Source organism: Rhizobium sp. SYY.PMSO, assembly GCF_046840415.1.
GTDB lineage: Bacteria > Pseudomonadota > Alphaproteobacteria > Rhizobiales > Rhizobiaceae > Rhizobium.
Window position 1 is genome coordinate 3640570 of record NZ_CP177349.1, and the last position, 55582, is coordinate 3696151.

Consider the following 55582-nt stretch of genomic DNA (forward strand, 5'->3'; position numbering starts at 1 on the left):
CAAGCAGTACGCTTACCGCGACCGCAAGGTCAACAAGCGCAACTTCCGCGCCCTCTGGATCCAGCGCATCAACGCTGCCGTCCGCGAATTCGGCCTGACCTACGGCCGCTTCATCGACGGTCTGAACAAGGCCGGCATCGAAGTCGACCGCAAGGTTCTCTCCGACATGGCGATCCATGAGCCGGAAGCTTTCGGTGCCCTCGTCGCTGCCTCCAAGAAGGCACTCGAGTACCTGAAGGAAGCTGGTACGAAGAACGAGTTCGAAGCCACCGTCGGCTAAGAACTGCTTCTGGACAGTTTTTGTCATATTTGTGAAACCCGCGCTTGTGTAACCAGCGCGGGTTTTGTATTTTCCGGAATACAATCAATTTGCGATGATCACCTTGGGGCTAGGTGAAATTGTTGGATGGCAAGACTAGAGAATTGAAATCCATACCCACGCTCAACGGCAGGGATATCGAGGCCTTGCTGACGGTGCTGGTGAGTGGATCCAAGCGCGTCGAGCGGGTGCCCCTTTCCTCACGCCAGGTATGGATCAAGCGCTACGGCACGGAAAAGCCACCCGTCTGGCGCCATCTGCAGACTATTTTCTCGCGCATTCTCCCCGTCGCCTTCCTGCGCCCTTGCGCCTATCTGGCCCCGCAGCAAATGGCGGAACGCGAAATCCGGCGCATAGCCGCGTTCAAGGCGCAGGGGATCGCCGTTCCGGACGTCCTCTACGCGTCGAACGGCGCCATCGTGCTGGGCGATGCGGGAATAACGGTGCAGCGGCGCCTCGGGCAGCTGAGGGACAGCGATCCCGCCGCCCATGACGATCTCATGGTCGCCTGCGCCGCCGAGCTCGGCCGGCTGCACGCCAAGGGGCTTTGCCACGGCCGGCCCTATCCGCGCGACATGTTCTTTGCCGGCAACCGGCTCGGCTTCATGGATTTCGAGGAAGACCCGCAGACGGTCATGCCCGTTGCCGTTGCGCAGGCGCGCGACGTCTGGCTGCTCTTCCTGCAGATCGCAACCGGCGCCCGCCTTGGGCTTGCGACGCAGAACAGGGCTTATGAGGCCTGGTCCGAACAGGCGCCGGAGGCGGCGCGTGCCGAGCTTCAGCGCATGATTCGCTTTCTCGGCGGTTTTTTGTTCCTTGCCCGGTTGATTGGCCGCGTGCACATGGGTAGTGATCTGCAGCGCTTCATCGTTGCGACCAGCTTTCTGATGCATGCGTTCACCAATTACACTGTGGACTGAGTGCCCGATGGCCCGCGGTCCGCAAGGCAGGACCAGATGACGGAACTCGTATCACTTGAAACCCAACTCATGGCCGACGTGGCCGCGGCGACCGACGAACAGTCGATCGAGGCAGTCAGGGTCGCCGCGCTCGGCAAGAAGGGCTCGGTTTCGGAACTGTTGAAGACGCTCGGCTCGATGTCGCCGGAAGAACGGCAGACGCGCGGCGCGGCGATCAACGCGCTGAAGAACGCCGTCACCGATGCGATCAACGCGCGCAAGGGTGCGCTGCGCGATGCGGCGATCGAGGCGAAGCTGAAGGCCGAAACCGTCGATGTCAGCCTGCCGGTGCGCTCTTCGCCCGCCGAACGCGGCCGCATCCATCCGATCAGCCAGATCGTCGACGAGATCACCGCGATCTTCGGCGACATGGGTTTCTCGATCGCCGAAGGCCCCGATGTCGAGACCGACTACTATAACTTCACGGCGCTGAACTTCCCCGAAGGGCATCCGGCCCGCGAGATGCACGACACCTTCTTCTTCCAGCCGGACGAAAAGGGTGAGCGCAAGGTGCTGCGCACGCACACCTCGCCGGTTCAGGTGCGCACCATGGAAGCGCAAAAACCGCCGATCCGCATCATCATCCCTGGCAAGACCTACCGCCAGGATTCGGACGCCACGCATTCGCCGATGTTCCATCAGGTGGAAGGCCTCGTCATCGACAAGACGGCGAACGTCGCCAATATCCGCTGGGTGCTGGAAGAATTCTGCAAGACCTTCTTCGAGGTCGACAATGTGACGATGCGCTTCCGCCCGTCCTTCTTCCCGTTCACGGAACCGTCCTTCGAGGTCGACATCCAGTGCGACCGTTCCGGGCCGATCGTCAAGTTCGGCGAAGGCACCGACTGGATGGAAATCCTCGGCTGCGGCATGGTGCACCCGAACGTGCTGCGCTATGGCGGCCTCGATCCGGACGAGTATCAGGGCTTTGCCTGGGGCATGGGCCTCGACCGCATCGCCATGCTGAAATACGGCATGCCCGACCTGCGCGACTTCTTCAACGCCGATGTCCGCTGGATGAACCACTACGGCTTCCGCCCGCTCGACATGCCGACCCTGTTCGGCGGTCTGAGCGCGTAAGGAAGGGATAAAGCACATGAAGTTCACACTCTCCTGGCTGAAAGAGCACCTGGAAACCGACGCCACGCTCGACGAGATCTGCGCCCGCCTGACGATGATCGGGCTGGAAGTCGAAGACGTCGACGACAAGGCTGCTTTCAAGCCCTTCGTCATCGCCAAGGTTCTCTCCGCTGAAAAGCATCCGCAGGCCGACCGCCTGAAGGTGTTGATGGTCGATACTGGTAGCGGTGCGCCCATTCAGGTCGTCTGCGGCGCACCCAATGCGCGCGCCGGCCTCGTCGGCGCCTTCGCGGCTCCGGGCACCTATGTTCCCGGTATCGACGTGACGCTTGCCGTCGGCAACATCCGCGGTGTCGAAAGCCGCGGCATGATGTGCTCGGAAAAGGAACTGGAAATCTCCGACAGCCACGACGGCATCATCGACTTGCCCGAGGATGCGCCCGTCGGCACCAGCTTTGCCTCTTATGCCGGCCTCGACGATCCGATGATCGAGATCAATCTGACGCCGAACCGCCCGGATTGCACCGGCGTGTACGGTATCGCCCGCGATCTCGCCGCTTCCGGCCTCGGCACGCTGAAGCCGCGCGGCACGCCGTCCTTCGCCGTCGAAGGCGAAACGACGACCGGGCTCAGGATCGATCTGGACGATACGCGCCTTTGCCCCGGTTTTGCCCTTCGCCTCGTGAGCGGCGTCAAGAACGGCCCGAGCCCGAAGTGGATGCAGCAGCGGCTGCTCGCCATCGGCCTGCGCCCGATCAACGCGCTGGTCGACATCACCAACTACATGACCTTCGACCAGGGCCGCCCGATGCACGTCTTCGACGCCGCCAAGGTCAAGGGCAATCTGGTCGTGCGCCGCGCCAGGGACGGCGAGACCGTGCTGGCGCTCGATGAGCGCGAATACAAGCTCAACCCGAGCAATGTCGTCATCTCCGATGATAACGGCGTCGAATCGATCGGCGGCATCATGGGCGGCGAGCATTCCGGCTGCGATGAGAACACTACGGACGTGCTGATCGAGTCGGCGCTCTGGGACCCGATGAACATCGCCAAGAGCGGCCGCAGCCTCGGCATCATCACCGATGCGCGCTATCGCTTCGAGCGCGGTGTCGATCCGGAGTATATGGTTCCGGGCCTCGAACGCACCACGGAGCTGGTGCTCGCCTGCTGCGGCGGCACGGCCGCCAAGGCCCGCGTCGAAGGCTACAAGGGCTATGAGGCCAAGGTGGTCGATTTCCCGCTGTCGGAAGTCAAGCGCCTGACGGGCCTCGAAGTCTCGGCCGAGGAGAGCAAGTCCATCCTGACGAAGCTTGGCTTCTCGGTTTCAGGCTCGGGCGAGCGCGTCTCGGTTGCCGTTCCCTCCTGGCGTCCCGATGTCGACGGCAAGGCCGATCTGGTCGAAGAGATCATGCGCATCCACGGCGTCGACAACATCAAGCCGCAGCCGCTTAGCAGCCATGCCGCCGTCAATGGCAAGATCTTGACGACGCTGCAGATCCGCACCCGCACCGCTAAGCGCGCGCTGGCCTCGCGCGGCATGCTGGAAGCCGTCACCTGGTCCTTCATCTCCGAAGATCAGGCCAAGCTGTTCGGCGGCGGCTCCGATGCCCTGAAGCTTGCGAACCCGATCGCATCCGACATGTCCGACATGCGTCCTTCGCTGCTGCCCGGCCTGCTGTCTGCCGCGCAGCGCAATGCCGACAAGGGCTATGGCGACGTCGCGATCTTCGAAGTTTCCGGCACCTATGAGAACGACACGCCCGCGGGCCAGCGCCGCGTCGCCGGCGGCATTCGCCGTGGCACGGCAACCCTTGCCGGAGCCGGCCGCATGTGGTCGAACGCCGCCAAGGGCGGCGGCAAGCCGGTCGACGTCTTCGATGCCAAGGCCGATGCCCTCGCAGTCATCGAAGCCTGCGGCCTGCCGATGGGCAATATCCAGATCGAGCAGGGCGGCCCGGCCTGGTATCACCCCGGCCGTTCCGGCACCATCAAGATGGGCCCGAAGGTCGTGCTCGGCTATTTCGGCGAATTCCATCCGAAGACGCTGGAAGCGCTCGATGTCACCGGCGCTCTCGCCGGCTTCGAAGTCTATGTCGATGCCATGCCCGAGCCGAAGAGGAAGGCGACCCGGACCAAGCCGGCGCTGGAGCTTTCTCCCTTCCAGGCCGTCAAGCGCGACTTCGCCTTCGTGGTCGACAAGTCGGTGGAAGCCGGCGCCATCGTCCGCGCCGCCGTCGGTGCGGATCGCAAGCTCGTGACCGGCGTCAACGTCTTCGACATCTTCGAGGGCGCATCGCTCGGCGAAGGCAAGAAGTCTATCGCCATCGAAGTGCAGATCCAGCCGGCCGAGCGCACGCTGACCGACGAGGACTTCGAGGCGCTGACCCAGAAGATCGTGGCGAATGTCACGAAGTCGACGGGTGGGGTGCTGCGCGGTTAATCGGCTGCTGTCGAGTTTGCGGAGGGGGCTGCGACCCTCCTCTGTCACTTCGTGACATCTCCCCCACAAGGGGGGAGATTGGTAATTCGCTGAACTCATCTGCCTCAATCAAACATCGAAGCTGCAGAAACTGCAGCTTTCAGTTTTGAAAGAGCGTTCGGCATACTCCCAACAATCTCCCCCCTTGTGGGGGAGATGTCGCGACAGCGACAGAGGGGGGTATCAAGGTCGCCGCATACTCGGTGCCGCATCATCTATCGATGCAGATGGTAAACCTTGTTCACCACGCTCCACCGCCCGTCGATCTTCACCAGCGACAGATAGTCTGAAAACCGCATGCCGGCGAATTTGTCGACCACCTTGACGCTGGCCGCATCGCCCTCGATGTCGATCAGCTCGATTTCCATCAGCGGGATCGTGTCCGGCGGCGCGCTGCCTTGCTCCACGATGGCGGAAATGAATTCGTCCCGCGTCATCCACTCCACCACGCCTTGATAATTGCCGATGATCGCCGCTCGCGGATGGAACGCCTTGCGCAAGGCCGGCTCGTTCGCGAATGCCATGCCATCGACATAGAGATGAACAACCGCACGGATTGCCTGCTCTTCAGACATCTCGCCATTCCTCGTTTGAGTATCCGGTAAATTACCACAGGCCGGGCCGCTCGCAAAAGCCCGCAACGGCAATCGGCCTATTCCACGAAGACGCGCACGCTCGCCGCGCGTCCGGCGGCATCGATGACGGTCAGCGTCGAATAGCCGGCACCGTCGGGTGTCCACTGGTTGGTGCGGCGGCGCGACATGTCGGGCAGCGGCTTGCCGTTGGCGAGCCAGCGGAACGGCGCCCGTCCACCCTGCAGTTTCAGCGCCAGCGGCATGATCTCGTTGGCGCCGCTGCTGGCGCCGAGATCGACGCGCGCCCCTTCCGGCGGATAGACGATCTGCGGCGCCGGTTCGCGGCTGGAGGCGGCCAGCAGCCCGGCAGCGGTAACGGAAAAGCGCCGCTGGCTGATCGGCAGCTCGGTCGGTGCGATACGCACGGCGCCCATGGGGCCTGGCGGGAAGGGGGTTATGGCAACGCCCGATTTGGCAAAGGCTTCGAACAGGATGGGTGCGGCCGAAACATAGCCCGCCAGCCCCGGGACGGCGCCGTTATCGGGCCGGCCGACCCAGATGCCGAGCACATGCGCGCCGTCATAGCCGATCGACCACGCGTCGCGGTTGCCATAGCTGGTGCCGGTCTTGTAGGCGATGCCGAGCTGCTTGCTGCCGCGCGGCGCGATGATGTCGGAGAGAATATCGGTGATGTTCCAGACCGCGATCGGCTCCATCAGCGGCTCGCCGTCGATCGGCCCCGGCTCGTCCTGGACGCCATCGCCAATCCGCATCGCCTTGCCGCGGTTGGCAAGCCCCGCATAGAGCTGCACGAGATCCTTCAGCGTCACGCCGACGCCGCCGAGGCCGATGGCAAGGCCCGGCGCCTCGTTCGGCGGCAGCTTCGGCTTCACCTCGGCGCGGCGGAAGCGCACCAGCAGCCGCGTCGGCCCGACGGCGTCGAGCAGGCGCACGGCGGGCACGTTGAGCGACAGCTGCAGCGCCTGGCGCACGCTGACATCGCCCTGATAGGTCATGTCGAAATTGCGGGGCCGGTAGCCGTAGAAATCGGCGGGGCGATCCTCGATGATCGTTTCCTGCGCCACATAGCCCTGCTCGAAGGCGAGGCCATAGATAAAGGGCTTCAGCGTCGAGCCGGGCGAGCGCAGCACGCGCGTCATGTCGATCCAGCCGGAGCGCGAGGAATCGAAATAGTTGGCCGAGCCGACCTCGCCGATGATCTCGCCGGTCTTGGCATCGGCCATGATCATGGCGACCGACACCTTCGGCCCAAGCCGTTTTGCCGCCGTTTCCGCCACGGCCTCCAAACCTTGCTGTACATCGCGCCGCAGCGTTGTCTTGTGTTTGATGATGCCGGGTTGCTTGCGCAGCGCCAGTTCGGCCAGATGGGCGGCATAGGCCGGCAGCTGCCGGCGCTCCGCCGGGATGGGGGAGAGCGCAGCCCGTTCCGCCTCTCCTTCGCCGATGACTGCGGCGACGGCGGCGCGTTCTAGCACGCGATGGCGGGCGGCCTGTGCGGCGGCGAGGTTGCGGTCCGGCCGGCGCTTTTCAGGTAGCTGCGGCAGGGCTACCAGCAAGGCTGCCTGCGCCACGCTCAAGTGGCGCGGCTCCTTGCCGAAATAGGCGAGGCTCGCAGCGCGCACGCCTTCCAGATTGCCGCCATAGGGCGCATGCGTCAGGTAGAGATCGAGGATCTGCTCCTTGGTCAGCCGCCGCTCGATCTGGATGGCGCGCACCACCTGCAGAAGCTTCGCCGTCATCGAGCGTTCGCTGCGTGGCTCGATCAGGCGCGCCACCTGCATCGAAAGCGTCGAGCCGCCCGAGACGATGCGGCCATGCGTGACGAGTTGCAGGAAGGCGCGCCCGATCGCCATGGGGTCGACGCCGTGATGATCGTAGAAGCGCCGGTCCTCATAGGCGACCAGCATGCGCAGATATTGCGGATCGACATCGGCAACGCCGGTCTTCAGCCGCCAGCGGCCCTCCGGTGTCGCGAAGGCACGCAGCAGATCGCCATTGGCGTCGAGCACCTCCGCCGAGACCACGCGGGCATTGTCCAGCGGCGGCGGATAGGCCCGGTCTGCGGCTTCCAGGCCAAAGACCAGCGCCACCACCGTCAAGGCGGTGGCTCCAAGTCCGATCGCTATCTTCCATCGCGCCTTCATGGCTGCTCTTACTGCTGGGCTGCCAGCACCTCCATGCGGCCCATCGCCGTGCGGGCCGAGAACTGCGGACGATACATGTCCTCGACGCTTGCCGCCGGATGATCGTAGACGCCGGGGGTGACGGCGCGCACGACATAGGCGAAGGTCAGGTCGCGGTCGGCGCCGGAGTTCTGGTCGAAGGCGGCGACGAAGCGGTCGTTGCGGAATTCGACATGGGCGGGCTGGATGTCGCTCAGCCAGTCGAAATTCGTCAGCTGGGCGCTGTTGACGATGCTCGGATTGTCGATCTCGAACCCGGCGGGCAGCAGATCGGTCACCAGAAGGCGCTGCGGCCAGTCATTGTCCTCGGTCACATGCAGCACGACGACATAGCGTTCGTTCTGCTGGGCCTGCGAGACGTTCGCCTCCTCGCCGTCGAGCGTGTAGTACTTGCGCTCGATCTTGAAGCCGTTGCCGCCGGCCGGCAGCGGCGCAACCGGAGCCGCGACCGTGGTCACGGCAGCCGAAAGCGGTTGGCGCGTCGTGTTGGTGACGGTCAGCGGATGGCCCATCAGCGCGTCGCCGCTCATTTGGGCCATATACGTGCCGCTATGGGCCGCACCGTTGACGTCGATCGTCAGGCCGTCATCGCCGTTCTGCAGGGCGCGGGCGGCGAGCAGCATCCAGGTCTGTTCCTGGGTGCTGGTATATTTCCGGCTCTGCCAATCCTTGGCGACGACGCTGGCAAGCTCGGGAATGATCGGCGGTACGGGGCGGCTCTCGGCGGCAAGCGCCAGCACGGCGGCGCCGTCACGCAGAGACGAACCGTAATCCGAGCGGATGAAGCTGACCTTGGTCACCGCCGCTTGCTGCGACATCTGCAGCGAGTCCACGAAGATGTTGCGCGAGCGCTGTGCATCCCCATAGAGCGCGAGCGCCGCGGCCAGATGCGCCTTGGAGAGCGGCGTCGGGAAGTCGTTCAGCATCGTATCCGCATAGTAGCGCAGATCGCTGATCGAGGCCTTCTTGTTGCGTGCGAGCACGTAGAGCGCATAGGCGATCTCGTTGCCGTTGTCCTTGACGTTGGTGTTGGCGCTCAGCGAATTCTGAAGGTTCTCCAGCGCCTGCACCATGGCCTGATCCGGCACGTTGTACTTCTGCTCGCGGGCGCGGGTCAGGAAGTCGGTCACGTAGGCGTCCAGCCACAGGTCGCCGGAGCCCGGACCCCAAAGACCGAAGCTGCCGGTCGAGGACTGGTAGGACATTTCGCGATAGATGGCATCCTGCACGCGCTTGTGGATCTCGGTATCGTCGGCAAGGCCGTTCTTGATCGCCATGTCGCTGAAATAGAGCAACGGCATGGCGCTGCTCGCCGTCTGTTCCGCGCAGCCATAGGGATAGCGGCTCAGACTCATCAGCAGCGCCGGCACGTCGAAGGCGCTGGAGCGGCTGACATTGACGCTGACCGAGGCGCCGGGCAGCACGCTGTCGGCGAGAAGGTCGGCATTGACGGTCAGGCTCTTGCCGGGGGCAAGCGCGATGACGCGCCGTTCGGTGAGCGGCAGCTGCGCCGGACGAACGGGGATGTCGACCGATTGATCCAGCGACATGCCCGATGCATTCGACAGCTTGATCGAAACCGTGCCGTCGCCGGGCTGTCCGCCCGTCAGCGGCAGCGTGATGTTGTATTTGCCGCCGGTCTGCAGGTTGATCTTCTGCTGGGTGGCGCTTGCGTCCACGTTGACCGCATTGTTGCCCGTGACCGCGAGCGTGTACTCGCCGGCGGGCGCATCGGTGTTGGCGACATCGAGGCGCAGGTTGGCCTTGTCTCCCGGCGCCAGGAACTTCGGCAGGCTTGCGGTGACGACGACAGGATCGCGGATGATCACGTCCCGCGTCGCGTGACCGACACCTGATTTCGACCAGGCAACCGCCATCAGCCGTGCCGTGCCGTTGAACTGCGGAATATCGAAACTGACATTCGCCTTGCCATCCGCATCGAGCTTGACCGGGCCGGAGAAGAAGGCAACTAGCTTTTCCTTCGGCGGGCTCGCCTGCAAGGCTGCCTGTCCGCCGTCGCCGCCGGTGCGCAGCTTGCCGGTCGCGCCGAGCGAGCCGTCGATGAGGCGGCCGTATATGTCGCGGATTTCGAGGCCGAGCTGGCGCTGGCCGTAATACCAGTCATCCGGTGCCGGCGGCTGGTAGCGCGTCAGGTTGAGGATGCCGACATCGACGGCGGCGATCGTGACATAGGCGTCCTCGTTGGCGCCTGCGCCGGCAACCTGCAGGCCTATGTTGAGCGGCTGACGCGGCAGCGTCTTCTCCGGCGCGTCGATCTTGACCTGCAACTTGCGTTCGCCGGGATCGACCGGCGCCCATTTGATGCCGATGGCGCGCATCGGCATGCGGCTTTCCTGCGCTTCGCCGGGACGGAACAATGTCGCGGTCAGATAGGTGCCCGCACCCCAGTCGGCGGTTACGGGAATGTCCACTTCGCCGCCATTGGCGCCGATATCGGCATTGGTGACCGAAATCAGCGTTTCGGAGCCGGCCGTCACCATCAGCTGGCCGGCGTAGCGCGAAGTCACCTTGAGCTTGGCGGTGTCGCCGACATGGTAGCTTTCCTTGTCGAGCGCGATTTCCAGCGCGTCCGGCGTCTCGGTCGAGCTTGCGGCGACATACCAGCCGGCATTGAACTCGACGCTGGATTCCGGGCCGTTCGCGTCGGCGGTGGAGACTTCGAGGCGGTAGCGGCCCCAGGTGACGGGCATGGAAATCGCCGCACCGTCCGTCGTGGCGTTGACCGTACCGACCGCCACCTGCTTGGTGGAGATGATCGGTTCGTACTTCCAGCTGCTGCCGTCGCGATACCATTGATAGTTGCGCTCGACGCTCAGCAGTTTCCAGGTCAGGCCCTGCATGGCCTGCTTCTGGCCGTTGGCGTCGATAGCGATGACATGGAAGTTGCCGACGGAATTTTCGCCGAGATCGCCGTCGAATTCCGGCTTGATGCCGATGCGCGGGCCATCCGCCTTGACGGGCAGCGTCAGCGAGCGCTCGACGGCGCGGCCGCCGGCCTCCTGCATGCGTACCGTGATATTGGCGTTCAGCAGCTGCGTGGTCGAAGGCGTATCGTTGATCGTGACGTCGAAGGTGGTCTTGCCGTCCTCGTCCAGCGCCTGCAGGTCTTCCAGCGGAACCTGCGTGCTTTCGGCCTTGCTGTCGCCGCCGCTGCCGTCGTCGCTATCATCATTGTCCTTGCCCGCGCCCTCGTCGGCGAGGCCGAACTGATAGCCCTTGTAGGCATCGCTCTGGCGCGTCGGCTTCAGCGTCACTTCGCCTTCCAGATTGAGGCCGGCCGCCGGCGCACCGTAGAGGTAGCGCCCGTCGACATTGACCGGCGTCGGCTGGCCGACTTCGATTTCCTTGGCGTCGCTCTTCATGTCGAATTCGATGCGATCCGGCACGAAGTCGTCGACGAGGAAGGTCTGAGAGCCGATGGAGGAGCCCTTCGGGTCGGTGTAGATATTCATCGTCCAGGTGCCGCGCATCGAGGTCTGCTGCAGCGGCAGGTCGACGGTGTAGCCGCCGAGCTTGCCGCCATCGGTGACGATGCGGCGGTCTTCCACGCCATCCGGGCGCAGGAAGACGAAGGTGAGCGGCAGGTTTTCGACCGCCGTCGAGCTGACGTCGCGGGCAAGAGCCGAAGCATGCACCGTCTCGCCGGCCCGGTAGATGCCGCGTTCCGTCCATGTCAGCAGGTCGATCGCGCCGGGCGCGGTTCTGCCTGACACGCCGCGGTCGGAAAGATCGAAGCCGGCGCGCGTCATGTCGAGGAAGACATAATCCTGATCGCCGTTCTGCGCGGTGATGACGGCCGGCGTCATGCCTGCCGTGCCGCGCATCAGGCCGGCGCTGAAGACGGCGCGGCCATTGTCGTCGGTCTTCGCCGTGCCGAGGATCTCGTTGTTCTTGGCCAGCAGCTGCAGCTGAATGCCGGCAAGCGGCTTGGCGCTGCCGAGCGAGCGGGCAAAAACGTTGAGCCCATCGGTTCCGGCATAGGTGGTGATGCCGATATCGGAGACCACGAACCATTGCGTCGCCTGCGGATCCCATTCCTGGCCGCCGCTGTCGGGAGCGACTGCCGTCAGAACATAGACGCCGGGCTTGCGCTTTGGCAGCACCTCGTCGACCGGGAAGCTCGTGGCGACTTCCTTGTTGAGCTCCTGCTTGATCTCGATGGAGCCTTGCCAGACCAGTTCGCCATTGGTGTCCTGAATGGTCTGGGCGCTGTAGCTGTCCATCTGCGTCAGGAATTGCGAACCGTTCAGAAGCTGCGGGATGTTGCGGTCGCCGATGCGGTAGAGCTTGAGATTGGCCGTGCCGGCATTGACGGAAATGATCGGGATGCCCCGACGCGCGGTCGAAGGCAGCACGAAATTATCGCCCGTGAAGCGCAACGAAGCGGCGCGGTCCTTGACGTAGATGTCGACATTGACCTGCGAGGGAAGGTTTTCATCCACCGAAGAGGGCAGGCCGGCGCGCAGCGAAACGCGGTAATGCTGGCCGAACTCGAGGCCTTCGACGCAGATCTGGTTGTCCTTGGCGTCGACGCCCTTCGGCGCGGCTCCGTTGACGGTGACGAAGGGCGTGTAGTCGACGCCGCTCTTCACCAGCTTTTCGGAAAACTGCACGCAGGCGCGTGGCGAGGCATTGTCGTTGTCGAGCGTGTTGCCCGTCACGCGGAAGCCCTGGCGGGCCAGAAGATCGTTATAGGCGGCCTGCACCGCTGCGGAGCTGACGAGATTGAGGCTTGCCTTGTAGGCGCTGAGCGCCGGGCGATAGTTCTGCGCATTCTTCAGCGCCTCGGCGAGCACGGCCAGCGCATCGGCGCGGCTGCTCGTCGTGCGGGTCAGCTGGTAGCCGTTCAGCGCGGCATAGGCGGCCCTGGTGGCGAGAGAGGTGTCGTTCGTGATCGTGTTGGCGGCGCGCGCCATTTCGATCCACAGGTCGCCATTGTCGGGGCTGAGCGAGAGCGCGCCCTGGAAAGCGTTCAGGGCATCGTTGACGTTGCCCGATGTCAGTTCGATACGGCCGAGCGCGATCAGGCTTTCGACACCCTGGCCCTTCAGTTCGTTGCCGAGCGTCAGCGTGTTCTTTGCATCGCGCGCGCTCTGGACGAAATTGTCCGAAAGGAAGGAGAGGGCGGGGGCCGCGCCGATATCCGGCTCGCTGGTGGCGGCCGTCTCGACGATCTTGCCGGCGATCGCGCCGGGGAAGCTGTTCAGCTGATTGAAGTCCGACTTCATGAAGCACCACTTCACCTTGGGATTGTAGGTGAAGGCCTTGCAGGACTTGTCGCCGATGCAGGAGGCGGAGCATTGGTCCAGCGTCACGTTCTGCTCGGTGCGCAGATCGAAGCCGAAGTAGTCGCCATCCTTCGTCGTCACCACCTGACGCTTGACGTCCGCAGCGCCCGAGGGGTTGAGAGATGCGAAAGTGGCGAGAAGAAAAGCGGAGAAGCCGATAAACGCGCGCTTAGACATAAGTCCTCCCAACGCCGCCGGTTTTTGATGGCGGCAATCTTCAAATTTCGGACCCGTTTGTCAACCGAGCGGCGAGCGGCGGAGGCGATTTACTCCCATGACGATTTGTCCAGGGGTTTGAAAGAGCCTGCAAATCAGGCGATTCGCATGTTCCTCCACCCCTGTGTGGTGCTTCACTTTTCTTTTCAGTCCCAAAATGACACCGGCCTCGACGGCCGGTGTCTTCGCCAAGGCGTCATCGACGCCTTTGCCGTCATATATTGGTCATGGCGAGAGAGGCATCGCTATACCGCTTGCCGGCGACGTTCTCCGGCGCGACGATGTCGCCCAGCTCCTTCACCTCTGTTGCCGAAAGGACGATATCGGCAGCCGCTGCGTTCTGCTCCAGATGATGCAGCTTGCGGGCGCCGGGAATGGGCACGATATCATCACCCTGATGCAGCACCCATGCGAGCGCCAGTTGTGCGGCCGTGACGCCCTTTTCATCGGCCAGCGCCTGCAATCTGGCGACAAGGGCCGCATTGGCATCGAAATTCTCGCCCTGGAAGCGCGGCAGCGAGCGGCGGAAATCGTCGGCGGCAAGGTCGTCCGTCTGGCGGATCGCGCCGGTCAGGAAACCGCGGCCGAGCGGGCTGTAGGGCACGAAGCCGATGCCGAGTTCGCGGCAGGTGGCGAGCACGTCCTCCTCGGGATCGCGGCTCCACAGCGAATACTCGCTCTGCACGGCGGCGATCGGATGCACCGCATGGGCGCGGCGGATGGTGGCGGAGCCGGCTTCGGAAAGGCCGAGCGCCCGCACCTTGCCCTCTTTCACCAGATCCGCCATCGCGCCGACCGTATCCTCGATCGGCACGTTCGGATCGACGCGATGCTGGTAGAAGAGGTCGATGATATCGGTGCCGAGCCGTTTCAGCGACGCTTCGGCCACCTCCTTGACATGCTCGGGCCGGCTGTCGACGCCGATCATCGCGGCCGGACCGGATTTCGCGGGATCGAGCTTGAAGCCGAATTTGGTGGCGATGACCACGCGGTCGCGGACCGGCTTCAGCGTACGGCCCAGTAGCTCCTCGTTGGTGAAGGGGCCATAGGTTTCGGCAGTATCGAAAAAAGTCACGCCGAGATCGACGGCGCGGCGGAGCGTCTTGACGGATTCGGCCTCGTCGGTCGCGCCATAGGCAAAGCTCATGCCCATGCAGCCAAGTCCGACGGCGGAAACGGTGAGATCCTTACCAAGCCTGCGGGTTTTCATGGTGTATTCCTCTTGAGCCTTATGGAAGCGGCGCGGGTCGATGCCCGCTGCCTGCACTCTGAACGTAGGGCTCTCCATAACGAATGAAAATCCATGCAAATCCTTACAGGTTGTTCTATAATTTAGATCAATGAACAGAACACAGCTCTCCCAGCTCGCGGTATTCGCCGCCGTCGCCGCCCATCGCAGCTTCCGTGCCGCCGGCAAGGAACTGTCGATCGCGCCGTCCGCCGTCAGCCATGCCGTCTCGAGTCTCGAGGAAAGCCTCGGCGTGCGGCTGCTTGCCCGCACCACGCGCAGCGTTCTCCCGACCGAAGAGGGTCAGGCATTGCTCCAGCGGCTGTCGCCGGCTTTGAAGGAAATCGATATCGCGCTGGAGGATGCGCTTGCGACCCGCGGCCGGCCGGCGGGCAATCTCCGCATCACCGCTCCGCGCTTTGCCTCCGATCTGCTGATGGCGCCGCGCATCGGCGATTTCCTCAACGCCTATCCCGATATCACGCTGGAGATCGCCAACGAGGATGGCTTCAGCGATATCGTCAAGGATGGCTTCGACGCCGGCATCCGGCTGGAGGAGAGCATAGAGGGCGACATGATCGCGGTGAAGGTTTCGCCCGACATCCGCACGGTGATTGCCGGCTCCCCGGCCTATTTCGAGAAACATCCGAAACCGTTGCACCCGCGCGATCTGGCCCATCACCGCTGCATCAAGCGACGGTTCACCGATGGCTCGATCTATCGCTGGGAGTTCGAAAAGGATGGCCGTGAATTGATCGTGGCGATCGATGGCCCCCTGATCGTCATCGAGGACCGGCTCGCGGTTCTGGCGGCCGTCAACGGTGCCGGCCTTGCCTATCTGTTCGATATCCGCGTGCGGCAGGAGCTGGCCGAAGGCAAGCTCGTCCGCGTGCTGGAGGATTGGTGCCCGCCCTATCCCGGTTTCTGCATCTATTACCCGAGCCGCCGCCAGATGCGTCCGGCGCTCAGGGCTTTCATCGACTTCTTCAGATATACGGGACTGTGAGGGGCGGCGACGGGGGCCGGTCCGCCGCCCCATCCTCGGGCGGTCAGGCAGGCGATATCAGGCTGCGGCCTTCTGATTGGCTGCGGTCATCGCCAGCTTCGAGAGGATCTTGTCGGTATTTCCCTCTTCCTGCAGCGTCTGGTCGAGCAGTTCGACGACCTTCTTCTGGCCGAGCGTGTTCGCCCAGGTCCGCAGCGTTCCGTAGCGGGCGATCTCATAGTGCTCGACGGCCTGCGCCGCCGATATCAATCCGGCGTCGAGAGCCGGCGTTCCCTTGAATTCCTCGATGATCTCCTCGCCTTCGGCGATGATCCCCTGGATGGCTTCGCAGGTCTTGCCCTGGGCGCGCTTGCCGATCAGGTCGAAGATCTGCTGCAGGCGTTCGACATGGCCTTCGGTTTCCTGCAGATGCTTTTCGAAGCCGGCCTTCAGATCCGGCGATTGTGCCTCGCGCGCCATCTTGGGCAATGCCCGCACGATCTGCCTTTCGGCATAGTAGATGTCTTTCAGCGTGTCGTAGAAAAGATCTTCCAGCGTTTTTTCCTTCGGCATTGTTTCTCTCCATGTTCGGGAACCGGATTTTCAAGGGCTTGCCGCAGTCAGCGGCCCCTACCGAAGTCGGCGTGGGTCGAATTGTTCCCGTTGCTGACGGATTCGGGTGGCGGTCCGGTTTAAAGTCGGCTGAAATGCAGCGATGGCGGCGAGGAATTTCAAGCGATGAAAAAACCGGGATCGATGAAGGGACTCGAGGATCTGGGCCGCGTCAGGCTGTCGAAGAACTTCTTCTTTCGCGATTTCCTGCATTCGGAAATCGCCGATTTCTATCGCATTCCCAACATTCCCGAAGATCCGGATCTGGCGATCGAGTCCGGACGCAGGCTCTGCGAGGAGTTGCTGGAGCCGCTGGAGGCGACCTTTGGCCGGCTCCATATCCGGTCGGGTTACCGCTCGCCCGCGGTCAACGATTTCGGCAACAGGAACGGGCTGAATTGCTCGACGAATGCCCATACCGCCGCGCATCACATCTGGGATATGCGCGATCTCGACGGCTGCATGGGCTCGGCCGTCTGCATCGTCGTGCCCTGGCTCATCGATCACCACAGCCATGAGGGCGACTGGCAGAAGCTCGCCTGGTGGATCCACGACCATCTGCCCTACGCGTCGCTGTGCTTCTTCCCGAAGCTATGGGCCTTCAACATCCAGTGGCACGAGCGGCCGATGCGGACCATCCAGAGCTATGTCAGCCCGCGCGGCATGCTGACCAAGCCGGGCATGGACAATTGGGAAGGCGATCATTCCGCCCATTACGAGGGCTTCCCGAAGCTTAGAAGCTGATGCGGTAGCGAATGTGCCCGTCGGTCTCGACATAGGTGTCGTAGAGCTTGCGGGCGGTCGCGTTGCCCTCTTCGGTGTGCCAGTAAAGCCGGGCCCAGCTGTTCCTCTTGCAGAGCGACACGAGATCATCGAGGAGCGCGCGCCCGACGCCGCGGCCTCTGGCGCTTTCGTCGACGAAAAGGTCTTCCAGATAGCAGTCCGGTGCGCGCACCCATGTTCCCTCGTGGGTGATGCAGAGGGTGAAACCCTTTACCTCGCCGTCGACCTCCGCCACGCGCATGAAGATCGCCGACGCCGGATCGAAGACCCGGCGCCAGGTCGCATCGGTGATGTCGGGTGCGATGGTGACGCCGTAAAAGGCCAGATAACTATCCCATAGCGCGCGCCAGCGCGCTTCGTCTTCGGGTCTGGCGTCTCGGATCGTCACGGTCATCGGCCGGCCTTTGTTTATTCGCCGGCTGCGTCGAGCAGGCGCATGGCTTCATCGGAAAGCGAAAGCTTCGCCGAGTTGATTAGCGCGTCGAGCTGGCCGAGGCTAGTGGCGCTGGCGATGGGGGCCGTGACGCCGGGCTTGCGCAGCAGCCAGGCAAGCGCGATCTCGGCGGGCTTCGCGCCGGTTTCGGCCGCCACCTTGTCGAGGGCCGCGAGAATGCGCAGCCCTTTGTCGTCGAAATAGGCGGAAACCCGGTTCTCACGCGCCCTGCCTTCCGTATCCGCCTTGGTCCGGTATTTGCCGGTCAGGAAGCCGGCGGCGAGGCTGAAATAGGTGATGACGCCGATTTCCTCCTTTATGCAGAGATCCGCAAGCGGTCCCTCGAAGCTGTCGCGGGCATAGAGGTTATATTCGGGCTGCAGCACGTCATAGCGCGGCAGGCCGGCCTTGGCGGCGGCATCGAGCGATGCCTGGAGCTGCGTCGCATCGAGATTGGAGCAGCCGACATGGCGGATCTTGCCCTGTTCCTTCAGCTTCGCATAGGCGGCGAGCGATTCTTCATGCGGCGTTTCCGGATCCGGCCAATGCGACAGATAAAGGTCGATATGATCGGTCTGCAGCCGCTTCAGCGAGGCTTCTGCCGCCTCGATGATATAGCCGGCCTTCAGCCCCTTCTTGCCCGGCCCCATGTCCGATCCGACCTTGGTGATGATGATCGCCTTGTCGCGGGCGACGCGGCCCTGCTTCAGCCACTTGCCGATGATCTCTTCGGAATCGCCGCCTTTGTTGCCCGGAACCCAGCTGGAATAGACATCCGCCGTGTCGATCGTGTTGAAACCGGCGTCGAAGAAGGCGTCGAGCAATGCGTAGGAGGTTTTCTCGTCGGCCGTCCAGCCGAAGACGTTGCCGCCGAAAACGATGGGGGCGACCAGCAGATCGGTTCGTCCAAGCTTGCGCATGTCCATGATATATCTCCAAATCACTTGAGAGGCAGACCGGCGAACGGGCGCCGGAGGGAAGGGACAATGGCAAGGCTACCGGCCTTTCGCGGCGAACGCCACTAACGATTTCTTTATTCCGCCGCCGAGCGCCGGTAGTGGCTTGGCGGCAGAGCATTGTATTTCGACCAGACGCGCCGCATATGCCGCGGCGAGGCGAAGCCGGATTTTTCCGCCACGCGCTCCATGTCCAGCCGCGAATTGGCAAGCACGTCCCGCGCCAGCGTGACACGCATCAGATTGAGATAGGCCGTTACCGACAGGCCGGCATGCTCCTGAAACAGCCGGGAAATATGGCGTGCGCTCATCGCGCCGATGCCGGCAAGCTCGGAAAGCGACCAGTTGTGAGCGGGATCGGCCATGATCGCATCCTGAACGCGATGGATGGCGGGATGCACATGGTTTCTGCCGCTGAGCCAGGGCGAAAGCTGCGGCTCGGCCCCGGTTCGCCGCATATAAACGACCATGTGCCGGGCAATGGTCAGCGCCGTCATCGGCGAGGTCAGCTTGGAGGCGAGGTGCAGCATCAGGTCGGTGCCTGTGGTGATGCCGGCGCTCGAATAGCGGTCCCGGTCCTCGACATAGAGCCGGTTGTCGAGAACCCTCGCCGTCGGCGCATGTTGCCGGACCTCGTCAAGACAGGCGGCGTGCGTGGTGCAGGCATAGCCGTCCATCAGGCCGGCACGGGCGGCAAGCACGGCACCGGAGCAGATGGTGACGAGGGTGATGCCGGGACCGATCGCGCTTTTCAGCCACGTCGCAAGCGCAGCGAGCTCCGGTTCGATATCTCCGGCATCGTCGGGAGGGGTGACGCTGCCGGACAGGATGACGTAGGCACCTTCGGGAATGCGATCCGGCAGCGGCTTGAGATCGGCAAGCATCAGCCCGACCGAAGTCGTCTGCGACGGCTGGGTGGCGATGAAGCGATAGTCGAACAGGACGTCGTCCTGTTCGATATTGGCGCGGCGCAACACCTCCACCGGCCCGGCCACGTCCATCAGCAGCGTATAGGGCGGCAGAAGGACGTAGACGGGAATGATCCGCCGATGGAGGCGTCGGTCGCTTTGGGTCATGCGGCACTCCGGGTCGATGCGCCGGCGAGCGCTTCCTCGACGGTTGCGATGCGGGCGAAACGGCCAGACAGCACCAGCTCGCTGCGCTTCTTGATATCGTCGGCGCTGAAGACCGTGCCCGAGGCATGCGTCATCGGGAAGGTCAGGGTCGCCTCGGTGACGTAGTCGACTTCATAGCCCAGATCGGAGGCGTGCCGTGTGGTCGTCTCGCAGCATTGCTCCGTGCGAATGCCCGAGACGATCACCTTGCGGATGCCGTTCGCGACCAGCCAGACATCCAGGCCGGAGCCGACGAGCGCCGAATGACGCCGCTTGTGGAACACGGCATCGGCCTCCAGAGAGATTTCCTCGAGCTTGCGCACGAAGCCGCTCTTCAGGCTGAAATGCGCATCCTCATCCTCGACATGAAAAATCTGGATGACGGGAATTCCCTTTGCCCTGGCTCCGTCGATCAGCGCCTGCAGACGGCTGGTGAAAACAGGCAGATCGTCGGTTCGCCAGTATGGGCGCTGACGAAAGGATTCCTGGACGTCAATGACGAGCAGTGCGGTATCCGCATGGGACATTTCGGTATCTCCTGTGCTTGAAGGATAGCCGAGACTAGGTCTCGCTTGAAGGGCGCGAAAGCCATCTGGCGGACAGAAAGAGGACAAAAACGGACATTGCCTGGCGGCTGCGGTGCCGCTGCGTTTGCGGCTGTGGGCCGCTTCGGGCGTTGCGCCTTCGGCAAGGGCCGAATAAGGTTGCGCCGGTTTTGTCCGGAGCGGAATGACCCGCGTTTCGCTTCGCCCACCGCGTTCACAAGGAATCCCGCCGCAGGGGCCGTCTCGCGATCATCGCCATGCGGCCGTCTGCTTCGGGACGATGCTTCAGGAGAGAGAGTATGCTGCGCTTCGGAATTCTATCGACGGCGAAGATCGGCCGCGAGCTGGTGGTGCCGGCCATTCAGGATGCGGAAAACTGCGTGGTCACGGCGATCGCCAGCCGCGATCTCGATCGCGCCCGGCAGATGGCGGATCGCTTCTCGGTGCCGCATGCCTTCGGCTCCTACGAGGAGATGCTTGCCTCCGACACCATCGACGCTGTCTACATTCCCCTGCCGACCTCGCAGCATGTCGAATGGACGATCAAGGCGGCCGATGCCGGCAAGCATGTGCTGTGCGAAAAGCCGATCGCGCTCAAGGCGGACGAAATCGACAGCCTGATCGCCGCCCGCGATCGCAACAAGGTGCTGATAACGGAAGCCTACATGGTCACTTATGCGCCGGTCTGGCGGAAGGTCCGCTCGCTGCTTGCCGATGGCGCCATCGGCCGCCTGCGCCACATTCAGGGCGCCTTCACCTATTTCAACCGCGACGCCGGCAATATGCGCAATATCCCGGCGCTCGGCGGCGGCGGCCTGCCCGATATCGGCGTTTATCCGACGATCAGCACCCGTTTCGTCACCGGCCGCGAACCTCTGCGCATCCAGGCGGTGACGGAGCGCGACCCGGAATTCGGCACCGACATCTATTCCAGCGTCAAGGCTGATTTCGGCGATTTCGAACTCACCTTCTACATCTCGACGCAGATGGCCAATCGCCAGGTCATGGTCTTCCACGGCACCGAGGGCTTCATCGAGGTGAAGTCGCCCTTCAATGCCGACCGCTACGGCGCGGAAGAGCTGGAACTGAGCAATCGCGGTCACTCGGAATCGCAGATCTTCCGCTTCCCCGACAGCCGCCAGTACAAGCGCGAAGCGGAAGCCTTCGCCTCGGCCGCTCTCGGCGAGGGCACGGAAATCGTGCCGCTGGAAAGCTCGAAGCTCAACCAGAAGGTCATCGACGCCATCTATCGCGCCAGCGAGAAGGATGGCTGGGAGCCGGTCTGACCGGCTTCTGCGTTTTCCCGTGCAGTTCCCGACGGAAAGTCGCCATGCGTCTTTCGTGGAACTGCTTCAGGGATTTTGCCGGTGGCGGAACACGAAGCGTGAATAGCCGAAGAAGCTGAACGCCGTCGCCGCCGCCGAAGCCAGCGTCAGGGCGATGATCGGCCTCAACCCCGGCTCGGTCATCAGCAGCGAGCTGAACAGGGTATAGTTCAGCAATGCCGAGGTCAGGCCGACCGATCCGTAGCGGAAGCCTTCCGCCGCCAGCGATCGATTGGATCGTCCGAAGGTGAAGTTGCGGTTGATGAACCAGGTTGCGAGCAGCGCGCTCGGTATCGAAACGGCCCGGCCGACGAAGGGGCCGACCGGCGTAAACCACAGCAGCAGATGCAGGACGCCCGCATCGACCACGAAGCCGACGCCGCCGGCGATCAGGAAGCGAAGCAGCTTTTTCATGCGGCCTTGGCCTTTTTCTTCCGGCTCGCCGGCTTTTCGGGTTCCGCCATGCGGGCTGTCCGGCCGCCGCCGGCCTCGCTCGAAGAGGGCTTGGCAAGGCTCATGTAATGGATGCGCAATTGTTCGGCGCGGGCTCGCGCCACGGAATCGAGGATCAATCCGGCGGTAAACAGCATGAAGGTAATCATCGTCAGCGCCATGGAAAGCACCCAGGTCGGCATGCGCGTCACCAGACCGGTTTCGAAATACTCGACGAAGACGGGAATCGAGAAACCGATGCTGAGCTCCATGGAAATGGCGCTCAGAATGCCGAAGAAGGCGAAAGGCCGCGTTTCCTTCATCAGCATCGCGAACATCCAGAGGATCTTCCAACCGTCGCGGAAGGTCGAAAGCTTGGAATGCGAGCCTTCCGGCCGCCGCCCGTAATCGAGCTCCAGTTCACTGACCGGCAGCTTCAGCCGCGAGGCATGGACCGACATTTCCGTCTCGATCTCGAAGCCGCCCGATACGGCCGGGAAGCTCTTGACGAAGCGGCGCGAGAAGGCGCGGTAGCCGGAGAAGATATCGGTGAAATCGGCGCCGAAGATGGTGCGGTAGAGCCAGTTGAAAATGCGGTTGCCGAAGGCGTGGCCTTGCCGTCCGGCATCGCTATGCACGTTGCGGCGCGTGCCGACGACCATGTCGGAGCCCTCCGTCAGCAGCGTGCGGATCAGCTCTTCGCCGTCTTCGGGCGCATAGGTGCCGTCGCCATCGGCCATCAGGTAGATGTCGGCCTCGATGTCGGCGAACATGCGCCGCACCACATGACCCTTGCCCTGCCGGCGCTCGCGCACGACGGTCGCGCCCGCGAGTATCGCATGCAGCGCGGTGCCGTCGGTGGAGTTATTGTCGTAGACATAGATCGCAGCCTGCGGCAGGGCCTTGCGGAAGCCCCGCACGACATCACCGATCGTCGCGGCTTCGTTGTAGCAGGGCAGAAGGACGGCGATGTTCAGCTTCTCGTTCCACATGGTCTTGACCGGTTACTGCGTGTGAAGTCCAGGTGAGGACCGATGGACAATCCGGACGAGAGCTTATCCCGCTGGCTGTTAATAAGACCCTATGGCTGCGAAATAAAAATGGCGGGATCCCGGCATCGCGAAAACATTATCGTGATGAATTCGGTCATGGCGGCGGGCTTTACTGTTTCTTGATCGGCAACCGCTAGCGTAGCGCCCCGAATATGCTTCCAACATGGGGTTCATCGACATGGCGCAGAGCTTGGCAATGCCGCCGAAGACGGCCGGAGCGGCAGAGAGGCAAGCCTCGCTTCGCTGGTCGCATTCTGTCTTCGTCGCGCTCATCTATGCCGCCGTCGTCATCGTCGCGCAGCTCGTCATTCATCGCCATCTTGCGGATTATGTCGGCCCTGATAACGACGATGCGATGCGTCTCGTCGAAGTGCGCGATTTTCTTGCCGGCCAGGGCTGGTTCGACATGATGCAATATCGCCTCGGCCTCGAAGGCGGAACGCTGATGCACTGGTCGCGCTTCATCGATCTGCCGATTGCGGGCCTCATTCTCTTCTTCCGGATGTTCTTCTCGCCGGAAGGCGCCGAGGCGGCGGCGCTGACCGTCTGGCCGCTCATGCTCGTGCTGCCGCTGATGTTCTTCATGGGGCTGGCGGGCCGGCGCATCGCCGGCGCGGAAGGCATGCACTTTTCGCTGATCCTGACGGCAATGTTCATCCTGATCTCGCCGCGCTTCGTGCCGGGATCCATCGATCACGACAATGTCCAGCTCGGCCTCGTCGCCCTTACCGCCGCCATGCTGGTCGATGAAACCTATCGGCCGCGCAACTTCGCCATCGCCGCCGTCGCGCTTGCCGTCCAGCTCGGCATCGGTGCGGAGACGACACCCTTCGTGGCGGTCGCCTGCATGACGGTTGCCTGTCTGTGGGCCTGGAAAGGTGAAGATTTCGCTCCCGCCGCAAAGGCTTTCGCCTTGACGCTGGCGCTTGCCGTGAGTGCGGTTTTCTTCTCGCTGGTGCCGCCGCGCTTCTATTCGACGGTCACTTGCGACAATCTCTCGCTGGGCTTTTACGGCATTACCGGCGCCGGCTGCATCGGGCTATTGCTGTCGACGCTCCTTGCGAGCCGTCTGTCCCGGCCGTGGCGGATCGCGGTGCTGGCCGCCAACGGCGCGTTCGTGTTCGCGACGACGGTGGCGCTCGCGCCGCAATGCCTGCGCAATCCGCTTGCCGATCTGGATCCGATGCTGGTGCAGCTATGGTTGAGCAAGGTCACGGAGGCGCAATCGATCGTTTTGATGGCGCACAGCGAGCCGAATACGCTCGGGGCGTTCTATGCGACGGGCTTTCTGGCGATCCTTGTCTGCGCGCTCCGTATCCTGCGAAACGATCGGCCAAGCCTGCACGCGGTGCTCCTGGCTCTGGTTGCGGTCAACTGGGTGATTACCCTCGTGCAGGTGCGTGGCGCGGAGTTCGCCAATCTGCTGGCGATCCCGCCATTGGCCCTGCTGATCGCCGAACTGCGGCGGACCTACATGGCCGATACCAGAAGCTTGCGCTCGGCCTTGCTCTATGTCGGTGCGATGCTGGTTTCCGTCCCGGCCGTGTGGGCCGTCGGCGGTGCTCTCGCCAGCAAAAGTCTCGGCAACAACCTTGCCGTCGCGGCCCCTGCCAAGGCCGAGGAGAGCGCCGATTGCGCCTCGAAGGCAGCGCTGGCGCCCATCGCCGGCCTGGAGCCCGGGGTGATCGTATCGGCTTCCAACATGGGAGCGCCGCTTTTGCGCTTCACGCCGCATCGCGCGCTCTCCGGACCCTATCATCGCGATCAGGCCGGGATGCTGGCCGAGCTGCATATCGCCCTTGCGGAGCCGCAGCAGGCGGAGGCGCTTCTCCGCGAAGCAAAGGTGACGCTGGTCGCCTTCTGCAAGGGCGATCCGCAGGTGGAAATGCTGTCGGAGATGGAGCCGAAAGGACTGTATGCCCAGCTCGGTGCGGGCCATGTGCCGGCTTATCTGGAACCGATCCCGGCACCGGCGGATGCGCCGGTTCGCTTCTTCCGTTTCAAACCGCAGGGTTGAGCTGGAACAATTCCAGGAAACGTGCGCAGCGGTTCACGCGCGCCGTTGCTCCAGCATGCCGGCTGTGACGATGTAGCCGATGAAACCGAGGTTGTAGCCGCCGAGCGCAATGAACAGTGTCATCAGCGGCGGCGGCACGACGGACATTGCAACCGCCGCCATGAAGGCGATGCTCACCAGGGCCACGCCGAGCAAGGCGCCGATGGTGGTGCGCTGCAGCCCGGCGGCAATTCCGATGATCGTGGCGGTCGCGAATATCATCGCTCCATATCCTCTTTACCAAAAACCAGTTTGCACAGATTTACGCGTGGATGGCTAAGAAAGGCTTTGTCAGTAGGGTTAACGCTTCATGAAGCAATAAGCTCCATGGCCGTTACGGAACATGCAGAGAAGGCGACGGCACCTCGAATATGCGCACAACCGCTTCCTCCGATCGATTCAGACTTAAGGGGTATGCACAAGGCTCCGCATTTTCCGCGACATCGGCTAGAAAGAGGACATGAGCAGCTTTTTTGAGAATGATTCGCCGTCGAACCTGACGGAATATTCCGTCTCGGAACTATCCGGATCGATCAAGCGCACGGTCGAGAACGCCTTCGACCAGGTGCGGGTGCGCGGGGAAATCTCCGGCTATCGCGGCCCACATTCCTCGGGCCATGCCTATTTCTCGCTGAAGGACGATCGCTCCCGCATCGACGCGGTCATCTGGAAAGGCACGTTTTCCAAGCTGAAATTCCGCCCCGAGGAAGGAATGGAAGTCATCGCCACCGGCAAGGTGACGACCTTCCCCGGCTCCTCGAAATATCAGATCGTCATCGAAAGCCTGGAGCCGGCCGGTGCCGGTGCCTTGATGGCGTTGCTGGAGGAGCGCAAGCGTAAGCTCGGCGCCGAGGGTCTTTTCGATTCCGAGCGCAAGCGCCGGCTTCCCTTCATGCCAAAGGTGATCGGCGTCGTCACCTCGCCGACCGGCGCCGTCATCCGCGATATCCTGCACCGCATCTCCGATCGCTTCCCGGTGCATGTGCTGGTCTGGCCGGTAAAGGTACAGGGGGAGGGTTCCGGCGACGAGGTGGCGAATGCCATTCGCGGCTTCAACGAGTTTGCACCCGGCGGCTCGATCCCGCGCCCCGACGTGCTGATCGTCGCACGCGGCGGTGGCAGTCTGGAGGATCTCTGGAGCTTCAACGACGAGGCCGTGGTCCGTGCCGCAGCGGCCAGCGAAATCCCGCTGATTTCGGCGGTCGGCCACGAGACCGACTGGACCTTGATCGACTACGCCGCCGACATGCGCGCCCCGACGCCGACGGGTGCGGCCGAAATGGCCGTGCCGGTGAAGGCCGAACTGGAGGCGCAGCTTGCAAGCCTCGCCGCCCGGCTGCAGGGCGGCGTGAGCCGCCAGATGGATCAACGCCGGCAATCGGTGCGCGCGCTGTTGCGCGCCCTGCCTTCGCTCGACCAGATTCTGGCCCTGCCGCGCCGCCGTTTCGACGAGGCCGCCGCCGGTCTCGGCCGGGGGCTGGAGCTGAACACGCTGAACAAGCGCCGCGCCTTCGAGCGCATGGCTTCTCAGTTGCGGCCGGATATCCTGTCGAACCGCATTGCCGAGCGCCGCCAGCAACTGGGCGAGCGCATGACCCGGGCGGAGCGGACCATCGAGCGCATGCTCGATCGCTCCCGTGCCCGCATCGAGCGCGCCGACGCGGTCTTCGCTACGCTGCCGTCGCGCCTCGAAGCGCAGACGGGGAGGGCTCGCGACCGGCTCGGCAATCTCGTGCGTCACGCCGATACGGCCATCCGTCATCAGCTGACCCGCGCACGCAGCGAGCTCGTGGCGCAGGAGCGCATCCTGCAATCGCTCTCCTACAAGAACGTCCTGAAGCGTGGATACGCGGTCGTCCGCGACGAGGATGACCGCCCGGTTTCGCTGGCTTCGGCGCTTTCCACGGGCACGGCGATCTCCATCGAATTCGCGGATGGCCGCGTGGGCGCGATCACAGGAGAGGGCGATGCAGCGCCATCGCCGACCGTTCCGCCAACAGGAGCCGCGCCGGCGAAGAAGCGAGCTGCAAAGCCGGCGGAATCCGCCGCTCCGCCAAAGCAGGGAAGCCTCTTCTGATGCATATCCTGCTGGTGCTGGCCCATCCTTTGGAAGACAGCTTCGCCGCCGCCGTGGCGAGACTTGCACAGGAAACGCTTGCCGCCGGCGGTCACGAGGTCGATCTGCTCGATCTCTATCGCGAGGGTTTCGATCCCAGCCTTTCGGAAGCCGAGCGGCGCGGCTATTTCGATGAGCCCTATGACACGTCAGGCGTCGACAATGTCGTCGCCCGTCTGCGAGCCGCAGAAGGACTTATCCTGGTCTTTCCGCAATGGTGGTTCAATTTTCCGGCCATCCTTAAGGGCTTCTTCGATCGCGCCTTTGCGCCGGGCGTCGCATTCACCCATGATCCCGCAGGCGGTCGCATCGTGCCGCAGCTCACCAATATCCGGCTGTTCTGGGCGCTGACCACCACGGGCTCGCCCTGGTGGATCTTGCACTTCTATATGGGCAATCCGGTGCGCCGCCTGTTGAAGCGCGGCATTGCCGCCTTCTGCGCCAAGCGACTGAATTTTCGCATGCTGGCGCTGCACGATATGGACCGCGTCACCGATGCCGGGCGCAAGGCGCATCTCGAACGCGTCAGGAAAGCGCTGGCGACGATCTGACCCGCGATGCCGGCCAAAAAAATGCCGCGGCAGGGATACCGCGGCACGATCGCATTCGAATGTCCGGACCTCGTCAGGCCCATTCGCCCTTGCGCATGACGGGCACGCGCGAGCCGTCGGCATTGATGCCGTCGATATCGACCTTGTCGGAGCCGATCATCCAGTCGATGTGGATGAGGCTGGAATTGCCGCCCTGCGCCTTGATCTGCTCCTGGCTGAGCTTGGCGCCGTCGATGAAGCACTTCGAATAGCACTGGCCGAGCGCGATGTGGCACGAGGCGTTTTCATCGAACAGCGTGTTGTAGAACAGGATGCCGCTCGCCGAAATCGGCGAGGAGTGCGGCACCAGCGCCACTTCGCCAAGCCGGCGCGCACCTTCGTCGGTGTCGAGCACCTTGTTCAGCACTTCCTCGCCGCGCGTCGCCTTGGCCTCGACGATCCGGCCACCTTCGAAGCGCACCTGGATATTGTCGATCAGCGTGCCCTGATGCGACAGCGGCTTGGTGGAGGACACATAGCCCTCGACGCGCAGCGCATGCGGTGTGGTAAAAACTTCTTCCGTCGGGATGTTCGGGTTGCAGGTGATGCCGTTCTTGGCCGTCGAGGCGCCGCCGTGCCATTCATGGCCGTCAGCGAGACCGACCGTCAGGTCGGTGCCCGGTCCCTGGAAATGCAGGGCGGCGAAGCGCTGGCCGTTCATCCAGGCCGAGCGCTTGTGCAGATTGGCATTGTGCTCCGCCCATGCCGCGATCGGGTCTTCGACATCGACGCGCGAGGCCGAGAAGATCGCCTTGGCGAGCTTGGCGACGGCGATGGCTTCCGGGTCGTTGGGGAAGACCAGCTTCGCCCAGGAGGGGTTTGGATAGGAAACGATGTTCCAGTTGGTGTCGAAATTCGAGATCTTTTCGAGCGCAGGCTTGTAGGCGGCCGAATTGGCGCGGTTGGCGCGCGCGACCTTGTTCGGGTCCTGGTTGGAGAGCAGCATCGGATTGTCGCCGGCAATGGCAAGGCGCGCCGTGTTGTTGGAGAAGGCCTTGGCCATGCCTTCATAGAGCCACGTCGCGGCGCGGTCGAAGCTCGCATCCTGGCCGTATTCATAGCGGGCGAGCGTCGTCTCTTCGTCGGAATAGAAGGTGGAAACGATACCGGCACCGGCCTTGTAGGCCTCGCGCGTGATCAGCCGCACCAGCGGCATCGCTGCGACCGGCGCCGTCACGAGCAGATCCTGACCTTCCTGAAGCTGCAACCCGACCTTTACGGCCACTTCCGCAAGCTTCTCCAGCTTGACGTGATCGACGGGGTGATGGTTTGGGGAGGCTGATGTCATGGCAAAACCTGCGTGCTTGCTATCGAAAGATGGTTTGAAGACTTAGACCGCTTTGCGGCGAAATTGAAGGCGGTTTGTCCGATCGCGGAGATCGTCAAGCGCCTGCCGAGCGATCGTCAGGCAATCAGCGGCGCGGCCTTGGCCTTGAGCGCGGTCAGGGCATCCTGCGGGCTGAGCCTCACCTGCAGGCCGCGCTGGCCGCCGTTGATGTAGACATAGGCCTCGGTCATCGCCTGCGCCTCGATCGCCGTGGGAACGAGCTTTTTCTGGCCGAAAGGGCTGATGCCGCCGACATGGTAGCCCGTCAGGCGTTCGGCATCGGCAGGTTTCATCATGGCAGCCGACTTGCCGCCAAAGGCTGCGGCAAGCTTCTTCATGCTGACCTCGTGATCCGAAGGCACCACGGCGCAGACCGGCTTGCCGTCCACCTCGGCCATCAACGTCTTCAGCACGCGATGCGGCTCCTCGCCGATCGCTTCCGCCGCCTGCAGGCCGACACGCTCGGCATTTGGATCGTAGTCGTAGGCATGCACGGTGAAGGCGACTTTCGCCTGGGTCAGCACTTGTGTCGCGCGGGTGGTTTTTGACATGAAGTTATCTCTAAGCGGCCTTGCCGAATGCAGCTGCATAAATATCGGGCTTGAACCCGACCAGCAGCTTTCCGTCCGCCTCCAGCACCGGGCGCTTGATCATCGAAGGCTGGGCCAGCATCAGGGCGATGGCCTTGTCCTTCGTCAGGTCTGTGCGATCCGCTTCCGGCAGGGCCCTAAAGGTCGTGCCGGCGCGGTTGAGGATGATTTCCCAGCCTGCTTCCTTCGTCCAGCGCTCCAGGTGGTCCCTGTCGATGCCGGCGGCCTTGTAGTCGTGGAAATCATAGGCGATGCCGTGGCTCTCTAGCCAGGTCCGCGCCTTCTTCATCGTGTCGCAGTTCTTGATGCCGTAAATGGTGATCGTCATGTCGAATCCGTCCCTTGCCGTCAGATAGGCCATAGCATGCGAATAAAGCCCGGTGAAAGCCGAAGCTGTAGCGAAGCGATTCTCTCCCATCCATTGCGGTTGCCGCCGACAATGCTGTAAATATGCAGCATGCATATTCATGGCGCGGACGGAGCATGGCGACAGACAGGGAAATTTTGCGGCTGGAAAATCTCTTTGGCGCCATGAGCCTCGCTCTGGTGGACAAGATGGAAAAGGCCTTTGCCGATGAAACCGGCTTCGGCCCAAGCGCCATTGCCGCCATTGTCCAGATCGGCACCGAGCCCGGCCTGACCATCGAGACCCTTCGCAGGATGATCGCGCTCTCCCATTCCGCCACGGTGCGCCTTGTCGACCAATTGGTGGCGTCCGATCTCGTGCTGCGCGCCGGCGGCGTCGAGGGGGACAAGCGCGCCCGTTCGTTGCAGCTGACGGCGAGCGGCCGTGCGCTGTTCGACCGCAGCCTTGCGGCCCGCCGCGCTGTCATCGTCCGCGCGTTCAAAGCCTTGAAGCCTGAAGAGACCGAACAGCTCGGCCGTCTGGTGGAAAAGCTGCTGCCGGCGCTGGTCGACCCCGGCGACGACCAGGATGTCGTCTGTCGCGTTTGCGATCAAGGCGTTTGCGATCAGGATCGTTGTCCCATTGCCTTCATCGCATAGCGCTCGGGAGTGCGGTCTTGACAGATCTTCAAAATATATGCACTATGCATACATATATAATGAAAAGCGCGAAGAAGCGATTTCGATGGTCTGAACATCGCCTGCATCAATTCGATCGGAGGCATGAGCGTGATGGAAAATCGTTCGATTATTATCCGGCTAAGGGACATGTCGCGCCCGACAGCTGTCGGCGCGGGGAGTTCTCTTAGCCGCTTCGGCACGCTTCTGCGGGAAGCGGCCGCAATCGCCTTTGTCGTGCGATGCAAGGTGATTGGCGGCCGCTAGGACAAACTAGTCTTCCAGCGTACCTGGCTTGCGGGAAATTGCGCTCGGCCGGTCGGAGCCGATCTTCATCAGGTCGCCGCGCCGGCGCACCAGCCGATCCGAGACGCGGGTGACGATCAGACCCGCCTGCGGTGCGCGGACATCGGTGGTCCCATCCGGCATGCCGGGCGCTGTGATGATGGTCGCCAGCAGATCGCCTTCCTCGACCCGTTCGCCGATATTACGGTGGAAAAGCACGGTGCCGGCCTCCGGGGCGCGGATCATCTCGACATTGTCGAGCGGCACAGCCGGCCCGGCAAAGGCGGGGAGTGCGACGCTGTCGTCCTGCACTGCGCCGCGCGCCGCCAGGAAGCGCCAGAGCCCTTCGGCATCGGTCTTCGCCATTTCGGGGTAGACATCGCGGGTGCCGCGCAATTCCACCGTGACCGAAAGCTTGCCCGGCAGCCTCGCCTTCTTTTCCCCCGGCACTTCGTATTTCCAGGCGAAGCTGACGGCCTCCTCGAATGCCGAGCTTTCCCCATCCGACAGCAATACGGTATCCATCCTCAACGCCGCGGCAAGATCTTCCGCCTCGGGCCAGAAAGCCTCGTCGATATAGGCATATTGCAGGGATTCGTCGTCGCAATGGAGATCGATCACCAGATCGGCGCCGAGCGCCATGTGGATCAGCTGCCGCTTCAGCCGGTCGACGGCGGGATAGCGTTCCAGATTTTCGATCAGAAGATCGCGGTCGCGCAGCGAGATCAGCGGGAAGTCGCGGTTGAAATTGGTACGCGAACCCAGATCGAAACGGCCCTGCATTTCGCCGAAGTGCGATTGCGCCGCGCCGATCGGATTGGCATGCGGCACGACGATGATATCGCTGAGGATTGCGCCTGCCGCTTCCGCCTGCCGCAGGCGCTCGCAGAGGAAATGAACGAGCGCCGTGCCCGGTAGCTCGCCGGCATGCAATGCCGCCTGGATATAGATCTTCGGAGCAGTGGCCCTGTTGCCGGCGAAATGCAGGACAGGCAACCGCCAAGCAATCCCCGGAGTGTCGCCCTCGATGACGATTTCGGTGACGTTCATGTGCGGGCCTCCTGCCATAGTGATCGCAGACCCATATAAAGCCTTCACCGCGGCCTGCAACCGTTTGTCGCCATGCGACGCATGGCGAGCGTGGAGAAAAGCCCGGATGGCTTTCAGGGGTTGCGGTTTCTGCGCAGGCAGAAGCTCAGGATCAGGCCGAGCAGCACCGCCCCGACGCCGAACGAAAAGGGCGCGGCATAGCCGAGATGATCGGCAAACAGGCCCGCGATCGGGCCGGTCGAGCCGAGCGACACATCGAGGAAGATCGAATAGAGTCCGAGCGCGACGCCGCGATTTTGCGGCGGGATGCGCTCCATGGCTTCGTTGCCGAGCGCCGGGAAGACGGGCGCAAAGCCCGCGCCGGCAAGAGCCGCGCCGATGATGGCGACGGTCGGGGAGGGGGCAAGGGCAAGCGCAGCCAGGCCGATGACTTCGACGACGAGCGAAATGTGCACGAGCGGCAGACCGCCGAAGCGCGCGACCGCCTGCGCAAGGCCGAGGCGTACACCCATGAAGGCAAGACCGAAAGCACTCAGGGCGAAAGAGGCGCCGTCCCAGTTACGGCTATGGAAGAACAGCGCGACGAAAGCCATGACCACGCCGAAGCCGCTGGAAGCAAGCGCGAGCGCGACGCCGAACGGCGCGACACGGCTCAGCACCTGGCCGGTGCCGATGCCCTTTTCCTTGACGCCCGGTACGGGCGGCCGCGTTTGCGCCAGCATGAAGCCGGCGACCGCCAGGATGATGGTGACGACGCCGATGGCGAAGAAGCCGTATTGCCCCTGCAGCCAGGCGCCGAACGGTGCGGCGAGCGCGATGCCGCCGTAGGTGGCGATGCCGTTCCAGGAGATGATGCGAACCGTCTCGCGCGACCCCATCAGGCCGATCGCCCAGGTGATCGCCGCCGTGCTCACCCAGCTTTCGCCGATGCCGAGCGCCAGCCGGCCGGCGAGCAGGAGAGCGAGGCTCGCCGTCGGCACGTTGACCGTAAATGTCGAGGCGAGCGTCAGGGCGCCGGACAGGCCATAGGCGAGGAAGCCGAGCAGGACGGAGCGGCGCGGCCCGTACTGATCGCATAGCCGCCCGACTTGGGCGCGGCTGACGATGGTCGCCACATATTGCGTGCTGACGGCGATGCCGGCCCAGATGACGCCGAAGCCGAGGCTGCTATCGACATAGGTCGGCAGCACCGCGAGCGGCAGGCCGATGGCGATATAGCCGAAGAACGTCAGTGCGACGATCGACAGGAGGGACAGCGTCGAGGTGGAGCGGATGGTCTGGGAGGCAGTGTTCACGGGATATCGCCTGCGGGCACCGGCAACGGTGTCCATGCTGTTTGCCACGAAGGACGGGATTCGTATCGGATAGCCACGACGACGTCGGCCGGATGGCCGTGCATCGCCAAGAGTGACCGGTATCAGGCAAAGGCAGGCATGGTCAACGAATTGCTGCCTTGCAGCAAAAGCGATTGACGGGATGAATTGATTGTGCGTGCGATGGAAGATCCTGCATCGCGGGAGCGGAGCCGGTTTGCCGGCCCCGCCTGAAACGTCCTACATCGTCAGTACGACACTGGCCGTCGTGCGGCCGGCCTCCAGATCGGCATGGGCTCTGGCCGCATTCTTCAGCTCGTATTCGGCGCCGATCGGGTTCGCCAGGCCGGCCTGCAGCGCCGCCATCAGCGCCGTGGTGCCCTGGCGATAGAGTTCGGGATCGTTGGCGTAGGTCAGCACGCTCGGGCGCGACAGGCTGATGGCGCGGGGCGCGGTCAGCTCCTCTATCTGGATCGGCGGAATGGGGCCTGCCGCCTGGCCGAGGCTCGCGACCATGCCGAAGGGGCGGACGCAGGCAAGCGTCTGCGACAGCATCGTTCCGCCTATGCCATCGACGGCGAGGTGCACGCCGCGGCGATCGGCGATGCGGCGCGTTTCCTCCACCCAATCCTCCGATGTATGCAGGAGAACGGCATCGGCTCCGGCCTCGTAGGCGAAGCCCGCCTTGGCTTCGGAGCCGACCGTGGCGATGACGTTCGCGCCGAGCCGCTTGGCAAGGCGCGTGACGAGCTGGCCGAGGCCGCCGGCCCCCGCATGGACCAGCACCCATTCGCCGGCTTTTACGGGATAGACCTTTTGCAGCACCATATGGGCCGTCAGCCCGCGCAGCATCGTGCTGCCGGCAACCCTTTCGCTGACGTCGTCCGGCAATTTCACCAGGCGGGCGGCCGGCATCGTGCGCACCTCGGCGTAGCTGCCGAGCGGGTGGCCGACATAGGCGACCCGGTCTCCGGCCTTCAGTCCTTCCACGCCGGGGCCGACCGCCTCGACGACGCCGGCGCCCTCGAAGCCGAGTACGCTCTGGCCCGGCGGCAGCGGGTAGAGCCCGGAGCGGACGTAGATATCGACGAAGTTGACGCCGGAGATGCTTTGGCGAATCCGGGCCTGGCCGGGGCCGGGTTCCGTGGCTGGGAGATCGACGGCTTTCATGGCCTCGGGTCCACCGGGGCCGGCAATGGTAATCGCTAGGGGCATGCGGAAGTCTCCTTTCGGGAGATCTTTGACCACAAACGTCGATTTGAATAAATTCGGTATGAACTCACCGTATCTGTGCAATAATGCACCGATGATCGACTGGCAGGATCTTCTTCACTTCGCCGCCTTGGCACGAACCGGCTCGCTCTCGGCAGCGGCGCGGGAGCTTGGCGTCGACCACGCGACGGTTGGCCGGCGCATTGCAGCGCTGGAGCGTTCACTGGATCTGCGCCTGATCGACCGGCGGCCGCGCACCTCGCCTCTGACGGCGGACGGCCGCGCCATTGCCGAACTGGTGACGGGGATGGAGGAGAATGTCGAGGCGATCAGGCGCTATTCGAAGAGCGCCGTCGCCGGGCTTTCGGCTGCCGTCAAGGTCAGCGCGCCGCCCTCGATCGCCGCGCATCTTCTCGCCCAGAAAGCGGCGCTGTTTCGCGCGGAGCATCCGGATATCACCCTGACCATCGCGGGCGTCACCCGCCGGGCCGCGCTGAACTACGGCGAGGCCGACATAGCCGTGCGCATGACGCGGCCGGAAGAGAGCGATCTGCTGGTGCGGCGCATCGGCGTCATGCGCTTCGGCCTCTATGCCATCCCGGCCGTGGCGCAAATGCCCGAGAAGGATTGGACCTTCATCGGCTACGATGCGGCCATGGAGCATCTGACGCAGCAGACCTGGCTGCGCAACCTCCTCGACGGCCGGCCGATCGTGTTTCGCGCCACCGATGTTTTCGGTCAGCTCGAGGCTGCCCGCGCCGGTCTCGGCGTCGTGGCGCTTCCGGCCTTTCTGGGCGATGGCGAGGCAGGGTTGACACGCCTGCCGGTGCCGGTCCCGCCACCCGTGCGCGATCTCTGGCTCGTGACCTATCCGGATCTGCGCCGCTCGCCGGCCATTCGCGCGGTGATGGACTTCGTCACCGATGTCATCGGACGAAGCTGCCCGCTGCGTGAAGGCGCGGATGCCGCGGCGTAGGGCCGATTTCCAATCGGCATTTTCCTGTTGCAGCCCGGTGGCGAATCTCTATCCATAAGCGGATGGGCCACACGTACGGTCGGTGATCGATGGCGAAGCTGGGCAGTTGGTTCGTGGTGGACAGGGCGGATCTGGTCGCGGGCATATCGGTTGCCGGGCTGATGCTGCCGGAAGCGGTCGCTTACGCAGGGATTGCCGGTCTGCCGCCGCACCGCGCCATTCTCGCCGGCATCGCCGGATGCCTGGTCTACGCCATATTCGGCCGCAGCCGCTTCGCCATCGTCTCTCCGACATCCTCGTCGGCCGCCATTCTTGCCGCGACATTGGCTGTCGTGCCGGGCGATGCCACCGTCAAGGCGGGGCTTGCCACGGTTGCCGTCGCGCTCGCGGGCATCCTTTTCGTCGTCGCCGGCGCATTGCGCCTCGGCGGCATCACCGGCTTCATCTCGCGGCCCGTGCTGCGTGGCTTCGCGCTGGGTCTGGCGATCACCATCATCTTGCATCAGCTTCCGATCCTCGTCGGCGTGCCTGCGCAGGGCTCGAATATCCTGGCTTACGCGGCCGCGCTGTTTGGCGCGGTTTTGCAGTGGAATCCGATCAGCGTCGCCGTCGGCATCATCGCTTTGGCGGCTTTGCTGCTGCTGAAGCGATTGCCGGGCGTTCCCGGCGCCTTCCTCGTACTCGCCGCCGGCATCTTTTCCTCCTATCTGTTCGGCCTTGAAAGCCATGGGGTGAAGCTGGTCGGCGCAATCGAGATCCTGCCGCAATGGCCGTCGCTGCCGGATGCCGACTGGACCGCCTATTCGCGTCTGGTGCAGTTCACAGTGCCGCTCGTGCTCATCCTCTTTGCCGAATCCTGGGGAACGATGCGGGCCTTGGCGCTGCGCTACGGAGAAACGCTGGAGGTCAACCGCGAACTCGGCGCGCTCGGTGCCGCCAATATCGCCAGCGCCGTCGTTCAGGGCATGCCGGTCGGCGCGGGCTTTTCCGCCGGTTTTGCCAGCGAGGCGGCGGGGGCGAAGACGCGGGCCACCACCGTCCTTGCCGCCATCGGCCTCGCGATCCTGATTGCCTGTGCCGGTCCGCTGGTGGCGCTTCTGCCCGAGCCGGTGCTGGCCGCTGTCGTCATCGCGGCCCTCAGCCATGCGCTCGATCCCGGCCCGATCCTGCGTCTGCGCCGCCTGCACCGCGATTTCTATGTGGCGCTGGGCGCTGCCGTCGGCGTGCTGGCCTTCGGCGTGCTCAACGGCATGCTGCTGGCGATCGCGCTCTCGCTCGCCGCCATGATGCATCGTCTGGCGTCCCCGCATGTCGCCCGCCTGGGCCGCCTCGACGACGGCCACGACTTCGTCGATATCGCCAGACATGACAATGCCCGCGAGATACCGGGCATCGCTATCTGGCGCCCCGGCGAGACCCTGTTCTTCGGCAATGCCGATACGATCTTCGGCGAGATCCTCTCGGGCAGCCGCGACGAAGCCGGTCTGCGCGCCGTCATCCTCAGCCTGGAGGAAAGCTCCGACATCGACAGCACGGCGATGGACGCCCTGATGGAATTCGATAGCGCCACGCAGCGCGCCGGTCTGCACGTCCAGTTCGCCCGCGTGCATGACCGCGTTCGCGACCTTATGACGGCCGCCGGCGTTGCCGGCATCGACAGCCGCTGCAGCTTCAGCGTCGATGATGCCGTGGCGGCGGTGATGGCTGGCGATCAGCCGAAGGCGTGAATGCGCCGCTCAGTCGTGCAGCGGCCAATAGCAAAGATGGTCGTGAGTTGCCTTGCCGTACAGGCTGTTGATCAGCACGAAATCTCTGGCGGTCCACGAAACGGGCTCTTCGAGCAGGATGTCCGGAATGAGATGGCCCTGATAAAGCAGCGTCATATGCGGCTCGACCGGCTTTTCGCGGCCTCTCTTGAAGCCTGTCAGTTCGATGGCTTCATCCAGTTCGCGATGAAGCGCTTTCAATTCCGCGTTTCCATCCTTGTTCCATAAGACAAGCGGCCGATTGTCTCTATTGCCGAAGCTCACAACCCGATCGAACAGGACTGGAAACGATCGCTTTCTAATCGTCGACGCTGCCTCCATTGCCGCAAACGCCACGTCTTCGGGCAATTCGCGCATCGGATCGATCTGCATTCGATAGAGAGTGATATGGAACAGATCCTTGCGCCGCGGCTTCGTTGAAAAGCCGTATTGGCGGCGAAACGTTCCGGCGAGTTCAAAACTGCGCGCGGCCGTCTCCTGATCGGGCAGGATAGCAAAATAGAGCCCATTGGCTGGCTCCTGTTCCGAGGGCAGCGATGTCTGTCTGCGCCCTCCGTCTCCGAGATTGAGTGAGAGTTGCCTGTTGTTCTTCATGGATCGCTTCAAAGCTTACACGCTCTGCCTCCTTCCATTTTCCCCATGCCGACATCATACGATCCGATGATAGCCATATCAAGAACAAAACAAGAACATTGGTCGGATTGGGCACGACCGCGGGCGGCAATCCTCATTTAGAGAGGCGCGGCCGAATAAAAGGCCGGCCCGGTCTGTTCACGCCATGCCGGGGTTTCGTCGCATCTCTTTCAAAAGGAACGACCATCATGTGCGTCAAGATCTTCTTTTCGGCCGCTTTTCTCGCTCTTACCGGCTTTGCTGTCGCCTCCTGCACGACCTCCGGTGGCTCCGGCAGCGGCACGACGCAAAACTCTCCTCCGTCGGGCGGCGGATATTGATAGGGTGCTTGCCGCCCTCGTTGCTCGATTTTATCGTGGCAAAGACGGTGGCAAGTTTCGATCTTCGCAAGAATCGGGTTGAATCCGACGCTTTCCGGGACGATTTTCATGACAAGTGGAAACACGGGAGCTTTCGTCATGAACGAGACAAGGCAGAATTATTCGATCTTCGAAACCGCCGGCGGCTTCTGCGGCATCGCCTGGAGCGATGTCGGAGTCCTGCGCTTTCAATTGCCGACCAACGACGCGGGAGCGACCGAGCGCCTGCTTCTGCGCCGGCTGCCGAATGCGCAGCCCACCTCGCCGACCGCGGCGGTCGCGGACGTGATCGCCCAGGTGAAGCGCTATTTCGCTGGCGAGGAAATCGATTTTTCCGGCGTCACGCTCGACCTTGGCGAGCAGGATGATTTCTTCAGGCAGATCTACGATGCCGCCCGGCAGGTCGGCTGGGGCCACACCACGACCTATGGAACTCTGGCCAAGCAGCTTGGCGCAGGGCCTGAAGCCGCGCGCGATGTCGGTCAGGCCATGGCAAAAAATCCGGTGGCATTGATCATCCCCTGCCATCGCGTGCTGGCGGCGGGCGGCAAGATCGGCGGCTTTTCGGCGCCCGGCGGCTCGAATGCGAAGGCGCGCATGTTGGAACTGGAAGGCGTCCAGCTGGCGCCGCCGAAACCGGTGCAGCAATCGCTGGCGTTTTAAGCCGAACGCCGTCAACGGCGCCGGCCCCCGCGACCTATTCTTTCGGCGCCTGACGGGCGCGGGAAAACAGCAATGTGTCCTTATCGTTGAAGCGGACCGGCATCGGATCGCGATAGCCGGCCTTTTCGGCAACGCGGATCGAGGCCGCATTGCCCGGCGAGATCAGGCAGACACTGCGGTCGAATCGAGGCTGATCGTCCAGCCAGGCAATGGCGGCGGCCAGCGCTTCGGTGGCAAAGCCCTTGCCATGCGCCCATGCCGCCAGCGTCCAGCCGGCTTCCGGAATGCCTTTGATCGGCGGATCCGTGAGCCGATGGAAATCGGCAAAGCCGAGATCGCCGACATAGCTGCCGGACGATTTCTCGCGGATTGCCCAGTAGCCATATCCGAGCAGCGGCCAAAGACCATGATAGGACAGCATCCGCATCCATGACTCTCTTGAAGTGGAGACGACGTTGCCGAAAATATGCTTCACCACCAACGGGTCGCTCCACATGGCGGCAAGCGGAGCGAAGTCATCGAGCGTATGGCCCGTCAGGATAAGCCGTTCTGTTTCCAGTTGCGGCGGAGAGAATGTGGGTTCCATGAAGGCATACCTTTAAATCCAGCTCTGGACGGTCGGCTGAAGACGCTCGGCCAGGCCATCCATATACGGCAGAAAACAGACCTCGCATCCCTTGTTCGATTCATAGACGAAATCGCACAATGCATTGCTGCTTTCGACCCATCGCGAGGTGTCGCCGACGATGACGAGCTGGGAGCGATAGTTGACGAGTTTCTGGATAATCGCGCCTCGTGGGGTGTTCGCCATCATTCCGCGTAATCGATGAGCGATGCCTATCATGTCGCGCAGCGCAATCCTAGCGTTAGCCCGCTTGGTCATTCTCCGGCAATGGCAGCTCGCCCAGCGCATCGGCGAAGCGGCGAACGAGCCGCGTAAGGGATTGCCGGTCGTCATCGGTCCAATCGGCAAGCGCCTGCGTCAAGGCCCGCCTGCGTGCCTCGCGCACGGCCCTGAAGCATATGCCGCCTTCGTCGGTAATCTGAGCGATCGACCGGCGCCGATCTTCGATATCGGGGTTGCGGGTGACGAACCCGAGGCTCTCCAGCCGCGCCAGCTGGCGGCTGACCGTGGTATAATCGCGCCCTACCTGTTCGGAGAGCTCGGCAACGCCGAGCGGTCCTTGCATGCCCAGCCTCGCGAGCAATGGAAACAGGGCGCGGTCGAGCTGCACGCCCGCTGCGCGCAGGAGAGCTTCGTCGCGCTGCGGCGCATTCAGGAAATTGACGATATCGAGCAGGCCGCCGGCCAGCTCATCGAGAATATGTGTATTTTGCACCTTTACAGATCCTGTCCTCTTCAGTTAAGTGTATTATACACATAATTGGAGAAGGCGCCATGCCTATGCCATCCAGAATCCTCGTCATCGTCGGCAGTGTCAGGCCGAACCGCATATGCCCCGTGGTCGCCGAATGGGTGGCTTCGGTCGGTCGCGAGCTGCTGCCGTCCGAATTCGAGATTGTCGATCTCCGCGATTGGCCCTTGCCGATGGATGGAGAGCCGAGCATCCCGGCAACGGGCGATTATCGCACCGGCCTCACCAGGGCCTGGAGCGAAAAGATCGCCAGCGGCGACGCCATTGTTTTCGTCAGCCCGCAATATAATTGGGGCTACCCGGCCGTATTGAAGAATGCGCTCGATCATCTCTATCGGGAGTGGAGCGGCAAACCGGCCATGATCGTCACCTATGGCGGCCATGGCGGCAACAAATGCGCCGCCCAGCTTCATCAGGTGCTGACCGGATTGAAGATGACGCCCGTCGACACCATGCCCGGCTTCACCCTGTCGCGCGCCCGCATCGAGGCAAATGCCGGCGAGGTGGACCCGGCGACGGAATTCGCCGATGGCCGGGCGATGCTCGAACGGGCTTTCGTGGAACTTGGCCGCGCCTGACGTAGCGGCAATCCGCAGCCATCTTCATCATCCGGCAGGGATGGTCGCGCGATCGATCGCCAGCTTCATCTCGCGGTAGTGCTCCGTCAGTTTCGCCAGATCGAAGGCCCTGTTGAGGCCGCTCGGGTTCGGCAGGACCCAGATCGAAGTGCCGGCAAAATCGTCCGGCTGCCTGCCCCATTCGATCTCGGCCCGAGAGCCGATGGCGGCATAGGCGGCTTTGCCCAGAAATGCCAGATTGCGTGGCGCAAGCCTTCTGATCTTGTCTTCGAGCATCGGAGCGGCGGCAATGTAGTCGCTCTTTTTCAGTTCGCTGGCGCTTTTCGTCGGACGGGAAACGGCCGATGTCAGACCCAGGCCGTATTGCAGCATTTCGCGCTCCTCCTCCGCCCGCAGCAGGCGAGGGGTAAAGCCGGCAAGATGCAGGACCCGCCAGAACCGATTGCTGCTGTTTGAGAAATTGTGGCCGTCCCGATGCGCCGTAAGCGCGGGGTTCAATCCGCAGAAAATCACGGACAGGCAAGGCTCGAGAATGTCCGACAGTCCGCCTGCCGGCGCTGCTGTTTCACCACGGACATCCATACTTTCGGCTGCGGCATCATCTTGCATATGGAAACTTCCCGGCGGAACCGACGACGAAGGTCGATGCGGCGTGAGCAAATGCGTCGCAGACGGTATCCGATCGGCCCCCTCAAGCCCACCCGATTATTTGAGCATGCTCTAACGCTTTGTTATTATCGTACTTTCTTTGGAACCAATCGCGTGCGAGATTGTTAATATGTAACTAGTTACGACGCTGGTGTCGTACCCGGCCGGCTGGGGAAGCGGCGCTCTTGAGGGATGTCTCATCATGAAGATTTCGTCTGGATTTCGTTCAGTCGCGGTTGCCGCCATCGCTGCCGCGGGAATTGGGTTTGCCGGTGCCGCGCATGCCGATAGCGGCACGGTCCGTTTCGCCGTGTACAAGGCCGCTTTCTTCGTCGGCGGCTCCGGCGGCGAAGGCACGCTGACCTTCCACGGTCGCAAATATCCCATCTCGATCGGCGGCATCTCGGGCGGCCTCGCCTTCGGCGCCTCCAAGACCTATTTCCAGGGCACCGTGCGCAATATCCGCCGCGCCCGGGATGTAGCAGGTGTCTACGGCGCAGCCGGCGGCGGCGGTGCGGTCGGGAAGGGCGCCCAGATGATTGTCATGACCAATGACAAGGGCGCCAAGCTCGAGCTCACAGGCAAGCAGGTGGGCTTGCAAGTCAACGCCGATATCAGCGGTTTGAGCATCACCGTGAAGTAAGGGCACCGCTCTCTTCATCGTTCCCCGGATGGCCCGGTTGCCGAATTGGCAATCAGGCCTTTTGGCGGAAAGCTGTCGAGGAACGGCGGCTCGCCTCTATTCCCATTCGATCGTGCCGGGCGGCTTCGACGTGACGTCGTAGACCACGCGGTTGATGCCGCGGACTTCGTTGATGATGCGGGTCGCGGCGCGGCCGAGGAATTCCATGTCGTAGTGATAGAAATCCGCCGTCATGCCGTCGACGGAGGTGACGGCGCGCAGCGCGCAGACGAACTCGTAGGTGCGGCCGTCGCCCATGACGCCGACGGTCTGCACCGGCAGGAGCACGGCAAACGCCTGCCAGATGGCGTCGTAAAGGCCGGCCTTGCGGATTTCGTCGAGATAGATGGCATCGGCTTCGCGCAGGATCTCCAGCTTCTCGCGGGTGATGCCGCCGGGGCAGCGGATCGCGAGGCCGGGGCCGGGGAAGGGGTGGCGGCCGATGAAGCTGTCGGGAAGGCCGAGCTCCTTGCCGAGCGCGCGCACTTCGTCCTTGAAGAGCTCCCGCAGCGGCTCGACGAGCTGCATCTTCATGCGTTCCGGCAGGCCGCCGACATTGTGGTGCGACTTGATGGTGACAGACGGGCCGCCGGTGAAGGAAACGCTCTCGATGACATCGGGATAAAGCGTGCCCTGACCGAGGAAATCGGCGCCGCCGAGCTTCTTGGCCTCTTCCTCGAAGGTCTCGATGAAGAGGCGGCCGATGATCTTGCGCTTGGTCTCTGGGTCGGAAACACCCTCCAGCTCGCCGATGAAGCGGTCCGAAGCGTCCACATGCAGCAGATGCAGGTTGTAGTGCTCGCGGAACATGGCGACGACGTTCGCCGCCTCGTCCTTGCGCATCAGGCCGTGGTCGACGAGAATGCAGGTCAGCTGGTCGCCGACCGCTTCGTGGATCAGCAGCGCTGCGACGGAAGAGTCGACGCCGCCGGAAAGCGCGCAGATGACGCGCTTGTCGCCAACCTGGTCGCGGATCGCCTGAACCGCCTTGGCGCGATAGGCCGACATCGACCAGTCGCCCTTGATGCCGGCGATGTTGTGAATGAAGTTGCCGATCAGCTTGGCGCCATCGGGCGTATGCACGACTTCCGGGTGGAACTGAACGCCGTAATACTTGCGCTTCTCGTCGGCGATGAAGGCGTAAGGCGCGTTCGAAGAGGTGGCGACCACTTCGAAGCCCTCGGGCAGCGCGGTCACGCGGTCGCCATGGCTCATCCATACCTGATGGCGCGAACCGTTCGACCACAGCCCTTCGAAGAGGGCGCAATCCTTGTCGACGTCCAGGAAGGCGCGGCCGAATTCGCGGTGATGGCCGCTCTCGACCTTGCCGCCGAGCTGCATGCACATGGTCTGCTGGCCGTAGCAGATGCCGAACACCGGAATACCGCTTTCGAAGATGATCTGCGGCGCGCGGGGCGAGCCTTCGTCCACGGTCGAGGCCGGGCTGCCGGAAAGGATCACGGCCTTCGGCTGCAGCCGCTTGAAGCCGGCTTCGGCCGATTGAAAGGGGACGATTTCGCAATAGACGCCGGCTTCGCGCACGCGGCGTGCGATGAGCTGCGTCACCTGGCTGCCAAAATCGACGATGAGAACGGTGTCTGGGTGTGCTGTCTGGGTCATGGCGAGCCTTTAATGAAAAGCGCTTTCGCTGGCAATCGGGCAAATCGGGCCGGAGCGGATTTTATTGTCCCGATTGTCCTCAATTTTCGTGTTTTCCGGCCTATCAGAACCAGAATACGCCGTCTTCCAGCGCCGTAAACAGCCCGTCGACGGCATAGGACAGTTTGCGGTCGATCACATGCAGATACTCCGTCCAGTCGGAAATGTGCTGCAGTTCCACCTGCCCGTCGGAAATGCCCCGCAGCCCGATCAGCGGCAGGCCATGGATCTGGCAGGCCCGCAGCACGGCGAAGGTTTCCATGTCGACCATGTCGGTGCCGATGCGCTCATAGGCATCCGAGCCGGATACGATGTTGGCACCCGTCGATAGGCTGCCTTCGGCAATGGCGGGAATGCGCAACGGCAGCTCGATCGTCGCCGGCAGGTCGAGGAACGGCGTGCGGCCTCTTTCGAAGCCCAGCGGCGAGGCGTCCATGTCGCGATAGGAGACGGAGGCGACCTGATAGACTTCCGTCTGTTCCAGCCGGGAGGAGCCGGCGGAGCCGAGCGAAACCACGAGATCGGGCAGGTCGTCCTGCGCCTCGAGCTGGGCAAACGCGCGAGTGAGGGCGATCGCCGCCTCCACGGGGCCGACGCCGGTCATCAGCGGATCGATGCGGGAGCGCAGGAAGGGGCCGTATTCGGCCTCGGCCGCCATCACGAACAGGATCGACTTGCCCGATACCCGCTTCAGTTCGAATTTCATCCGCTAATTCCCTCTCTGCCCCGGATGACCATCATCGTTCCCGTCATCGAGGCAATCAGCTTGGCCGGTCCATCGCCGATGGCATAGGCGCGGCCGTCTGCGACGATGATCGTCGTGCCGGGCTTGGTGACATCGCCGCGAAACAGAAAACGTTCGCCGCGCCCGGGCGACATGAGATTGATCTTGAATTCGATGGTGAGGATGGACGCCGAGGGATCGATGACGCTGTAGGCGGCAAAGCCGCAGGCCGAATCCAGGGCGGCGGCGATAATGCCGGCATGCAGGATGCCGTGCTGCTGCGTCAGCTTTACATCGAACGGCAGCTCGATCTCGACCGTGCCATGCTCGACGCGCGTCAGCTCCGCGCCGATCGTCGCCATCGCCGCCTGCCGCTCGAAGCTCGTTCTGATGCGGGTTCGAAAGTCGCCGCTGCTTCCCGTCTCGCTTGCCCCTGTCATGCCATCCCCTTTCGCGGGTGCGAAATTGGCACGGAGAGGCGCTTTGGACAAGGGTTATCCGGCGGAAAAGAGGAGCGCGCCGATCCGTCGTTCCGACATCGAATTTCCACGATCGGATCGCCATGCTATCCGAAGCAATGATGCTTATCGCGAGGGCGCAAATGACGACGATCCTGCAATCGGTGGCGGCTTACGAGAGCTGGATGCGGGCGCAGCTCGGCGTCGATCTGGTCGAGGCCGGTCTGGCGAAAAAGCACAAGCTGATGAAGGCCGACAGCTTCTCCTTTCTGCGCGGAACCTATTGGCGCTGGGCCGAAACCATCTTGGGCATCTGCCCCGCGCTCAAGACCGCCCCGCAGATACTGGCGATCGGCGATACGCATCTCGAAAATTTCGGCACCTGGCGCGACGAGGAAGGGCGGCTGGTCTGGGGTGCCAACGACTTCGACGAGGCGGCCGTCATGCCCTATGCGCTCGATCTCGTCCGCCTGGGGACCAGCGCGATCCTGGCGTGCGCCGATGGTGGCCCGACGCCGCGCACCGTTGCCGATGCCATTCTCGCAGGCTATCGCCGCGGTTTGCAGCAGCCGTCTCCCGTCATCCTGGAGCGCGACTACAAGTGGCTTCGCAACGCCGTCCTGCTTCCGAATGCCGAGCGCAAGGCGTTCTGGGAAAAATACCGCATCCTGCCGCCGGCAAACGGTCCGGTAGCAGACCGCTATCTGAAGGCGCTGCACAATGCCCTGCCAGATCCTGCGGCGGCATTCGAGCCGAAGCCGCGTCTGGCCGGCACCGGCAGCCTCGGCCGCCCGCGCTTCGTCGCCTATGTCGAATGGCGCGGCGGGCCGGTGCTGCGCGAGGTCAAGGCCCTGCTGCAGTCCGGCTGGTCGCTGGCGCACAATCCGTCGGACCAGACGATCCGCACGGGTATTATCGCGACCGGACGGGCGCGCTCACCCGATCCGCGCTATCAGGTCACCGGAACCTTGCTGGTGCGCCGCCTGTCGCCCAACAGCCGCAAGATCGAAGTGCAGGGCGATGCGGAAATGCTCCTGTCGCCGGATATGCTGGATCTGATGGGCTTCGAAATCGCCAATTGCCATGCCAATGACGCGTCGCTCGTGTCAGGCATTCTCGCCGATCTCGATGCGAGAGGCTCCGATTGGCTGCGAGCAGCCGCCAAGGTGGCAGCCGTGGCAGTCGATACGGAGCAGGCGGAGTTTGCACGGCGCTGATGAGGTTGGGATGACATCCAGGCTCTGAGCTCCTGGAGGGTACGCCGCTTCCCTCTGTTATTGCCGTGACATCCGCGCCGGGGGAGAGGCAATTGCATATGGGTGGATCAGCACCGGAAGTTCCTTCTCCCCTTGGGGAGAAGGTGGCCCGAAGGGTCGGATGAGGGGGCTGACCGATTTGAATTCATGGATCTTCGTGGCCTTGGCAGGCACCCCCTCATCCGCCTGACGGCACCTTCTCCCCGTGGGGGAGAAGGGGGTGGCTACCGTGTATGCCCATATGCAATTGCCTCTCCCGCGGCGCGGATGTCACGACACTGACAGAGGGTGGTGCCGAAACTCAATTCCATCCGATGAGCGAGAAAACTCCCACCCCATCAGGCCGCAGGCCGCTTGATCCGCACGATATGCTGATCCCAGGCGACATCGCTGTGTTCGCCCAGGAAATCGCCGTCATAGGAGGAGACGGCGAAACCGTGAGGAGCTGCCGCGATGCCGGCCGCATCGGCAATGCTCTCCACCTTCAGTACCTTGCCGGTCTTTGCATCCAGCGTCACCGAGGTCCCCTCGATCGGCGACGTCACGCCGACGAGGTTTTCGGCGCGGTTGACGGCGATGGCGCCGACATAGTTACCGAGCGCCCGCGTCGTATCGTCGGGCAGGGTGACGAAGGTCAAGTCCTCGCCCCGCGCGAAATGACCGACAAGCGGCGGCAGGTCGTTGCGGTGGCCTTCGTACTGGCAGGCGAACCAGACCCGTCCGCTTGAATCGATATCGACATGCCGGGTCGATACCTGGGCATATTGCGGCGGCAGGACATGCTTTTCGATCAGCCGGCCGCTGGCGGCGTCGATCAGCGTCAGCGACGGCTGCATATGGTCGAGATTGAGCTTGGTGCGGCCGAAATCCGGATGGGTCTCGATGCCGCCATTGGCGACGATCAGGAACCTGCCGTCGTCCGAGACCGTCATGTCATGCGGGCCGACGCCATAGGTCTCGTACTCGCCGATGCGGGCAAGGCGGTTGCTGGCATCGTAAAGCCCGATGATGCCGCGATTGTTGTCGAAATCGTTCTCGCTGGCATAGAGTAGCCTGCCGTCGGGCGAAAACGTGCCGTGCCCGTAAAAGTGCCGTCCCTCTTTGGCGGTGATGACGATCGGTTCGGCTTTTGTCCATGGATCGAAGATCATCGCATAGATGCCGGGCCGGCGCGCGAAGGCGACGGTCTTGCCGGTCGCCTTCGAAAAAGCCATGCCATGGGCGCGGGCGGGCAGCGCGACCTGATCGACGATGCGGCCCTGCTCGGTCACCGTCGCCACGGCAAACGAGCCGTCGGCGGCGCGTATGCCGGAGGCATAGACCGCATCGGCCCGCTCCAGCGCCATCAAGGCGCCGGGCTTCAGGGCCGCGAGGAACGTCAGCCCCGCAGCCTTGACGAAAGCTCGCCGATCGATGAGGCCGCTGCGCATGCGCCCAGAGCCGGATGATTCTAGGTCTGTTCGACCTAAAATCATCCGCTCTAAAATCGAAGAAGTAGAACATGATGTCGCCCGAAAACCGCAAACACTTTTCGGCATCATGTTCTAGTCTCCGTCTGCGAAGGAGAAACCGGCGGAAAGCCCGATGGCACCGCCATACTCATCGCTGAAACTGGTCGCGAGGTCGCGGCTGACGGAGAGCAGCTTGTCGATCTTGGCGCGCTCCGCATCGTTGCCGATGGCAGCCTCGATATCCGGATTGATCGTGGGCGCAGTCGTCGCCAGTTCGTTCAGCAATCCGTCGATCTTGGTGGCGGCAGCACGCTTGTCTGCCGGCAGCAGGCTTGCCATGTCGGCCTTTTCCCAGAGCGTCTTCAGGCCCTCGACATTGCCGGTGAACGAGGTCCAGGTATTGGCGGACCGCCAGTAGATCGCCATTTTCGGCCGTGCCGCAGCCGGATCGCCCTTGTAGAAGGTTTCCAGCCGCTGGTCGCGGACGTTGGCCGCCCCATGCACGAGGATGCCGAGCAGCGCCGTGACGGCCTCCTTGTTATCCATGAAATCGTTGCTGGACTTGCCGGGGAATTTCCAGGATTTTTGCACGCCGTCGGGCGCATCCCATTCGTCGGCGATTTCCTTGGCCGTATTTTCGATGTTGCCGGCGACGGCCGCGCCATAGCGGCAACGGAAGCTTTGCTTGCCCTTGCCGAGCACGTCCGAGCCGTTGCCGAAGAGCACATATTCCAGCGCCGTCATGCTCATGAGCGCCACGCTCTTGCCGGCGACGGCCTCGACGGTCGTGTCATGCTCGTCCGCCTTGGCGATCAGCGCCTGCACCTGCTTGAGGCCGACGCCCTTGCGGTCCGGATAGAACAGGATGTGCTCGAAGCGGTTCTTTTCGATGATGGGGCCGGTATCGACGATCTCGATGCGCGACCAGCTCTTCACCGTATCGCCGAACGCCGATTTGGCGCCGGAAAGCGTTGCGTCCGAGGGGTCGGCGCAAAGCGCTTTCATCGCCACCGTCAGCTTCGCGGCGGAATCGTGCATGGCGCGATAGCCGGGTCGAATGACGTCATCCACCGCCTTCTGCAGCGTGGCCGGCACCGCCGCCTCGTTCAGGCCGGCGCCATTGGTCGTCGCGTCCTCGGCATGCGCAGGCAAGGCCGCAACGGTAAGGAGAAGGCTGGCAGCAAGGCGTTTCCAGTGGTGCATCAGAGTGACTCCAGAAAGTTGATGAGGGCTTGCCGATCGTCCTTCGAAAGGTCGGCGAATGCGTTGCGGGCTTTTTCAGCCTCTCCTCCATGCCAGAGGATGGCTTCGGTCAATGTGCGGGCGCGACCGTCGTGCAGATAGGTCTGCTGGCCGCTGACGGTCTGTGTCAGGCCTATACCCCAGAGCGGCGGCGTGCGCCAATCGCGACCGGATGCCACCCCCACCTGCTGCCCATCCGAAAGACCTTCGCCCATGTCGTGCAGCAGAAAATCGGAATAGGGCCAGATCAGCTGGAAGGCCTGCGGAGAATCCTTGCCGTCCTTGTCCCTGATGCCGTCGCGCGTGACGAATTTCGGCGTGTGGCAGGCCGTACAGCCCGAGCGATAGAACATATCCTTGCCGTGAAGCACATCGGGTGCGCCGGCGTTGCGGCGGGCCGGCACGGCGAGGTTTTCGGAGTAGAAGGTAACGAGCGGCAGCACCGGGTCCGGCGCTTCGGTATCGCCGAGCCGTTTCTGCACGCCGGTCGGCATGACGAGGCAGCGCGCTTCCCTGTCGGTACAGTCGCCGTGGGCATTCGGCCGATCCGGCGTCGAAATGCCGATATCGGCGGAAAAGGCGTCCGCCACCTGGTCGCGCACGGTCGCATTCTGCGCCTTCCAGCCGAAGCGGCCGAGCGCGATCTCGCCGGTGCGGTGGTCGCGGACTATGGCAGGACGGCCACGGATGCCGGTGCCCTTCTTATCGTCCGGGTCGGCGTTGGCGAGGATATCGGCATCGGGGATGGCTTCGATCAGGCCGAGGCCGATCATCGGCGGCGCGATGCGTGGCGAAAGCGTGGTGCCGGCATCCATCGGTCCATAGGCGAGATCGCTGACGCCATATGCCGGCTTGCGGAGGCTCACGGTTTCGCCGCCGGCAAGCGTCACCTTCTCTTCGCTGTAGGTGACTGTCACCTTGCCCTCGGCGTCAAGGCCGGGCACGGCGAGATCCTGCAACTGTACGCCGTAGGTCGAATCCGGGAGATTCAGCGCATGAAAATTCTTGACGGCCTGTTCCTCGTCCGGCGTTGTGGCGTTGCGCGCCAGGCGCAGCACCATCGAGGTCGCTACGGCGCCCGCGGTTTCCGGCGGATGGCCGCGACCGTCGCGGATATGGCAGCTCTGGCAGGAGCGGGCGTTGAACAGCGGGCCTAGCCCATCGGATGCCTGCGTGGAGGAGGGCGCCGAGACCCAGAGCTTGCGGAAGAGGGCGTTGCCGAGATGAAAATCCTGGCCCTGTTCCGGGTTCAGATTGGCTGAGGGCTGCGAAAAGATATCGCGCGTGACGTTGTCGATCGCGGTCAGGCCGCCGCCCTGCATCGTTTCGTACGGTTCGGCCTTGAGAAAGTTGCTGGTCGCGCGTGTCACATCGCGCACGCGTTTCAACTGTTCGGGCGAAAGATCGGTGCGGACGGTCGGAAAATCGAGAATGCCGGCGGCGGCAAGCGTGATGGAAAAAACCAAAAAACCCGCAGCGAGGGCGGGCAGAAGGGCACGGTTGGCCGGGATATGCGTCATGGGTATCGGGGCGGCAGCGCCTTGTCGCGCTGCCGCTCTCCCTCATTACTTCTTGAAGACGGCGTTCGGGTTGTCCAGGCTGTCCGAACCTTCAAGCTTGATCGTGCCGAGATCGAGCGCGGCGATGACGCGCTGGATGCTCTTCGTCTGGTCGAGCAGGCCGTCGATGGCCGTCTGCACGGTGGCGTTGCCTTCCTTGTTGCCTTCGCCGATCATCTGGTCGTACTTCTCGACCGTCTCGCCGCGATGCACCAGCGCCTTCATGGCAGCAAGCGTCGTATTGAGCTTGGTCTCCATTTCCTTGTCGAGCGCGGGGTCCTTGGCCTTGACCAGATCGTGCAGCGACGGACCCTTCATCTTGGTGCCGTTGACGCGGGTATAGTTGCCGGTATAGGCCGCCGCGATGCCCATGGCGTCGCCATTGTGCTCGTTATAGGTATTGTCGGAGAAGCAATCCTGTTCTTCTTCCGGATCGTGCAGCAGCAGGCCGAGCTTCATGCGCTCGCCGGCAAGCTCGCCGTAGGAAAGCGAACCCATGCCGGTGAGGATGGCGGTGAGGCCGGCCTTCGGATCGGCTTCGACATGCTTGGTGGCTTCGCCTTCCGGCGCCCACTTGTCGGTCATGTCCTGCAGGTCCGAAACGAGCAGCGTCGAGGCGGACTTCAGGTATTCGGCACGGCGGTCGCAATTGCCATGCGTGCAATTCTTCAGGTCGTAGTCGGTGGCGGGGCGTTCGCCGGCGCCCGGTCCGGTGCCGTGCAGGTCCTGACCCCACAGGAGGAATTCGATGGCGTGATAGCCGGTCGCGACGTTGGCCTCGACGCCGCCTGCCTGATGCAGCGTGCCCGACAGGAATTCCGGCGTCAGATGCGAAGCGTCGACATCCTTGCCGTTGATCTTGATCGTCTTGTTGGCGATGACGTTGGCGACATAGAGCGCGTTCTCGTCGCTTTCCGTGCCATAGGAGGCGTCGACATAGTCGATCAGGCCTTCATCCAGCGGCCAGGAGTTCACCTTGCCTTCCCAGTCGTCGACGATCGGGTTGCCGAAGCGATAGGCTTCCGTCTGCGCATAGGGAACGCGGGCCTTGATCCAGGCTGCGCGCGCCGCCTTCAGCGTCTTGTCGCTGGGATGGGCGAGCAAGGCGTCGATCGCCTTGTCGAGCGTCTTCGCCGTCGTCAGCGAATCCTGATATTTGGCATGTGCCAGTTCCGCATAATGCTTGATGACGGCGGCCGGCTCGGGGGCGGCTGCAAGAGCCGGCAGGCTGTATGCGGCAGTCGTCACAACGGCCACCGCAAGCGCGGCGCCAATATTGATCTTCAGTTTCATGTTCCTCTCCTATGACAGCGGGGGCACCGTCAAAAACTTGGCATTTTGTGTCATGTATGAAAAACAAACTTGTGTCAAATGCTCTAGTTTAGAATAATTATAATGCATGAAGTTGTTGGCTCTGACCTTGGGAACGGAGCGGTTTTGCTTGAAAAAGCAGCGATGCAGGTCAAAAGGCGGCCGAATAGATTTAAGGCGGGCTCCGAAGACGTTCACGTCTCGCCCTTTCAGGCATTTTCTTCATCGCCAGTGGCCCAAAAGAGCATCGGGCGTCTCTGCCGCCAGCGCCGTCGCGGGGCATCGACTGCCGCCTTAGCCCGCACCCCGCCGCTGATCGCACATGCGGGCGGGTTGATTTCACCCCTGTCTTCTGCGCTGCAGGCGGCAGAAGAAGAAGCCATCCGTATCGGTGGAGGCGGGCGTCAGCGTGATGGTCTTGCCGTCCGATGAGATCGGCCGCGGCGTCTCCTTGCCGAACAGCGTTTCCCAGGAGCTTAGGGTTTCCATCACCTCGAAGTCCGGATTCTGCGCGGCGAAGCGGTTCACCTGCGCTTCGTTCTCTTCCGGCAGGACCGAGCAGGTGACGTAAAGCAGCGCGCCGCCGGGGCGGACGAATTCGCCGGCCTGGGCCATGGCCTCCTGCTGCTGGCTGGTGCGCTCGTCGAGGTTCTTCTGCGTCAGCCGCCACTTCGTGTCGGGCCGGCGCCGCCAGGTGCCGGTGCCGGTGCAGGGCGCATCGACCAGCACCTTGTCGAACTTGCCACGCAGCTGCAGCAGGCCGTTGCGTTCGTCATGAACCTGGACGTTGCGCGTTCCGGCGCGTTTCAATCGCTCGATGATCGGCGCCAGCCGCCGCCGGTCGCTGTCGTAGGCGTGGACCTGGCCCTTGTTGTGCATCGCAGCCGACATGGCGAGCGTCTTGCCGCCGCCGCCGGCGCAATAGTCGAGCACCTGATCGCCTTCCTCGGGCAGCACGAGATCGGCGACGATCTGCGAGCCTTCGTCCTGCACTTCGAACCAGCCCTTCTGGAACGAAAGCTCGGCTGTCACGTTAGGAAGACGGGATGCGCCTTCGCCGGCGGGAATGCGGATACCGAAACGGGCGATTTTCGAGGCCTGCGCACCTGCCCGCTCCAGAGCCTTGACCACCTTGGCGCGGTCGGCCTTGAGCGCGTTGGCGCGAAGATCGAGTGTCGGGCGCTCGCAGAGCGCCTGCGCTTCGCCGAGCCAGCGGTCGCCGAATGCGCGCTGGAAGGAGGGCTCGACCCATTCGGGAATGTCGCCCTGGACATGGCGGGGAGCATCCTCGAGCTTGCGGGCGGCAAAGGCGGCCAGCGTTTCGGCGCTCGGCGCTTCGGGGGCGAATTTATCGCCGTCGAGCTCGGCGGCCAGCGCCTCGGGCGTCAGGCCCCATTGGCGAAAGAGCACGGCATGGGCAAGCGCCGACGCACTGTCGTCTCCCATCAGCCAGGCATGGGAAAGCCGCATGCGCAGGGCGTCGTAGACGATATTGCCGATCGCGGCCCTGTCGCCGGAGCCGGCGAAGCGATGGGAAAGGCCCCAATCCTTCAGGGCGTCGGCCACCGGTCGCTTGCGCGCTTCGATATCGGCAAGAACTTCGATGGCCCCCTGCAATCGGCCGCCCAGACGCATCCCTACTCTCCTGCTCGCGCATGGCCCGGAACCCATGGGGCTTGCCGGAAACCTGCGCTCTACCAAAATCGCTGACAGCTCATCAATCCGCGCGAATAATGCACATGGCGGCAGATTATTGAGACGTCTCAACCGCGTGGTAGCCGCGATTGACCGAGAGAGCAAGCGTCATGCCGATTTGCCGGGTCTTACGGCCGACCGGCGATTACTTCGAGGCGACGACCTCGTAACAGACGCTGGCGGTGCCGGAGGCGACCATGCCGATGTTCTGCGCGGCGGCGCGCGAGAGATCGAGAACGCGTCCGCGAATGAAAGGACCGCGGTCGTTGATGCGGACGATGACGCTGCGTCCGTTATGCTTGTTGGTGACCCGCAGACGCGTGCCGAAGGCAAGCGAGCGATGGGCTGCAGTAAGATTTCTGGAACTCATACGTTCTCCGGAAGCAGTTCGGGAGCTTCCGCCGTACCATGAAGCGCCTCCGCAGCCAGCGGATGCAAATGCCGGAGTCGAAACGACAGCAAAGGAGGCGGATATAGTTGCGGCGATCGCCAAAGAACGCGCGATTTTCTTCAAACCGATTTTTCCCTCAAGCTATTGAACTTGCGCCTTGGGTAGGCGGCGGGCTTAAATCGGGGCAAAAATGGCGAAAAAGTGCCGTTTTCGATCACGGAATATTACAAGTTGTAACATTTGTGAATCGCGCCAAATACGATGCTGAACGGCGAAATTGCTTGATTGTGGAAAAAACCTAATAAAATCAGTTAAAAATGGAACGAATTTTCTCGCTGGCATGCTGCAGTGCGAAAGATCACGAAATTCGGAAAAATAATTTTCCAGCTTCGCCATAATCGTTGCCGCATTTGTGCAATTTTAGAGGTCGTTAACCATAAATGCGGAGTAAATTGAACCAAGGCGGCCGGCTTAGTAGGAATTTTCGTGCGATTTCGGCTGGCGGGGAGGCGACCTTGCTAGCCGTGCCACTCTCCCGAGGACCAGAGTTCGGCAAGCGACATGCGATACTCTGGGTAGCGAAACGGGAAGCCGAGCGCCCGCAATTTCGCGTTCGAAACGCGCTTGTTCTCGCCGTAGAAGGAGCGCGCCATCGGCGTCAGTTCCGCCGTTTCGAACGGCTGCTCCGGCGGGGGCTCGACGCCCATGAGCCGGGCGGCCTCGGCGACCACGTCCTGCGGCGGCGCGGGCTCGTCGTCGGTGACATTATATATGCCGCCGAGCTTGCGGTCGGACAGGAAGCGGGCGCAGGCGCCGATATCCTCGACGCGGATGCGATTGAACACCTGGTTCGCCTTGATGAGCCGCCGTGCCGTACCCTTTTCCAGATTGCAGAAAGCGTTCCGGCCCGGCCCATAGATGCCGGAAAGCCTGAGCACGGCGACCGGAAGACCGAGCCTGATGCCGACGCGCAGCCAGCCGTCCTCGGCCTCGACCCGCTCGACCGAGCGTTCGGCGATCGGATGCAGCGATGTCTGTTCGCTGACCCAGGCGCCCTTGTGGTCGCCATAGACCCCGACGGTCGAGAGGTAGCAGATCCATTCCAGCTTCGGCATCAGCGCGCGCAGATTGAGCTGCGCCAGCCGCAGCAGCGGATCGCCGGACTTGCCCGGCGCGATCGACTGCACGAGATGCGTCACGGTCGCCATCGCCTCCGCCAGGGCGGGATCGAGCATCTCGCCGTCGAAGACGAAGGCTTCGATGCCATCTTTCCTCAACAGGTCCGCCTTCCCGGCCGAGCGGGTCGTGCCGGTGATACGAATGCCGGCGCCGGCAAAAGCCTTGGCGATGGCCGTTCCCGAATAGCCGCAGCCGAAAATCATCACATGCATCAAGGAACCCCCGCCAATATCCATTCCGCGCGAACCTCTTCGTCCGCTTCGTCTTGCCTTTGTGCCGCAAATGCGCGGAATTCGCCAGCCGTCATCAGCCGCGAGAGCGCCCAGACGGCCATTCCGCGCACCACGGGCGAGGAATCCCCGGCCAGCTCGCGGCACTTTTCGATAAACGACCGCTCGCCGGAATTGCCGGCCGCGATGAGGACATTGCGGACGAACCGGTCGCGCCCGATGCGCTTGACCGGCGAGCCGCTGAAGAAGGCGCGGAAGGCCGCATCGTCCAGACCAAGCAGAAAGGCGATGGACGGTTCCTTGAGATCGTCCCGCGCGACCAGCTTCATCTCCGAGGCGGCATTTGCGAACTTGTTCCAGGGGCAGGCGGCGAGACAGTCGTCGCAGCCATAGATGCGGTTGCCGATCATCGGCCGCAGATGCGGATCGATCGGCCCCTTGTGCTCGATGGTCAGATAGGAAATGCAGCGGCGCGCATCGAGCTGATAGGGAGCAGGGAAGGCGGCGGTGGGGCAGGCGTCGAGACAGGCCCGGCAGGAGCCGCAATGGTCGACCTCAGGCTGATCGGCCTCGAGCT

The 55582-nt window shown here is 63.2% G+C and carries 53 protein-coding genes (2 of these 53 running past the window's edge); 18 read left to right on the forward strand and 35 right to left on the reverse strand.

Features of this window, described 5'->3' with window-relative positions:
* From rplT to pheT, 4 genes are all read left to right on the forward strand, one after another.
* On the forward strand, window positions 1–280 hold the 3' portion of the coding sequence (gene rplT / locus ACJJVH_RS17640; protein ID WP_112801302.1) for a 50S ribosomal protein L20. Its footprint begins 125 nt before the window's first position; only the last 280 of its 405 coding nucleotides appear in the window; its start codon lies off the left edge, out of view; its stop codon occupies window positions 278–280.
* A gap of 122 nt (window positions 281–402) precedes the next feature.
* Window positions 403–1239 carry a serine/threonine protein phosphatase gene (locus tag ACJJVH_RS17645; RefSeq protein ID WP_412064443.1) on the forward strand — a complete coding sequence of 279 codons (837 nt, stop codon included), beginning with the start codon at window positions 403–405 and terminating at the stop codon, window positions 1237–1239.
* A 36-nt stretch (window positions 1240–1275) separates the two neighbouring features.
* Window positions 1276–2358: a phenylalanine--tRNA ligase subunit alpha gene (gene pheS, locus ACJJVH_RS17650; RefSeq protein ID WP_112801601.1), complete on the forward strand. Its 1083-nt coding sequence runs from the start codon at window positions 1276–1278 to the stop codon at window positions 2356–2358.
* Between the two features lie 16 nt (window positions 2359–2374).
* Window positions 2375–4798 carry a phenylalanine--tRNA ligase subunit beta gene (gene pheT, locus ACJJVH_RS17655; RefSeq protein ID WP_412064444.1) on the forward strand — a complete coding sequence of 808 codons (2424 nt, stop codon included), beginning with the start codon at window positions 2375–2377 and terminating at the stop codon, window positions 4796–4798.
* 254 nt (window positions 4799–5052) lie between these two features.
* Here pheT and ACJJVH_RS17660 read toward each other — a convergent pair whose 3' ends face one another.
* The 4 genes from ACJJVH_RS17660 to ACJJVH_RS17675 form a co-directional block, all read right to left on the reverse strand.
* On the reverse strand, window positions 5053–5412 hold the full coding sequence (locus ACJJVH_RS17660; protein ID WP_412064445.1) for a nuclear transport factor 2 family protein: 360 nt from the start codon (window positions 5410–5412) through the stop codon (window positions 5053–5055).
* 77 nt (window positions 5413–5489) lie between these two features.
* Entirely contained in the window at window positions 5490–7577 is a 2088-nt protein-coding gene (gene pbpC / locus ACJJVH_RS17665; protein WP_412064446.1) for a penicillin-binding protein 1C, read from the reverse strand.
* Between the two features lie 8 nt (window positions 7578–7585).
* Complete coding sequence (locus ACJJVH_RS17670; RefSeq protein ID WP_412064447.1) at window positions 7586–13102, reverse strand: MG2 domain-containing protein; 5517 nt, start codon at window positions 13100–13102, stop codon at window positions 7586–7588.
* A 253-nt stretch (window positions 13103–13355) separates the two neighbouring features.
* Entirely contained in the window at window positions 13356–14351 is a 996-nt protein-coding gene (locus ACJJVH_RS17675; protein ID WP_412064448.1) for an aldo/keto reductase, read from the reverse strand.
* A 130-nt stretch (window positions 14352–14481) separates the two neighbouring features.
* Here ACJJVH_RS17675 and ACJJVH_RS17680 point away from each other — a divergent pair, with 130 nt between their 5' ends.
* Window positions 14482–15375: a LysR family transcriptional regulator gene (locus ACJJVH_RS17680; protein WP_412064449.1), complete on the forward strand. Its 894-nt coding sequence runs from the start codon at window positions 14482–14484 to the stop codon at window positions 15373–15375.
* Between the two features lie 57 nt (window positions 15376–15432).
* On the opposite strand, the gene ACJJVH_RS17685 is transcribed toward ACJJVH_RS17680, so the two are convergent.
* A complete protein-coding gene (locus tag ACJJVH_RS17685; protein WP_112801288.1) occupies window positions 15433–15927 on the reverse strand; it encodes a ferritin-like domain-containing protein in 495 nt (164 codons plus the stop codon).
* 165 nt (window positions 15928–16092) lie between these two features.
* On the opposite strand from ACJJVH_RS17685, the gene ACJJVH_RS17690 reads away from it, so the two are divergent.
* Window positions 16093–16710 carry a hypothetical protein gene (locus ACJJVH_RS17690; protein WP_113356135.1) on the forward strand — a complete coding sequence of 206 codons (618 nt, stop codon included), beginning with the start codon at window positions 16093–16095 and terminating at the stop codon, window positions 16708–16710.
* On the opposite strand, the gene ACJJVH_RS17695 is transcribed toward ACJJVH_RS17690, so the two are convergent.
* The 4 genes from ACJJVH_RS17695 to ACJJVH_RS17710 form a co-directional block, all read right to left on the reverse strand.
* A complete protein-coding gene (locus ACJJVH_RS17695; protein ID WP_113356136.1) occupies window positions 16700–17143 on the reverse strand; it encodes a GNAT family N-acetyltransferase in 444 nt (147 codons plus the stop codon). The two genes, ACJJVH_RS17690 and ACJJVH_RS17695, sit on opposite strands and share 11 nt — an antisense overlap.
* A 14-nt stretch (window positions 17144–17157) precedes the next feature.
* Complete coding sequence (locus tag ACJJVH_RS17700; RefSeq protein WP_112801284.1) at window positions 17158–18108, reverse strand: aldo/keto reductase; 951 nt, start codon at window positions 18106–18108, stop codon at window positions 17158–17160.
* A gap of 107 nt (window positions 18109–18215) precedes the next feature.
* Complete coding sequence (locus ACJJVH_RS17705) at window positions 18216–19214, reverse strand: helix-turn-helix domain-containing protein (RefSeq protein ID WP_113371903.1); 999 nt, start codon at window positions 19212–19214, stop codon at window positions 18216–18218.
* On the reverse strand, window positions 19211–19780 hold the full coding sequence (locus ACJJVH_RS17710) for an isochorismatase family protein (RefSeq protein ID WP_112801280.1): 570 nt from the start codon (window positions 19778–19780) through the stop codon (window positions 19211–19213). Before ACJJVH_RS17710 ends, ACJJVH_RS17705 begins: the two co-directional genes overlap by 4 nt.
* A 317-nt stretch (window positions 19781–20097) precedes the next feature.
* Here ACJJVH_RS17710 and ACJJVH_RS17715 point away from each other — a divergent pair, with 317 nt between their 5' ends.
* Complete coding sequence (locus ACJJVH_RS17715) at window positions 20098–21084, forward strand: Gfo/Idh/MocA family protein (protein WP_113356139.1); 987 nt, start codon at window positions 20098–20100, stop codon at window positions 21082–21084.
* A 66-nt stretch (window positions 21085–21150) separates the two neighbouring features.
* Here ACJJVH_RS17715 and ACJJVH_RS17720 read toward each other — a convergent pair whose 3' ends face one another.
* Both ACJJVH_RS17720 and ACJJVH_RS17725 read right to left on the reverse strand, forming a co-directional pair.
* Window positions 21151–21537, reverse strand: coding sequence for a GtrA family protein (locus ACJJVH_RS17720; RefSeq protein WP_113392539.1), 387 nt, complete (start codon window positions 21535–21537; stop codon window positions 21151–21153).
* Window positions 21534–22547, reverse strand: coding sequence for a glycosyltransferase (locus ACJJVH_RS17725; protein WP_113356140.1), 1014 nt, complete (start codon window positions 22545–22547; stop codon window positions 21534–21536). The genes ACJJVH_RS17720 and ACJJVH_RS17725 overlap by 4 nt, the downstream gene beginning before the upstream one ends.
* Window positions 22548–22589: 42 nt before the next feature.
* Between ACJJVH_RS17725 and ACJJVH_RS17730 the strand changes: the two genes are divergently transcribed.
* Both ACJJVH_RS17730 and ACJJVH_RS17735 read left to right on the forward strand, forming a co-directional pair.
* Window positions 22590–22730, forward strand: a complete 141-nt coding sequence (locus tag ACJJVH_RS17730; protein WP_412064450.1) for a hypothetical protein — start codon at window positions 22590–22592, stop codon at window positions 22728–22730.
* 55 nt (window positions 22731–22785) lie between these two features.
* Window positions 22786–24624 carry a hypothetical protein gene (locus ACJJVH_RS17735; RefSeq protein ID WP_412064451.1) on the forward strand — a complete coding sequence of 613 codons (1839 nt, stop codon included), beginning with the start codon at window positions 22786–22788 and terminating at the stop codon, window positions 24622–24624.
* Between the two features lie 33 nt (window positions 24625–24657).
* On the opposite strand, the gene ACJJVH_RS17740 is transcribed toward ACJJVH_RS17735, so the two are convergent.
* Entirely contained in the window at window positions 24658–24885 is a 228-nt protein-coding gene (locus tag ACJJVH_RS17740) for a homogentisate export protein (RefSeq protein ID WP_112801270.1), read from the reverse strand.
* 238 nt (window positions 24886–25123) lie between these two features.
* On the opposite strand from ACJJVH_RS17740, the gene xseA reads away from it, so the two are divergent.
* Window positions 25124–26740 carry an exodeoxyribonuclease VII large subunit gene (xseA, locus tag ACJJVH_RS17745; protein ID WP_412064452.1) on the forward strand — a complete coding sequence of 539 codons (1617 nt, stop codon included), beginning with the start codon at window positions 25124–25126 and terminating at the stop codon, window positions 26738–26740.
* Window positions 26740–27330, forward strand: coding sequence for an NAD(P)H-dependent oxidoreductase (locus ACJJVH_RS17750; RefSeq protein ID WP_412064453.1), 591 nt, complete (start codon window positions 26740–26742; stop codon window positions 27328–27330). Before xseA ends, ACJJVH_RS17750 begins: the two co-directional genes overlap by 1 nt.
* Before the next feature lie 73 nt (window positions 27331–27403).
* Here the strand turns inward: ACJJVH_RS17750 and ACJJVH_RS17755 are convergent, their stop codons facing one another.
* The 3 genes from ACJJVH_RS17755 to ACJJVH_RS17765 form a co-directional block, all read right to left on the reverse strand.
* Window positions 27404–28657 (reverse strand): aminopeptidase, encoded by a 1254-nt coding sequence (locus ACJJVH_RS17755; protein WP_412064454.1) that lies wholly within the window; start codon window positions 28655–28657, stop codon window positions 27404–27406.
* A gap of 116 nt (window positions 28658–28773) precedes the next feature.
* Complete coding sequence (gene ybaK / locus ACJJVH_RS17760; RefSeq protein ID WP_113371909.1) at window positions 28774–29247, reverse strand: Cys-tRNA(Pro) deacylase; 474 nt, start codon at window positions 29245–29247, stop codon at window positions 28774–28776.
* Between the two features lie 10 nt (window positions 29248–29257).
* The gene (locus ACJJVH_RS17765) at window positions 29258–29614 is read right to left on the reverse strand and encodes an ArsC family reductase (protein ID WP_412064455.1); all 357 of its coding nucleotides are present in this window, start codon (window positions 29612–29614) and stop codon (window positions 29258–29260) included.
* 155 nt (window positions 29615–29769) lie between these two features.
* On the opposite strand from ACJJVH_RS17765, the gene ACJJVH_RS17770 reads away from it, so the two are divergent.
* Entirely contained in the window at window positions 29770–30291 is a 522-nt protein-coding gene (locus ACJJVH_RS17770) for a MarR family winged helix-turn-helix transcriptional regulator (RefSeq protein WP_412064456.1), read from the forward strand.
* 291 nt (window positions 30292–30582) lie between these two features.
* On the opposite strand, the gene ACJJVH_RS17775 is transcribed toward ACJJVH_RS17770, so the two are convergent.
* The 3 genes from ACJJVH_RS17775 to ACJJVH_RS17785 all read right to left on the reverse strand — a co-directional run bounded on the left by ACJJVH_RS17775 (window position 30583) and on the right by ACJJVH_RS17785 (window position 34172).
* Window positions 30583–31644 (reverse strand): succinylglutamate desuccinylase/aspartoacylase family protein, encoded by a 1062-nt coding sequence (locus ACJJVH_RS17775; RefSeq protein ID WP_412064457.1) that lies wholly within the window; start codon window positions 31642–31644, stop codon window positions 30583–30585.
* Between the two features lie 113 nt (window positions 31645–31757).
* On the reverse strand, window positions 31758–32939 hold the full coding sequence (locus ACJJVH_RS17780) for an MFS transporter (protein WP_412064458.1): 1182 nt from the start codon (window positions 32937–32939) through the stop codon (window positions 31758–31760).
* A gap of 258 nt (window positions 32940–33197) precedes the next feature.
* On the reverse strand, window positions 33198–34172 hold the full coding sequence (locus ACJJVH_RS17785; protein WP_412064459.1) for a quinone oxidoreductase family protein: 975 nt from the start codon (window positions 34170–34172) through the stop codon (window positions 33198–33200).
* Between the two features lie 91 nt (window positions 34173–34263).
* On the opposite strand from ACJJVH_RS17785, the gene ACJJVH_RS17790 reads away from it, so the two are divergent.
* Together ACJJVH_RS17790 and ACJJVH_RS17795 are read left to right on the forward strand one after the other, a co-directional pair.
* A complete protein-coding gene (locus ACJJVH_RS17790; RefSeq protein WP_113371913.1) occupies window positions 34264–35145 on the forward strand; it encodes a LysR family transcriptional regulator in 882 nt (293 codons plus the stop codon).
* Window positions 35146–35234: 89 nt separating this feature from the next.
* A complete protein-coding gene (locus ACJJVH_RS17795; protein WP_412064460.1) occupies window positions 35235–36872 on the forward strand; it encodes a SulP family inorganic anion transporter in 1638 nt (545 codons plus the stop codon).
* Window positions 36873–36881: 9 nt separating this feature from the next.
* Here the strand turns inward: ACJJVH_RS17795 and ACJJVH_RS17800 are convergent, their stop codons facing one another.
* Both ACJJVH_RS17800 and ACJJVH_RS17805 read right to left on the reverse strand, forming a co-directional pair.
* Window positions 36882–37505: a 2'-5' RNA ligase family protein gene (locus tag ACJJVH_RS17800; RefSeq protein ID WP_113423907.1), complete on the reverse strand. Its 624-nt coding sequence runs from the start codon at window positions 37503–37505 to the stop codon at window positions 36882–36884.
* 133 nt (window positions 37506–37638) lie between these two features.
* Complete coding sequence (locus ACJJVH_RS17805) at window positions 37639–37989, reverse strand: hypothetical protein (RefSeq protein WP_412064461.1); 351 nt, start codon at window positions 37987–37989, stop codon at window positions 37639–37641.
* Window positions 37990–38002: 13 nt separating this feature from the next.
* On the opposite strand from ACJJVH_RS17805, the gene ACJJVH_RS17810 reads away from it, so the two are divergent.
* The gene (locus tag ACJJVH_RS17810; RefSeq protein ID WP_412064462.1) at window positions 38003–38566 is read left to right on the forward strand and encodes a methylated-DNA--[protein]-cysteine S-methyltransferase; all 564 of its coding nucleotides are present in this window, start codon (window positions 38003–38005) and stop codon (window positions 38564–38566) included.
* Between the two features lie 34 nt (window positions 38567–38600).
* Here the strand turns inward: ACJJVH_RS17810 and ACJJVH_RS17815 are convergent, their stop codons facing one another.
* Genes ACJJVH_RS17815 through ACJJVH_RS17825 form a run of 3 tightly spaced genes read right to left on the reverse strand, consistent with a single transcriptional unit; the run spans window position 38601 to window position 39906 of the window.
* Window positions 38601–39152 (reverse strand): GNAT family N-acetyltransferase, encoded by a 552-nt coding sequence (locus ACJJVH_RS17815; protein WP_113356151.1) that lies wholly within the window; start codon window positions 39150–39152, stop codon window positions 38601–38603.
* Window positions 39153–39164: 12 nt separating this feature from the next.
* Window positions 39165–39380 carry a DUF4180 domain-containing protein gene (locus ACJJVH_RS17820; RefSeq protein ID WP_412064463.1) on the reverse strand — a complete coding sequence of 72 codons (216 nt, stop codon included), beginning with the start codon at window positions 39378–39380 and terminating at the stop codon, window positions 39165–39167.
* A gap of 52 nt (window positions 39381–39432) precedes the next feature.
* Window positions 39433–39906 (reverse strand): MarR family winged helix-turn-helix transcriptional regulator, encoded by a 474-nt coding sequence (locus ACJJVH_RS17825; protein ID WP_412064464.1) that lies wholly within the window; start codon window positions 39904–39906, stop codon window positions 39433–39435.
* 59 nt (window positions 39907–39965) lie between these two features.
* Here ACJJVH_RS17825 and ACJJVH_RS17830 point away from each other — a divergent pair, with 59 nt between their 5' ends.
* Window positions 39966–40520 carry an NAD(P)H-dependent oxidoreductase gene (locus ACJJVH_RS17830; RefSeq protein WP_112801236.1) on the forward strand — a complete coding sequence of 185 codons (555 nt, stop codon included), beginning with the start codon at window positions 39966–39968 and terminating at the stop codon, window positions 40518–40520.
* 27 nt (window positions 40521–40547) lie between these two features.
* Here the strand turns inward: ACJJVH_RS17830 and mug are convergent, their stop codons facing one another.
* The gene (mug, locus tag ACJJVH_RS17835) at window positions 40548–41129 is read right to left on the reverse strand and encodes a G/U mismatch-specific DNA glycosylase (RefSeq protein ID WP_412064465.1); all 582 of its coding nucleotides are present in this window, start codon (window positions 41127–41129) and stop codon (window positions 40548–40550) included.
* A gap of 241 nt (window positions 41130–41370) precedes the next feature.
* Between mug and ACJJVH_RS17840 the strand changes: the two genes are divergently transcribed.
* Window positions 41371–41811: a hypothetical protein gene (locus tag ACJJVH_RS17840; RefSeq protein ID WP_112801232.1), complete on the forward strand. Its 441-nt coding sequence runs from the start codon at window positions 41371–41373 to the stop codon at window positions 41809–41811.
* Window positions 41812–41907: 96 nt separating this feature from the next.
* On the opposite strand, the gene guaA is transcribed toward ACJJVH_RS17840, so the two are convergent.
* The 3 genes from guaA to ACJJVH_RS17855 form a co-directional block, all read right to left on the reverse strand.
* Window positions 41908–43470: a glutamine-hydrolyzing GMP synthase gene (guaA, locus tag ACJJVH_RS17845; protein ID WP_112801231.1), complete on the reverse strand. Its 1563-nt coding sequence runs from the start codon at window positions 43468–43470 to the stop codon at window positions 41908–41910.
* A 103-nt stretch (window positions 43471–43573) separates the two neighbouring features.
* Window positions 43574–44215, reverse strand: coding sequence for a 5'-methylthioadenosine/S-adenosylhomocysteine nucleosidase (locus ACJJVH_RS17850; protein ID WP_112801230.1), 642 nt, complete (start codon window positions 44213–44215; stop codon window positions 43574–43576).
* The gene (locus ACJJVH_RS17855; RefSeq protein ID WP_112801229.1) at window positions 44212–44673 is read right to left on the reverse strand and encodes a PaaI family thioesterase; all 462 of its coding nucleotides are present in this window, start codon (window positions 44671–44673) and stop codon (window positions 44212–44214) included. Before ACJJVH_RS17855 ends, ACJJVH_RS17850 begins: the two co-directional genes overlap by 4 nt.
* A gap of 161 nt (window positions 44674–44834) precedes the next feature.
* On the opposite strand from ACJJVH_RS17855, the gene ACJJVH_RS17860 reads away from it, so the two are divergent.
* Window positions 44835–45908 carry a DUF2252 family protein gene (locus ACJJVH_RS17860; protein WP_412064466.1) on the forward strand — a complete coding sequence of 358 codons (1074 nt, stop codon included), beginning with the start codon at window positions 44835–44837 and terminating at the stop codon, window positions 45906–45908.
* A 377-nt stretch (window positions 45909–46285) separates the two neighbouring features.
* On the opposite strand, the gene ACJJVH_RS17865 is transcribed toward ACJJVH_RS17860, so the two are convergent.
* The 8 genes from ACJJVH_RS17865 to queG form a co-directional block, all read right to left on the reverse strand.
* Window positions 46286–47377: a DUF1513 domain-containing protein gene (locus ACJJVH_RS17865; RefSeq protein ID WP_112801227.1), complete on the reverse strand. Its 1092-nt coding sequence runs from the start codon at window positions 47375–47377 to the stop codon at window positions 46286–46288.
* A gap of 114 nt (window positions 47378–47491) precedes the next feature.
* Complete coding sequence (locus ACJJVH_RS17870; protein WP_412064467.1) at window positions 47492–48601, reverse strand: imelysin family protein; 1110 nt, start codon at window positions 48599–48601, stop codon at window positions 47492–47494.
* Complete coding sequence (locus ACJJVH_RS17875) at window positions 48601–50160, reverse strand: di-heme oxidoredictase family protein (RefSeq protein WP_412064468.1); 1560 nt, start codon at window positions 50158–50160, stop codon at window positions 48601–48603. Before ACJJVH_RS17875 ends, ACJJVH_RS17870 begins: the two co-directional genes overlap by 1 nt.
* A 45-nt stretch (window positions 50161–50205) precedes the next feature.
* Complete coding sequence (locus ACJJVH_RS17880) at window positions 50206–51492, reverse strand: imelysin family protein (RefSeq protein WP_112801222.1); 1287 nt, start codon at window positions 51490–51492, stop codon at window positions 50206–50208.
* A gap of 357 nt (window positions 51493–51849) precedes the next feature.
* Entirely contained in the window at window positions 51850–53145 is a 1296-nt protein-coding gene (locus ACJJVH_RS17885; protein ID WP_112801220.1) for an RsmB/NOP family class I SAM-dependent RNA methyltransferase, read from the reverse strand.
* Between the two features lie 205 nt (window positions 53146–53350).
* Window positions 53351–53719 carry a septal ring lytic transglycosylase RlpA family protein gene (locus tag ACJJVH_RS17890; RefSeq protein ID WP_112801219.1) on the reverse strand — a complete coding sequence of 123 codons (369 nt, stop codon included), beginning with the start codon at window positions 53717–53719 and terminating at the stop codon, window positions 53351–53353.
* A 395-nt stretch (window positions 53720–54114) separates the two neighbouring features.
* Entirely contained in the window at window positions 54115–54987 is an 873-nt protein-coding gene (locus ACJJVH_RS17895; RefSeq protein WP_113386022.1) for an SDR family oxidoreductase, read from the reverse strand.
* Window positions 54987–55582: the 3' portion of a tRNA epoxyqueuosine(34) reductase QueG gene (gene queG / locus ACJJVH_RS17900; RefSeq protein WP_113359212.1), read on the reverse strand. The gene runs 562 nt beyond the window's last position; 596 of the gene's 1158 nt are visible here — the last part of the coding sequence; its start codon lies off the right edge, out of view — the gene reads right to left on this strand; its stop codon occupies window positions 54987–54989. Before queG ends, ACJJVH_RS17895 begins: the two co-directional genes overlap by 1 nt.

Excerpts from the sequence above, each read along its gene's own strand:
- ACJJVH_RS17875 (WP_412064468.1), bottom strand. The coding sequence starts at position 50,160 with ATGACGCATATCCCGGCCAACCGTGCCCTTCTGCCCGCCCTCGCTGCG.
- ACJJVH_RS17690 (WP_113356135.1), top strand. The coding sequence starts at position 16,093 with ATGAAAAAACCGGGATCGATGAAGGGACTCGAGGATCTGGGCCGCGTC.
- ACJJVH_RS17740 (WP_112801270.1), bottom strand. The coding sequence starts at position 24,885 with ATGATATTCGCGACCGCCACGATCATCGGAATTGCCGCCGGGCTGCAG.
- ACJJVH_RS17725 (WP_113356140.1), bottom strand. The coding sequence starts at position 22,547 with ATGTGGAACGAGAAGCTGAACATCGCCGTCCTTCTGCCCTGCTACAAC.
- ACJJVH_RS17880 (WP_112801222.1), bottom strand. The coding sequence starts at position 51,492 with ATGAAACTGAAGATCAATATTGGCGCCGCGCTTGCGGTGGCCGTTGTG.
- ACJJVH_RS17770 (WP_412064456.1), top strand. The coding sequence starts at position 29,770 with ATGGCGACAGACAGGGAAATTTTGCGGCTGGAAAATCTCTTTGGCGCC.
- pheS (WP_112801601.1), top strand. The coding sequence starts at position 1,276 with ATGACGGAACTCGTATCACTTGAAACCCAACTCATGGCCGACGTGGCC.
- ACJJVH_RS17800 (WP_113423907.1), bottom strand. The coding sequence starts at position 37,505 with ATGAAGAACAACAGGCAACTCTCACTCAATCTCGGAGACGGAGGGCGC.
- ACJJVH_RS17720 (WP_113392539.1), bottom strand. The coding sequence starts at position 21,537 with ATGAAAAAGCTGCTTCGCTTCCTGATCGCCGGCGGCGTCGGCTTCGTG.
- ACJJVH_RS17675 (WP_412064448.1), bottom strand. The coding sequence starts at position 14,351 with ATGAAAACCCGCAGGCTTGGTAAGGATCTCACCGTTTCCGCCGTCGGA.
- ACJJVH_RS17775 (WP_412064457.1), bottom strand. The coding sequence starts at position 31,644 with ATGAACGTCACCGAAATCGTCATCGAGGGCGACACTCCGGGGATTGCT.
- ACJJVH_RS17830 (WP_112801236.1), top strand. The coding sequence starts at position 39,966 with ATGCCTATGCCATCCAGAATCCTCGTCATCGTCGGCAGTGTCAGGCCG.
- ACJJVH_RS17810 (WP_412064462.1), top strand. The coding sequence starts at position 38,003 with ATGAACGAGACAAGGCAGAATTATTCGATCTTCGAAACCGCCGGCGGC.
- mug (WP_412064465.1), bottom strand. The coding sequence starts at position 41,129 with ATGCAAGATGATGCCGCAGCCGAAAGTATGGATGTCCGTGGTGAAACA.
- ACJJVH_RS17695 (WP_113356136.1), bottom strand. The coding sequence starts at position 17,143 with ATGACCGTGACGATCCGAGACGCCAGACCCGAAGACGAAGCGCGCTGG.
- ACJJVH_RS17790 (WP_113371913.1), top strand. The coding sequence starts at position 34,264 with ATGATCGACTGGCAGGATCTTCTTCACTTCGCCGCCTTGGCACGAACC.
- pbpC (WP_412064446.1), bottom strand. The coding sequence starts at position 7,577 with ATGAAGGCGCGATGGAAGATAGCGATCGGACTTGGAGCCACCGCCTTG.
- ACJJVH_RS17660 (WP_412064445.1), bottom strand. The coding sequence starts at position 5,412 with ATGTCTGAAGAGCAGGCAATCCGTGCGGTTGTTCATCTCTATGTCGAT.
- ACJJVH_RS17670 (WP_412064447.1), bottom strand. The coding sequence starts at position 13,102 with ATGTCTAAGCGCGCGTTTATCGGCTTCTCCGCTTTTCTTCTCGCCACT.
- ACJJVH_RS17735 (WP_412064451.1), top strand. The coding sequence starts at position 22,786 with ATGGCGCAGAGCTTGGCAATGCCGCCGAAGACGGCCGGAGCGGCAGAG.
- ACJJVH_RS17870 (WP_412064467.1), bottom strand. The coding sequence starts at position 48,601 with ATGCACCACTGGAAACGCCTTGCTGCCAGCCTTCTCCTTACCGTTGCG.
- ACJJVH_RS17680 (WP_412064449.1), top strand. The coding sequence starts at position 14,482 with ATGAACAGAACACAGCTCTCCCAGCTCGCGGTATTCGCCGCCGTCGCC.
- ACJJVH_RS17715 (WP_113356139.1), top strand. The coding sequence starts at position 20,098 with ATGCTGCGCTTCGGAATTCTATCGACGGCGAAGATCGGCCGCGAGCTG.
- ACJJVH_RS17765 (WP_412064455.1), bottom strand. The coding sequence starts at position 29,614 with ATGACGATCACCATTTACGGCATCAAGAACTGCGACACGATGAAGAAG.
- ACJJVH_RS17755 (WP_412064454.1), bottom strand. The coding sequence starts at position 28,657 with ATGACATCAGCCTCCCCAAACCATCACCCCGTCGATCACGTCAAGCTG.
- ACJJVH_RS17850 (WP_112801230.1), bottom strand. The coding sequence starts at position 44,215 with ATGAAATTCGAACTGAAGCGGGTATCGGGCAAGTCGATCCTGTTCGTG.
- ACJJVH_RS17820 (WP_412064463.1), bottom strand. The coding sequence starts at position 39,380 with ATGATGGCGAACACCCCACGAGGCGCGATTATCCAGAAACTCGTCAAC.
- guaA (WP_112801231.1), bottom strand. The coding sequence starts at position 43,470 with ATGACCCAGACAGCACACCCAGACACCGTTCTCATCGTCGATTTTGGC.
- ACJJVH_RS17785 (WP_412064459.1), bottom strand. The coding sequence starts at position 34,172 with ATGCCCCTAGCGATTACCATTGCCGGCCCCGGTGGACCCGAGGCCATG.
- ACJJVH_RS17730 (WP_412064450.1), top strand. The coding sequence starts at position 22,590 with ATGGACAATCCGGACGAGAGCTTATCCCGCTGGCTGTTAATAAGACCC.
- ACJJVH_RS17710 (WP_112801280.1), bottom strand. The coding sequence starts at position 19,780 with ATGTCCCATGCGGATACCGCACTGCTCGTCATTGACGTCCAGGAATCC.
- ACJJVH_RS17815 (WP_113356151.1), bottom strand. The coding sequence starts at position 39,152 with ATGGAACCCACATTCTCTCCGCCGCAACTGGAAACAGAACGGCTTATC.
- ybaK (WP_113371909.1), bottom strand. The coding sequence starts at position 29,247 with ATGTCAAAAACCACCCGCGCGACACAAGTGCTGACCCAGGCGAAAGTC.
- ACJJVH_RS17700 (WP_112801284.1), bottom strand. The coding sequence starts at position 18,108 with ATGGACATGCGCAAGCTTGGACGAACCGATCTGCTGGTCGCCCCCATC.
- ACJJVH_RS17840 (WP_112801232.1), top strand. The coding sequence starts at position 41,371 with ATGAAGATTTCGTCTGGATTTCGTTCAGTCGCGGTTGCCGCCATCGCT.
- ACJJVH_RS17855 (WP_112801229.1), bottom strand. The coding sequence starts at position 44,673 with ATGACAGGGGCAAGCGAGACGGGAAGCAGCGGCGACTTTCGAACCCGC.
- ACJJVH_RS17705 (WP_113371903.1), bottom strand. The coding sequence starts at position 19,214 with ATGACCCAAAGCGACCGACGCCTCCATCGGCGGATCATTCCCGTCTAC.
- ACJJVH_RS17750 (WP_412064453.1), top strand. The coding sequence starts at position 26,740 with ATGCATATCCTGCTGGTGCTGGCCCATCCTTTGGAAGACAGCTTCGCC.
- ACJJVH_RS17885 (WP_112801220.1), bottom strand. The coding sequence starts at position 53,145 with ATGCGTCTGGGCGGCCGATTGCAGGGGGCCATCGAAGTTCTTGCCGAT.
- ACJJVH_RS17865 (WP_112801227.1), bottom strand. The coding sequence starts at position 47,377 with ATGCGCAGCGGCCTCATCGATCGGCGAGCTTTCGTCAAGGCTGCGGGG.
- ACJJVH_RS17685 (WP_112801288.1), bottom strand. The coding sequence starts at position 15,927 with ATGCCGAAGGAAAAAACGCTGGAAGATCTTTTCTACGACACGCTGAAA.
- ACJJVH_RS17860 (WP_412064466.1), top strand. The coding sequence starts at position 44,835 with ATGACGACGATCCTGCAATCGGTGGCGGCTTACGAGAGCTGGATGCGG.
- xseA (WP_412064452.1), top strand. The coding sequence starts at position 25,124 with ATGAGCAGCTTTTTTGAGAATGATTCGCCGTCGAACCTGACGGAATAT.
- ACJJVH_RS17795 (WP_412064460.1), top strand. The coding sequence starts at position 35,235 with ATGGCGAAGCTGGGCAGTTGGTTCGTGGTGGACAGGGCGGATCTGGTC.
- ACJJVH_RS17895 (WP_113386022.1), bottom strand. The coding sequence starts at position 54,987 with ATGCATGTGATGATTTTCGGCTGCGGCTATTCGGGAACGGCCATCGCC.
- pheT (WP_412064444.1), top strand. The coding sequence starts at position 2,375 with ATGAAGTTCACACTCTCCTGGCTGAAAGAGCACCTGGAAACCGACGCC.